Consider the following 57,671-nt stretch of genomic DNA (forward strand, 5'->3'; position numbering starts at 1 on the left):
GCCGGATCTTCCAGACGTCCGAGATTGAGGAAGGCCACAGCCCCCCCAAAGAGGAAAATCAGGATGATCATCCATGTGTAAATCGGGCGGTCAATCGAGCCGCGTGCAATATTGGGCATCATGGCGGACCTCAGTTCCCAAAGCCGACAAAGCGGCGCACGGATTGGCCATCCTCAAGGCCGGAGCCACCGGTGAGCACAACTTCATCGCCGTCTTTGAGGCCAGAGGTGACGCGCAACATACCGTTTTCCGCCGGAGTGGTCTCGATTGGGGTCCAGGTGACTGCACCTTCCGAGGCGCCCACAGGATCAAAGCGCATCACGCCGATCTCGCCAGCTTCGTTGATGACGATTGCGGTGGCTGGCACAAGAATGCCGGCAAAGGGCTCGGTGGCTTCCACGTGGACCGTGACCGAGGAGCCCGGCAAAATTGTGCGACCCTCTGGGTGCGCCATGCCAAAATTGATGCGGAAGGTCTGACCGATGTCGGAGGTCTCCGCGTCGTATTCGCGGATTTCGAGCGGGTGTTCCACGTCGCTGCCCGGGAATTTGGCGGTGATCACCACGTTTTCCTCTTCGCCGGCGCGCTGGAACAGGATTTCGGGCACATCGACCTCAATGCGCAGCTCGCTCAGATCGTGGATACGCACCACTGGGGTGCCGCTGGAGACGGTGGTGAAGAGCTCGACGTTGCGGCTTGAAATCAGCGCATCAAAAGGCGCGGGCAAGGTGGCGTGTTTGAGGGACCATTCGGCGTTGCGCACCGCGATCGCCGCAAGCCCGGCCTGTGTTTCGGCGTCATCCAGCGCCACCTGGCTGACCGTGTTGCCACGCAGCTTTTTCAGACGGTTCACCGTGCGGTCGGCCTGTTCTTTCTGCAGCCGCGCTTGATCGAGGTTCAGCTCGAAGATTTCCAGATCAAGCCGGGCAATCATCTCGCCCTTTTTGATGTTGAAGCCTTCGGTCACCGGGAATTCGACAATCTGTCCGCCCACCTGAAAGGCTAGATCCACACTTTGACGCGCTTTCACACGGCCAAAGAACTGCCGCTCAAAGGCCACGGGAGCTTCGGTCACCTGCAACAGTTTGACCGGTTTGATTGCGGCATCCTCTTGCGCCACAGAAGCGCCAGCGCTTCCCAATGACAGCGCCATCACCAACGCCGAAAAAAGTCCTGCACGTTTCATTCGTCTCTGTCCTTCATCAATCCCGCCTTCACGGCTCCGGGCATGGATTTGATTGCCAATGCGGCAAAAGTCTTAATTTCCTCTGGAGTCATGTCGGAAATCTCCCGAAAGCTGTTCACAACCAGCGCCATCAACGCCTCTCGCGCAGCCCTTCCTGCTTCGGTCAATTCCAAGAGCATCGCCCGCCGATCCTGCGGATCCGGAATGCGTCGCACAAAGCCGCAATTTTCCAGCACATCCGCCGCAGGGGTCACTGCGGATGGCACACAGAAAATGTCCTCTGCGAGCGCCCCCATACGTTTGGGACGGTCCAGAAAGACCAGGATTTTCCGTTCCATCTTAGCCAATGGCGGGGAGACGTTGATGTGCATCATCTCCGCCTCAATCTGATTGGCCAGTGCAAACACACCAAGCATCGCCCGTATCTCAGCGGGCAGATCGGTGTTTGCAAACATCTCTTCGGTCACGCGCGAATCCTCAAGATACTTCACTTCCAGAAATATCCATTTAGCGAACCAAAAATTAGCTGCAAGTGCCACCGCCGCAAAAATGTATCCGAGAAGAGGAAAATTCATGAGGTGCTCAAATCTGAAGCGTTCCGACGCCACATCTGCTGCCACCACCACAGCTTGACGCAAGGTCACCTCACTAGACCCAACGAATTTGGCCGATAATGTCTAGTGCAAAATCATTGGTTAACTGGTCCACATTACGGTCTGCATGAAACAGCCAGACACCACGCTTCTATGACCGCGCATTTTCCTATCGATTCCCAAGAGCCACTGCACACAGACGACCGGCTGCGTGGTCGACTGACACAATATGCGGGTGAGCGTCTTGCCACATTGAAGCGCCGGGCTGTGATCTATTTCTTCGGCTGTATCTTCATGATGTGGGCCACAACCCCACTTGTCGGTCTTGGTTTGACGCTGGTCATATTGTCAGGCGAACTGGTGGACTGCCTCTGCCTCTTGAGGCTCAGGCGGCGGCTTGAACAGGGCGCAAGCTACAAGGCACTCCATCGGCTTGCGACCGTTGGCGGGCTGACTCAATGCCTGGCAATCACCGCTGCTGTCACGATCTATGTCTTCTCCTGGGGGCAGGATGGTACAATCCTAGGGGTGGCCGCGGTTTTGGGTATGGGAGCGATCAATGCGACGCTTATCCTGCCGACCAATCCAAAGATTGCGATCACCAAGCTAACGGTGTTTGGCATCACACCAATCTTGTTGTTTCTGGTGCAGATTTTTGTGTTCCGCGCGCCAAATGCTGCGGCACATCTTGATGCACACAGCATGATGGCGCTGATGTGCATGGCCTACATGTGCTATTCTTTTTCGCGCGCCTCCTATGACAATGCGGAGAAGACAGAGCACCTGAGTAAGCGGGAGCGGGACCTCTTTACCGCCAACGCCAAGCTCAGAGCCCATCAGGATGAGCTGCTCAAACTCTCGATGGTGGCGCGCCGCACCAATGACACTGTCGTCCTGATGTCCTCTGATCGCACAGTGGAATGGGTCAATGAGGCCTTTACCAAGCTCAATGGCATCCCGGCTGAGGAGGCCATCGGCCGCAATATCTACGATCTGATCCGGATCGCTGGCGGCAAACCTGATGATTTTCTGGATATCGCCAAAGCCACGCAGGGCGGCGATCCCTTGCGCACAGAAATCCACAACACTTTGCCCGATGGCAGCCCGCTCTGGGTCGATTTTCAGCTGCTGCCAGTAAAAAACGATGAGGGCAAAATAGATTTTCTGGTGACCATTGCGCGCGACATCACAGCGGTCAAAGAACACAGCGAGACCATGCGCATCGCGCGGGAGGCCGCAGAGGATGCGGCCAATGCCAAATCGCGTTTTCTGGCCAATATGAGCCATGAAATCCGCACCCCTCTGACCGGCATCATCGGGATGGCGGATCTCTTGGCGGACACGGAGCAAACGGAGGATCAAGAGGTCTTCACCCAAACGATCCTCAGCTCCTCTCGCAGCCTGCTGACCATCATCAATGACATTCTGGACCTCTCCAAGCTGGAGGCGGGCAAACTGAGCCTGTCGGAAACCACATTTGAGCTGCGCCCCTGTTTTGAGGAGGTCGCCCGTCTTTTGACCCCAGCGGCGCAAGAAAAAGACATCGCGCTATCGCTGGACATTGAAGGTGCGGTTCCCGCGCAAGTGATCTCCGATGATGTGCGCATTCGTCAGATCGCGACCAATATCATCGGCAATGCCACCAAGTTCACGGAACAGGGACAGGTGGATGTGAAGGTCTGGACAGAATGGTCCGAGGGCGCGTCTGATCCGCAAAAGGCGATGTTGCATTTTGTGGTGAAAGACACCGGCATCGGCATCCCGGAGAAGAAGCTTCAAAGCATCTTTGAAGAGTTTTCGCAGGCAGAAAGCTCCACCACGCGCCGCTTTGGCGGCACAGGTCTTGGCCTCGCCATATGCCGCAGACTGACCACGGAGATGGGCGGTGAGATTGCTCTGCAATCAACCCTTGGCGCCGGGACCACAGTGCATGTGACCCTGCCCGTCACGATTCCTGCTCAGGACAATGACACATCCCCCGCCCCGATTGCACCCCTCAAATATGACGCAATAGACCTCGCGGGTTTGAGAATTCTGGTGGCCGAGGACAACAAAACCAACCGGCTGCTGATCCGCAAATATCTGGAACCTCTTCCGATCACGCTGCATTTCGCTGAAAATGGCTATGCCGCGGTCGAAGCAACGCTGCAGCATGCGCCGGATTTGATTTTCATGGATATGTCGATGCCTGTCATGAGCGGTATTGAGGCCACCGAAGCCATTCGCGGTGCTGATGTGAAACAGCCCAGCATTGTGGCGCTCACTGCCAATGTCTTTGACAGTGAACAAGAGGCCTGTCTTGCAGCCGGAATGAATGATTTCCTGACCAAACCAATCCGCCGAAATGAGCTTGTGGACTGTATCCAGCGCCATGTGGGCCATCGCAATGTGCCGGGCTCTGCTGTGCGCTCGGCGCTTGACGCCTAGTCCTACCTGCTTATGGCAGTTTGCGTTTGGCTTGAATCGCTTGTTCGCTGCCTCACCCATTCGGTCGAACGTGAAAAGCGATCCACTTGCCTCATATAAAACACAAACTGCTTTAAAGGCACAAAAAAGACCGCACCCATCAGATGCGGCCTTTCGACATTGTCTCTGAAAGGTAAGATCAGAGGCCCGGGAACACGTTGAGCAAGCCGCGCTTGCCAAAGGTGGTGCCGCGGTTTGGACCGAAGTTGTATTCGATGCCCAGACCAAAGAAACCTTCGGAATCTCCGTCACCGTCAAGCAGGCCCAGATCGGCGGTCAGAGTGGTGTTTTCAATCAGGTTGTAGCGCACCCCAAAGGTGAAGAGGTTTGCATCCGCTGCCGCGTTCAGGCCGCCAACGTCCACGTAGTCATACGCAGCGGTCAACACCAGCGTCTCGCTGACATCCCAGCCGCCCATGACGCCCAGAAGGGTCAGGTCCACATTGTCTTCGTTGTCTTTCTGAAAATAGGCCTCAGCATAGCCCAGATCATAGTCATAGTGGCCTTCGATACCGAAAGACTGGATGTCGTTGTTGACGTCGGCGCGTTCATAGTAAACACCCAGAGCCAGTTGCTCATTGGCGTTGAAGATACCGTGCAGAGCAACTGTGTTGCCGCTTTCGCTGAGCAGGCTGAAATCATGGCGCGCCAGATCCAACTGGACCCCAAAGCGCTGGGAGAACGCAAATTCCGCAGAGCCATCAAGGGTCGAGGTGGCCACCGACTCGTTGTTGACTTCGTCAAAGGAGCTGGAATAGCTCAGGCCGATTTCTGCGCCTTTGAATTCGAATGCCTGTGCGGTGCCCGCGAGAGTGCTCAAACCAACAATAAGAGACAGAGCTGTTTTCATTTTTGTTCTCCAGAATAGTCACAATGCAGCCAGGAGCTGCGTGCGCCCGCATCCAGAATCCCACTATGATAGTAAAATAGACTTCAAATTCAGCCAAAACGGGTTGCATAAATGAAACACACCGACCCTAAGGCGCTGATTTAAATAAAAGAACGGCGCCCGAAGTTGGACGCCGTCGCTTCTTTTCCGCCAATATCGGCCACTTTACCGCACGATGAACTCCGCATGAAGCGCGCCGGCGGCTTTGATGCTCTTGAGAATGTCGATCATGTCGCGGGGCGCAACACCCAGCGCATTAAGACCGGCAATCACTTCGCTCAGAGAGGTCGTGGTTGGCACTTCGGCGAGGCCAATGCCCGGTTCTTCTTCGATCGCGGCTTCCGTGCGTGGGACCACCACGGTTTGCCCATCGGCAAAGGGGTTGGGTTGCACAACCAGCGGCTCTTCGGTGACACGCAATGTGAGGCCACCCTGAGAAACGGCCACGCGGGAAATCCGCACGTCTTCGCCCATCACAATGGTGCCGGAGCGCTGATCCACCACCACACGTGCCTTGCGTTCAGGCTGCACCAACAGATTCTCGATCTGGCTGAGTGCATGGGCCGGGGAAATTTGGTTGGTGCGGTTGATGTCCACTTGTACGGTGCCTGAGTCCAGCATCAAAGCGACCCGGCCTCCGTAGTTGCGGTTGATGGCCTGCTCGATGCGGCCAGCAGTTGTAAAATCCGGCTCCCGCAACGCCAGACGCATATTGGTCAGCGATGAGAAATCGAAGTCGATCTCTCTTTCTACGCGGGCGCCGGATGGGATCACACCCGACGTTGGCACGCCCTTGACGACGCCACCGGCGTCCCCTTCGGCTGCCACGCCCCCTGCGATCACCGTGCCCTGCGCGACTGCGTAGATCTCACCATCCGCGGCGTTCAATGGTGTCATCACCAAGGTTCCGCCCAATAGGCTGCTGGCATCGCCAATAGCCGAAATGGTCACATCCACCGTGCCGCCTGCACGGGCAAAGGGTGGCAGGGTCGCTGTTACGAAAACCGCTGCCACGTTCTTAGGCCGCATCTGTTCGCCGGTGATGTTCACACCAAGGCGCTCCAGAATATTGGTCATTATTTCCTCGGTGAAGGGCGCGTTTCGCAGCCCGTCCCCGGTTCCGTTCAGGCCGACCACAAGACCGTAGCCAACCAGATCATTGCCCCGTACACCGTCAAATTCTACCAGATCTTTGATCCGGATCGGCGCTGCTGTTGCCATCATTGGCATCAGTACGAGGAGCATCAGCATTCTTGCTAAGCTCATGAATTGTTTCATCGTATGTAATTCGCCAGTGTCAGTTGGGAAAGACGGGCCGTGATAGTGTACACCAATTCTAGTTGTACCTGAACCGCCTGAAGTTGGCCGGCAACCTCGGTGGAGTCTGCCGACAGAAGATCACTTTGTGTCATCAGAAGCGCGCTGCGCTGTGCCGAGTTGTTGGTCTGCGCGTTTTCGATGCGCTCCTGATTGAAACCCAGATCTGCACGCACCTCGACCAATTTGTCCTGATTGCCCAACAGGCGTTCACCAACCGTCCGCATCAACTGCTTCTTCTCTGACAGATCCAAGTTCAGTGCCGGATCATCCGCCAGCGCGGCCAGCGCGGTGTCACGCATCGCCTGACGCAGGGCACTATTGTCTGCGCGAATTTCGTAATCCGCCGTTTCCGTTTCATTCAAGCGGAAAGCTGTCAGGTTGTTGGTGGCACCAACATAGGCATTGGTTTCAAATCCACCGCCGGCTGCCATAAAATAGTTATCTACTGCAGCAACAATATCAGTCACACTGACGGCGCCAGCCGCAGTGATTGCTGCGGAAATTTGCGTCATCATATCATCGGCAGACACCAAAGCCGCGCCATCTGTGGCTGTACCGGCGAACAGTGCCCGATCCCCGGCGCTGCCGTTCAGCGCGCTGACAATGGCGTCAAAATCGTTGCGGGCATTTTTGGCCACACTGTCAACTGAGGCTGTCAGGCCAGAGCTGCTGGCCGACAACACGTCGTTGCCAAGACCGCCTGCCGTGTTTTGGATCAGCTCCAGCGATGCCTGCGCCACTTCGGTAAAGACTTTTGCGTCATTGGCGGCGACCTCAAACCCTTCAAGCAGAGTGATCTGGCGCTCAACACCGGCCAGCATGTTGAAATCGCCTTTCAGCGAAGCGGCCACATCTGATTTGCGCCCGGACGCCAGTTCCTGTGCCAGACGGTCAAGATCGTTTTTGACCGCTGATGTGCGGCGCGACATCATCATCTGCTGCGCCATGTCTCCGATAGAAGTGATCATTTTACAACCTCAGCAATGCGTCTAACATTTCATCAGCGGCCTGAATGAGGCGCGCGTTGGCCGCGTAGGCCTGCTCCACCAGCATCAAGCGCTGCAGTTCCTGGTCGGTGTCCACACCGTCCAGCAGTTCCATATCTTCCAGACTGGCCAATTGGGCCGAAGCAAAGACGACTTCCTGATCGCTCTGCACGCGGGCGCTGGACACGTTGGAGAGAAACTTCCCGCTCAACTCAGTCATGGACACGTTTTTCGGGCCAAAACTGCCAGATACCGGAGCCAGGGATTCCCGCATGGCATCAAGCAGGCGGTTGAGCTGAGTGGCGTCACCGGCATCACCGGGGGCTGCCGCACCCAGACCGTCACGCAAACGCCAGGTTTCTCCGGTGCCGTCGATATCAACCAGATCGTTGAGCTCCAGACGGCCGGACAGACCAACCTCGTTTGCCGTGTTGAAGGCAAGACCTGCGTCCGTAAAGATCCCTGCGTCACCGGCAGCCTGTGTCGGATCGGTGGTTGTGTTCTGAAAACGCTCCACAAGGCTGCGGGCGGCGGCATCCAGATCGGACTGTGCGGAAACAGCCAGTTCATCGCGGATGGCAAACTGCGCCCCAATCGCACCGCCCGACAAAGCCCCTTTCTGGGAGTCGATGCGCATGGCATAGCCGTTGATGGTGATGCCACCCAGCATGCCATTGGCTGCGGTCATATGCGCCTCAATGGTGCCGACCTCGTTGAATTCAATCTCTGCGGCTTTGCCATCCAACAGCACAGCGCCGTTGGTGGTGTAAAGCGCCACGCCACCGCGATCACGGGGCACTGCGCGAATTGGGACCAGCTCACCGATGCGATCGACCAGCTGATGACGGGCATCTTCCAGACCAGCGGTTTCCTGACCCTGGTTGATCGCCAGAGAAATCTTACGGTTGAACTCTTCGGTCTGCTCCAAAAGCCCGCTGAGCTCATCCACCATGCGGCCAATTTTTGTATCGGCTTCAGAACGCAGGCCCTGAATGGTGTCAGAGGCATCATTAAACGCATCTGCGATGCGCGCCGCATCTTGTGACACATTGGCAAGGCGCACGTCACTGTCTGGTGCGCCGGTTGCCGTGGCAAGCGTGCTTTCAAAGCTCGCCATTAGCCCCGAAAGGCTGTCTGCCTGATCCGGAGTGCCGACCGCGCTTTCAAGGCGGGTGTAAAACGCATTGGTGCCGGTGGCCAGCTCATTGCCCGCATCCGCCAGACGGCGTTCTGAAATGGTCACTGGGTTCACGTGGCGGGTGATACCGTTCAGTTTCACCCCACCAGAGTAGCCATACTCGGAGGCTGACTGGCTCAATGTGCGACGACCGTATCCTTCGGTCGACGCATTGGCAATGTTGGAAGACAGAACTTCCGCGCTGCGCGCCGAGGCGGTCAGACCGCTCAAAGCATTGGACAGAGCGCTTGAAATACTCATGACTTATCCTTTCTGGCCTAAGGTGGCCCCGGCGCGGTTATCAGCGTTTGATGTTGGTGGTTTCCTGCAGCATCTCGTCCACGGTCTGAATGACCTTGGCGTTGGTGCTGTAGGCACGCTGTGTCTGGATCATGTCGGTCAGTTCCGCCGCCACATCGGTGGCTGACTCCTGACGGACATAGGACAGGATCTCACCGGTTGGTCCGGTGCCCGCATCCCACATGAAATACGGTCCGCTCTCGTTGGAGGGGATGTATGTCTGGAAGTCGAGAGAGATATCCAGACCGTTGGGGTTTGGCACCTCAACCAGTGGAATCTGCGCGATGGTGCGGGTGATGCCGGTGTTGAAATATGCGGTGACAAAGCCGTTTGCGTCGACTTCAACAGAGGTCATGGTGCCAACCGGCGCGCCGTCCTTATCAACTTTCAGCGGTGCATAATCATCCCCCAGCTGGGTCATGCCGCCGGTGGCACCGATCAGACCGATGTCCACTTCCATCGGGCCGCCAGCCACGTTCAGGATCGCGGTGCCGGTGGTCGGATCATAGGGGCCACCCGGTGCATTGGAGGTTACCGCGGACAGACGGCCACCGGTGGTACGGCCATCATCAAATGTCAGGTCAAAGTTCCCGATCACCGCGCCGCCAGACGCCGAATCGCGAATTTCCATGGTCCATTGGTTGGATGCGCCGGTCGCAGGCACGGTTGGCGTGAAGCTGATGCTCAGCGTTTCCGCCTGCCCCAGGTTGCCGTAATACTCGATGGTCAGAGTTTCCACGTCACCTGGCGCGCCAGCCACGGTAGAGGTTGCTGGCAGGTTGACGCCCAACTCAACCGCGGTGGTCGGAGAGCCCACAAGCTCGGTGGTCAGCAAGCGAATCGGCTCCAAACCGGTGTCAGCATCACGTGGATAATTTGGGATAGAGCCATCGGCATTTGCCGGCCAACCCATCATCGACAACCCTGCTTGAGACACCAGATAGCCATCTTCATCCGCCCGGAAAGACCCGGTGGTTGCCAGCATCAGCTGAGGGCTGGTGTCGCCAGCCTTGATCGCGGTCGCGGAGGCCACCGGAATAAACCCACGGCCCCGCACAGCAAGGTCGGTCGCGTTGGTGGTTGGGGTCAGAGAGCCGCCTTCGTCGATCAGTCGGCGGCTGGTCGCCTGAACGCCCCCTGCCGAATACTTGCCGCCACCCTGCGAGCCGCTGACCATGGATTGAAAGTCCGTTTCTACGCGGCGATAGCCGTAGGTGGCGGAGTTCGCAATGTTGTCGGAGATGGTCGCCAGGCGAGTCGCATTAGACGACAACCCGGCCACACCGGCATTAAGCGAAGAGGAAATCGACATGGTACGCCTTTCTGCTGTAACCCTTTGTTCGACTTCCCTGTTACGACGCTCCAACTTAACAGCGCACTAACGCGCCACAAAGATTTCCCTCAACTCACTGATCTGATCGCAGCAAGATAATCTCAATGCGGTTATTTCTCAGATCCCGCGGGATGTTTGACACCATTTCGCGGTCAGCGTGTCCGGTCACACGGGCGACCCGTTCCTTCTCCAGACCGAAAGTCTCCATCAGCTGCCGCATGGCATCGGCGCGAATCGAGGACATGGACCAGGTTTGCGTGTTGCGCACCGTCACCGGCTCTGACCGCACATGTCCTTCAATCGCCACATCATTGCTCACATAGCCCGCAACCTCGACGAGCACTTCCGCCAGATCCAGCAACAGCGGCATGGGTTGCGCTGTGCCTTCCACAAACAGGCGCTGGTTTGGCGAGTCAAAGAGCTCGATCACCAGACCTTCGTCCGTCACACGTGTGACCACATGTTTCATGAGGTTGTCAGACAGGAAGCTTTCGCCACCGCCGCCGATCAAACCGTCGCGCAGGCGTTCAAGCTCGTCTTCTTCGCCTTTGCCAGCGGTTTCAAACTCCACCGGATCAGGCTGTCCCTCAAGGGAAGTCGGCAAACCGCCGGTGCCCTGATGCGCCAGAATACGTTCCGTCAACACGCTGTCCCCGCCGAACATCGCACTTCCCCCACCGGAAGTTTTGTTCAGCGGCACAGACGGGTTGAAGAACTCCGCAATACCGAGCCGTTGTTGTTCTGTTGTCGCATTGATCAGCCACATCAATAGAAAGAACGCCATCATTGCGGTCACAAAGTCCGCATAGGCGATTTTCCACGCCCCACCATGATGTCCGTCACCGCCGACCACTTTCTTGCGTTTAATGATCACCGGCGCGTTGGAATTATCTGCCATCGCACGTCACCTTTTTCTCACCCAGGTTGACAGTTACCCAGCAGCCCTTACCCGGCCCTTAACAAATGGGATTTTAGACGTATTACGCGCGCTTTCCCGGGGCTGATCGCCTTAACCGCGCAGCGCGGTGGACAGCTGCGCCATAAAGCTGCGGCGATCCAGACCGGCCGCAATTGGCGCGCCAATCTCAACCTTTATGACACCGGGATATTTAAGAAAGGTGCCATAAGGCCAGCACGCACCGGAATTGATGCGGATCGGCACGGCCGCAACACCTGCGAGCTGATAAAGCACACCCACCCCGGCCTGAATCTGATCGGCCTGAGACAAGCGCCTTGTGCCACTTGGAAAAATCAGCAAGTTGCGGCCTTCCTTCACAGCCGCGGCCCCGGCGCGAAAACCATCGCGCATGGCGTCGCCGCTGGCGCTGGTGGACACCGGAATATGCCCCAGCTTGCGCATCAGCGGACCAAAAACCGGATAAGAGAAAATCGGCTTTTTGGCATACATCACCGGGCGCTTGAGCAGCAGCTGGTAAAAGAGCGTTTCCCAGGTGCTTTCGTGCTGTGAGGCCATCAAGACCGGCGTGCCGGGCAAATGATGCGCCCCTTCGAGCTGATAACGAATGCCGCAGATCACCTGCAGCAGCCAAAGTTGCACCCGCAGATAGCGGTCCACCACGGCGTAAACCCGATCCCGCGACAACAACAGACCGGGCCAGAGCAGCAGGAACGGCAAGGCCGCAATCAGTGCGGCGACATAGAACAACACACTGCGCAGCGCGATGACCGGCAGCCAGAGGCCCCTTCGCCCCTTCCCATGCTGTCTGCTGTCTTCCTGCATTCGCACAAATACGCCTTTGCTTTCCGCATTTTGCCATATGGCCAGCGAGTCCGGCTTGGGCTACTCTAGCTCTGACAGGCGAGGCAAGTGCTTCACCACATTGTTTTTTATGAAGTGTTGTTTTGAAGCATTGGGAGATTAGGTTGCGACGACGTGTGAGGTGGCTTCGCAAGCTCAACGGTCTGCCATGGGCCGCAATGATGATCTGCGGCCTGTCCTGTTCCGCCGCTCAGGCCTTTGAAATCGATTTCCGCGCCGCTGGGGGCGATGAAACTCTGGGCGAGCGGCTTCAGGCCGCGTCTCTGCTGACGACTGCCAAAGAAGAGGGCACCACAGAAGGCCAAGACATCGTCGCGGCGGCGCAGACAGACTACAAGCGCCTGCTTGGGGTGCTCTACCGCGCGGGCTATTTCGGCCCGTCGATCTCGATCAAGGTCAACGGGCAGGAGGCGGCCAATATATCGCCTTTCGCGCAGATCAACACGGTGTCAAATGTCAGCGTGTCGGTGACACCGGGCAACAAGTTCCGCTTTGGTCAGACCTCTATCGCGCCGATTGCGCCAGAGACCGAGCTGCCCGAGGAATTTGCCCCGGCTGCCCCTGCCGACCTTGGCGCCGTGGAGGCCGCTGCGCGCGCGGGCGTCAGCGGCTGGCGGGATGAGGGCCACGCCAAGGCAAAAGTTGCAGCAGAAAACATCACCGCCGATCACCGTGCCTCTGAGCTGGATGTGGATGTGGCGCTTGATCCCGGCCCCAAGCTGCGGTTTGGCAAGCTGATTTACAAAGGCCAATCCACCGTGCGCCCCGACCGCGTGGAAGAGATTGCCGATCTGCCGACCGGAAGCCAATTCAGTCCCGAGGCCGCGCGTCGGGTCACCGCGCGTTTGCGGCGCACCGAAACTTTCCGCACCGTTGATCTGCGTGAGGCGGAAGAGCCCAACCCCGATGGCACGCTGGATATGGAACTTGCGCTGGTGGACAGCCCGCCGCGCCGATTTGGCTTTGGTGCAGAGCTGGAAAGCACGCAGGGCCTGAGCGTCTCGGCCTTCTGGATGCATCGCAACTGGAATGGCGGCGCTGAAAACCTGCGGTTTGATGCAGAAGTGGAAAACATCGGAGGGGACGGTGGCGGAATCAACTATCGCCTCGGCACGCTTTACTCGCGCCCGGCCACATTCAACTCCGACACGGCCTTGATCGTTGGGGCCGAAATCAAACAGGAAGACGAAGATCTCTATTTCCTGCGCCAGTTCGGGGCGAGCGTCGGCTATAAGCGCATTGTCTCTGAACGATTGGAAACCAGCGCAGCGCTGACCGGGTTCTACTCTGATGTGCGAGACAATTTTGGCGACCGTACGTTTCAGGGCATCGGTGTCTGGGCACAGGCCAAGCTTGACCGCCGCGATGTGATCGTGAATCCGACCAGCGGTTACTATATTCAGGCCACCGCTTTCCCCTATGCCGGTTTCTCGGAAACAGAGCCTGCACTCTTTCTGGAAGGCGACCTGCGCGCGTATCAGGGATTTGGTGCTGACAACCGCTTTATTGCGGCGGGCCGTGTTCTGGTTGGCAGCATTCTTGGCCCCTCGCTCAGAGGCACCCCACCAGATCTGCTGTTCTATTCAGGCGGGGGCGGCACCGTGCGCGGGCAACCCTATCAATCCGGCTTTGTCACAGTGGACGGTATCGACAGCGGTGGCCTCTCGTTTTTGGGGTTCAACACCGAAGCGCGGGTCAAGATCACCGACGCAATCACAACAGTGGCCTTTTTTGACGGCGGCTTTGTCGGGGAGACCTCCAATCTCTTCGGCGATGGCAGCTTTCATTCCGGTGCCGGGCTTGGCGTGCGCTACAACACTGGCTTTGGCCCGATCCGACTGGATCTGGGCGTGCCGGTTTCGGGCAACACCGGCGACGGTCTTCAACTCTATATCGGTATAGGACACGCCTTCTGATGCGGTGGTTTGCGATCATACTCCTCTGGCTTCTGCCCATGACGGCAACCGCGCAGCAGGCCGAAGAGGCCAGCGACGAAGACAAAGGCATGCTGACCCGTTTTCTGGAGGATTCGCTGTCTGGTGCGGGGCGTGAGGTCGAGGTCATCGGGCTGCGCGGCGCGATCAGCTCCAATGCCACCATCGAAGAGCTGCGCATCTCTGACGCCGATGGGCCCTGGCTCTCGCTCAAAGGCCTGTCGCTGAACTGGAACAGGCTTGCGGTGCTTCGGGGCAATGTAAACGTCAACGAACTCAGCGCCGAAGAAATCTCTCTGGCGCGCATTCCCAAAACCGATCCCAGCCCGACAACTGCCGAGGCCAAGCCCTTTGCGCTGCCGGAACTGCCGGTCAGCATTAATATCAAGGCGCTGAAAGCGGATCGTATTTCGCTGGGAGAGCCTATTCTGGGCGAAGCGGTGGATTTTGCACTGGATGCCCGCCTGATCCTTGAGGGCGGCAACGGGGATGTGCTGTTAAGCGCGACGCGGCTGGGTGGCCCTGCGGGACGTTTCTCCGTGGATGGGGCCTATTCCAACGACACCGAACTGCTGCGACTGGATCTGCAGGCCGCAGAAGATGCGGGCGGGCTGGTGGCCACACTGGCGCAGCTCCCCGGAGCGCCACCGCTCGGCTTGACCGTTCTGGGGGAAGGCCCGCTGAGCGATTTTATCGCTGATCTGCGGCTGACAAGTGGCGGAGAGGAGCGTTTGGCCGGACAGGTGGAGCTGTCCACCGAACCTGCACCGGCCTCCGATACGGGTGGTGGCAGCGCATCTAACAGCACAGAGACCAAGCCCACGCAGGTGATCCGCGCCGATATTGCGGGCAATATGGCGCCGCTCTTTGCGCCGGATTACAAAGATTTCTTTGGTGAGAGCATCGCGCTCAACACGCTCCTGCGCCGCTTTGGCGACGGGCGCACCACGCTGGAAAACCTGAGCCTTGTCTCCCGCACGTTCAATCTGGATGGGCAATTGGCGCTGACCGCCAAAAACCTGCCAGAAAGTTTTGATCTGGATATCACCCTGCGCGATGACACGGGAGCGCCGGTTCTGCTGCCGGTGAGCGGCCCGAAAAACTACGTCCAAAGCGCGCAGCTGAAGGCGCAGTTTGATGCCACCGAAGGGCAGATCTGGACGCTTAAGGGCGATGTGACCGGCATCGAAACCGAGAGCGCCAAATTGCAATCCGTCATGCTGGACGGCAGCGGTGATATTGTCGCTGATCCACAGCGGCGAGTCACCGCAGAGATCGCGCTCACCATGGCCGGGCTGGCCTTGCCCGATCCGGCTTTGACCGAGGCTCTGGGCGACAGCGCCAGCATGGCTGCCAATGTTGACTGGACCGAAGGCGAAGGCGTGCGCCTGACCGATCTGACGGTGGATGCTGCGCAGTCCTCCCTGAAAGGCGATGCCCATCTGACAGGTCAGGGTCAGGATATGAACATCGCCACCAACGCCGACCTTTCCGTGCCCGATTTGGCAAATCTTGCCGGTCTTGTGGGCCGCGATCTGGGCGGCGCCATCATGGCGCAGCTGTCTGGCGACATTGCCCCGCTCAGCGCGGGCTTTGATCTGGACCTGACCGCTGGCGCCATGGATCTGGCCATTGGTGAGCCGCAGGTGGATGCGCTTCTGACAGGCGAAAGCAGCCTTGCCCTGTCAGCTAGACGCGATGAAACCGGCCTCACGCTGCGTCAGGGTGATCTCAAAACCTCTCAGCTCACCGCCTCCGGAAACGGCATGCTGGCCAGTGAAAACAGCGATCTGCATTTTGAGGCCGCGCTTGCAGAGGTGGCCTCTGTTGCGCAGATCGAGGGCCTGAGCGGCCCGGCCACAGTGGAGGGTAACGCCAAACAGACCGGTGCAGACTGGGCCTTTGATCTCACCGCGACCGCGCCTGCGCAAAGCCGTGCCGTGATACAGGCGACGCTGCCGCAATCCGGCGGCATCTCCGCAGACTATGATCTGGAGATTGGCCGCGTGGAAACCTTTGTTCCGAGCCTGCCGGGGGCGGCCAGCATCAAAGGCACGGCGGCACAGTCAGACGCGGGCTGGGCTGTCAATTTTGACGCGGCAGCACCGTTTAACACCAAAGGGCGCGGCCAGGGTGTGATCGATCCAACCGGCACGGGCACCAATTTTGCGGTGGCCGGGGATTTCCCGCTCGCCGCCGCCAACCCAGCCCTGCAACCCAATGCGATACAGGGTCTTGCCCAATATGACCTGCGCATTCAGGGCGCGTTGGAACCCGCCAGCGTGACCGGCACGGTCTCGATGTCTGGCGCACGCTTTGCCATGCCGGATCTGCGCATCGCGCTGGAAGACATCTCCGGAACCATCGGGCTTGCCAATAATGCGGCACAAATCAACCTCAACACGCAGTTTTCCGGCGGCGGAGACATTGCTGTTGCAGGCTCACTTGGCCTCGCCCCGCCTTTCAACGCCAACTTGCCCGTGACCCTGCGCGGCCTGCAGTATCAGCAAGGCCAGCTGTTTGAGACCACCGCTGACGGCACCATCACGCTCTCTGGCCCTGCCACTGGGGGCGGCCGCATTGCCGGGAATATCAGCCTCAGCCAGACCAATATCCGCATCTCTCCCGTGGGCCTCTCTGGTGGTGGTGCTGTGCCTGAGATCACCCATCTGGCCGAGCCGGGCGCTGTGCATATCACGCGTGACCGTGCGGGGCTGATTGCGCGGGAAGAGGCCGCCGGGCCCTCCGCGCCGCCCTTTGGTCTGGATGTGGCGATCAACATTGCCGACCGCATCGCCGTGCGCGGGCTTGGCCTGAACGCGGATTTCAACGGCGGCATGCGCATCACCGGCACCACCAATGACATTCGGCCAAACGGCGAGCTTGATCTGATCCGGGGTCGGCTCGATTTCCTGTCAAACCCGTTTGAACTTGATGAGGGCAATATCGCACTGTTGGGGGATTTTGTCCCCACCATGCGCGTGCAGGCCACCGCCGAGCAGCCGGATGCAACCATCTTCATCATCATCGACGGCCGGCTGGACGACCCTGAGATCAAGCTGGAGAGCGACCCGGAGCTGCCGGACGACGAGGTTCTGTCACAGCTGTTGTTTGGGCGCGATCTGTCCAGCATTTCGCCGCTGCAGGCCGCACAGCTGGCCGCCGCGCTGGCCACGCTTTCCGGACAAGGCGCGCGCGGGCCGCAGCTTGGCAAAAACGCCGGACTTGATGATTTTGGGCTGACCTTTGACGAGGATGGCGCGCCGGGCGTGCGGGCGGGCAAATACCTTGATGAGAACATCTACACCGAGGTGGGTGTGGACAGCGAAGGTAAAAGCACGATCAGCCTCAACCTCGATGTCACCGACAATCTGACCGTCAAAGGCAAGGTAGGCTCAGATGATGAAAGTGGGATCGGGATTTTCTTTCAGCGCGACTATTGAGCGAGGTGGGCGCGGTCAGGCACCGGCCTGCACGCTGCGCAAACACATGTCCCGCAGCTGCGCGCGGGTTTCATCGCTGAGCGGCTTGCCCTGTGCGCGCTGCCATTTCAGGGTGTTGCGGATCGCCCCGCCGATAAAGCCGCCCATAACACCCGGATCACCTGCAATAGAGCCGCCTTCGTCCTGCAGTTGGCGCAGCACACCTGCGATGAAAGAGGCCGACTTTTCAAAGCTGGCCATCACATCCGCGCCCGGCAGCAGGGGCACATTGGACAGGTATTCAAACAGCACGGCCCGGTCAGCATCCTGCCAGATGAAATCGATGTGGTTGTCGATATAGCGCTCAAGCCGCGTGAGCGCGGGCTGGCTTGGATCATCGCCCGCTGTGAGCGCCTCTGCCATCACCGCCGCCAGATCGTCATAGACCGCGCGGATCAGCACATCCTTGTTTTCAAAGTGATTGTAGAGCGATCCCGTCGCCACCCCGGCGCGCTGTGCGATCTTGGACATGGACGCCTGTGTCCCATGCGCAACCAGCATTGCCGCGGTGGCTTCCAGAATTTTTTCACGCATCCCGTGTCGTGTCCCTGCGCTCGGCCAATAGCCATGTCCCCAATGAACTCTCGTTCAACTGGGCACCGACCCTAAGCGCAGGGCACGATTGAGACAAGGGTTTGTGCGCGGACCACCCGTCAACAGCCCTGCTTACAGCGGCAAAAAGCGGAAGGTTTCCCCCTCTGCTGCAACTTTGCCCAATCCTGGAAAGGCAAAATGCGTGGCGGCGATGGTGGTGCCCGATGCTGCGGCCTCAGCCAACAGGGCGCGCCGCGTGACCACCGCCTGCGCCGCATCCCGATCCAGGGCGTAGGTGACCTCGGGATGGGCAAACTGCACCGCCTCTGAGATGACCGCGTCTCCTATGATCAGCAGTGTCTCATGGCCACTTTCAATCTGCACGCCCGAATGCCCCGGTGTGTGACCCGGAAGAGGCACCAAACTGATCCCCGATATTAGACTCTGTTTCGGCTGAAAAAGAACCACACGGTCTTTGATGCCAGCGGCGACGCTCTGGATCATCTGCACCATCGGACGGGTGTCTTCATCCACCGCGTTCGGCAGATCTGGGTTGGTCCAGAACGCCCACTCCGCTTCGGCAATGTGAATGGTCGCCTGCGGAAACACATCACTGTCCAGAAAACCGCCCAGATGATCTGCATGCATGTGGGTCAGCACGATGTCTGTGGGGGTTTCGCCCTGCAGAGGCTCCCAGGCCTGGCCGGTCTGCGGAAACCTCGCCTGAAGCGCTTGGGCAGAGCCTGTGTCCACAAGGATCACCCGGTTTTGCCCCCGCACAACCCAGAGATTGGCACCGATCTCAACCTCATCGCCCAAATCGACGTCTTCAGGCACTTGGGAGAAATACGCGGACGGCAGCACAAAGCCCCCGTCGTTGAAGGTGATCACCTCAAAATCGCCAATGGTCAGGCTGTGTGTGCGCTCTGTCATGATATGCTCCATCACTGTTTCCCAAAGCATATGGTGAAGTGCGCCGACTGTGCTATTGTCGCAAATGACAAATTATTTGCTGATAGCGCCAAGCATATGCCTTCCAAAACCACCACCATTCTCGCCTATCCCGGCGCTTTGCAATCTGCGGTCTTTGGGCTGCAGGACTTCTTATCCCATACGGGTCTCAATCCAAAAATCATCACTAATTCAGCTGAATTTGGCTCAAAATCAGATGCCATCCTGCTACCACCTGCCGCGCAGTCTGTGGATCCACAAACGCATCCAGAGCTCTTGAATGGGCTGAAAGCCGCAGCAGAGAGTGGCGCGTTGATCTGTTCCGCCTGTGTGGGCGTGACCTGGATTGCCGCCGCAGAGCTAGATGCCGGACGCGCGGTCACCACCCATTGGGGCGTTGCGCCGCAACTGCGCAAAGACTGGCCTCAGCTACACGTGGACACCGATCAGCTTGTGATCGAGCACCAAAACCTTGTCACCGCAGGCGGGATGATGGCCTGGGTGGATCTGGCGCTGATCGTGATCGAAAGGCTGGCGGGCCACGAGATGATGCTCAACACCGCCCGGCATTTTGTGGTGGAACCTGTTCGGCGCGACCAGAGGCGCTTTCAGCGGTTTCGGCCTATCCTTGACCACGGGGATGCGCAGGTGCTGCGCACGCAGGCGCATCTGGAGCGCGTGCTGGATCAGCCTATATCAGTCTCTAATTTGGCCCAAAACGCAGGTCTTTCAGAGCGCAGCCTTCAGCGTCGTTTCAACGCGGCCACGGGCTTCAATCTCACCCGCTACTTACAGAACCTGCGTATGGAGCGTGCAAAATCTCTGCTGGCGGACAGCCGCATTCCCGTGGCTGAGGTGGCCGCGCGGTCTGGCTATAGCGACCTTCCCGCTTTTCACCGCGTCTTCTCTCGCATCACAGGGATGACGCCTGCGGGCTTTCGCAAATCGGTCTGGTCGCAACACACAACGTCATAGCGGAACGTCTCCGCACGACGCAGAAACAGTCTCTAACTCACCTGCATTCCGTGAATCTGATCAGGCGTTTTTGACAATCAGAAACACCCGCGCAGACTCTGTCGCCTCAATGGCGTGTGCCACATCCGCCGCATAACGTGCGGTGTCGCCAGCTGCCAATTCCTGCTCGGCTGTGCCACTGTTGATCCGCACCGCCCCTTCCAACACCGTCAGCTGCTCTTGTGCGCCGCGTTTGTGAGGCTGGCTTTTGAGGCTGCCGCCGGTCTCAAAACGGATGTCATAGACCTCATGTCCGCCCACATCCTCAGGCGGGGAGAGAATGCGGATCACGCAACGGTGCCCCATATTGTCAAAACTCGGCACATCGCTGTCGCGCAGCACCTCTATTTTGTCGGCTGTTTCTTCATCCAGAAGCCCCGCGAAATCCACCTGCAAGGCGCGCGTGAGGTTCCAGAGGGTCGCAATGGTCGGGCTGCTTTCGCCACGCTCAATCTGGCTCACCATGGAGCGACTCACCCCCGAGAGTTTGGCCACCGCTTCCAGCGAAAGCCCCTGTTCGCGACGCGCCGCACGCAGACGGCTGGGCAAAAGTTGAAGTATCGACAGATCGTTATCCATCTCTCACAGATGCGGCCAAGCCGCTGCCTTTGTCAATTGCCGCGCGCTTTGGCACATATCTCACAGCAACTGTGACGCGCCGTTCCTGCTGACTCGCCCTTTCTGCATCTGCATAGTGCGCGACAAATACGACTGAGAGGAGATGACCCATGTCGGATATCGTAATTCTGGGCGGCGCCCGTACCGCTGTTGGCACTTTTGGCGGCTCTCTCGCCAACACCCCACCGATCGAGCTGGCCACTGCTGTGTCCAAAGCCGCGATCGAGCGCGCTGGCGTGCAAGGCGACCAGATCGGCCATGTGGCATTTGGCCATGTCATCAACACCGAGCCGCGCGACATGTATCTGTCCCGCGTTGCTTCCGTTGAAGCGGGCGTGCCAAACACCACCCCGGCGATGAACGTGAACCGCCTCTGCGGCTCCGGCCTTCAGGCAATCGTGTCCGCCACCCAATCCCTGATGCTGGGCGATGCGGATTTCGCACTGGCCGGTGGTGCCGAAAACATGTCCCGCTCCCCTTACATCCTGCAGCAGCAGCGCTGGGGCCAGAAGATGGGAGACGTGAAAACGCTGGATATGATGCTTGGTGCGCTGAACTGCCCGTTTGGCACCGGCCACATGGGGGTGACCGCGGAGAACGTCGCGGATGAGCACGATGTGACCCGTGAAGACATGGACGCTTTCGCCCTGACCAGCCAGGAACGCGCCGCAGCCGCCATCGAAGCCGGTTATTTTGACGAGCAGATCACCCCGGTCGACGTCAAAATGAAGCGCGACATGGTGCCGTTTGTGCGCGACGAGCACCCAACCGCCTCCACCATGGAGACCCTCGGCAAGCTGCGTCCGGTCTTCAAGAAAGACGGCCGTGTGACCGCAGGCAACGCATCCGGTTTGAACGACGGTGCCGCCGCCATCGTGCTGGCCCGCGAAGAGGCTGCCAAAGCCGCTGGCCTGACACCAAAGTTCCGCGTTCTGGGCTACGCCCACGCCGGTGTGCGCCCAGAGGTGATGGGCATTGGTCCAATCCCAGCGGTGGAAAACCTGCTGGCGAAAACCGGCCTCTCCGTGGCCGACTTTGACGTGATCGAAAGCAACGAAGCCTTCGCCTCCCAAGCCATCGCGGTGAACAAGGGCCTTGGTCTGGACACCGACAAAGTGAACCCGAACGGCGGCGCGATCTCTCTGGGCCACCCGGTTGGCGCAACCGGCGCGATCATCACAGTGAAGCTGATGTATGAACTGGAGCGCACCGGCGGTTCCAAAGGTCTCGCGACCATGTGCATCGGCGGCGGTCAGGGCATCGCGCTGGCGATCGAGCGCATCTAAGCCGCGCTGAGATTTCGGCGGGTGGCCAAAGGTTCATGCCTTGGCCATCCGCCCCACCGGCCCCGTCGCGATCAGGCCGCAAAAAAGATGCGACACACATGTTTCCCAAAATGACTGATCTTGTGCGCTAGTCGATCCAGACGGTGATGCGATCAGATTGTCCGCGCGCATCAATCACGGTGATTGTCGCGCTGCCCCGCCCTGTCGCGGGCAGGGTCACATCCCCCCGACGCACTCCGCTCGCCACTGGCGCACCGTTGGCCAAGACGGTCACCGGAAAGGCTGCATTTTTGACCTTGATCGTCATGCCGTCCCGCGCGCCGGCAAGTCTGGCACCTTCCGGAGGAAAGGCCACTTCCAAGGCTTCTTCGCTGCGCTCAAAGACAGCGTTGCGGCCGCGAAATGTTTTGAGCGGTTCAGGCAGGGCGGCGTTGCTGACGATCAGCGTTTCCGGCGGTGGGGCTGGCAAGGGATCAAGCGCGGGCTTCACCCGCTGAAACACATCAAACAGCACAGGGGCCGCGATCTCTGCGCCAAAAGCGCCCGGCACCGGCGTGCCATCGGGTCGCCCGATCCAGACACCGGCCACATGACGCCCATCAAAACCGATGGCCCAAGTGTCCCGATGCCCATAGCTGGTGCCGGTCTTATAGGCCAAGCCATTGCGCGGTGCGCCTGCGGGTGGGGCAATCTTCGAGAGTATATCGCCCAGATGCCAGGCCGCCGGTCTGCTGATCACGCGCTGCTGTGGCGGGGTGTCCTGCCCCGACCGCCAGATCAGTGGTTGCGCGACACCGCCTTGGGGGATCATCGCGTAAAGCGTCACCAGCTCTTCCAGAGAGACCCCGACACCGCCCAGCGCCACCGCGAGGCCAGCTGTGCCACCGGGCAGCTCCGGAGCCATGCCCGAAGCCCGCATCGCGGCCATCAGATTGGCTGGTCCCAACTCATCCGTGAGCATGACCACCGGAATGTTCAACGACTGCGCCAAAGCCTCCCGCACGCGCAGCGCGCCGCGAAACCGGCCATCAAAATTCTGTGGCGCATAGCGGCCAAATCGGGTGGGCACATCGGCAATCAGGGTTTCGGGATGGGCCAAACCACGGTCAAAGGACAGGCCGTAAACCAAAGGTTTCAACGTTGATCCAGGCGAGCGTTTGGCGCGGGTCATGTCAATGAATCCCTGCCGTGCGTCCGCCTGTGTCAGACCTGCGGACCCAACGGAGGCCAGGATCTCACCGCTGTGATGATCTGCCACCACCATGGCGATCGACACCCGCCCCTCAAGGCCGCGCAAAGCCTCCTGCGCCAGTGCCTCAAGCGAGGTCTGTAAAGTGCGATCCACCGTTACCTGATGCCGCGCGGCCGCTGGGGCCGCCGCCTTGGCGCGGTCTGCCAGATGCATCGCCACAGCGGGAAAGGCCCGCCGCACTTTTGGCACAGGGGTCATCAAAGCCGCGTCTACGCCTTCCTGATCCAGCACCCCAGCGGTCTTTGCGCGCCAAAGCACCCGTTCCCGCGCGGCCTCAGCGGCTTCAGGGTTGCGGTCTGGCCGCCGCGCATTGGGGCTTTGCGGCAGCGCGACCAGAAGCGCTGCCTCCGCAGATGTCAGCCTGTGAGGCTCTTTGCCAAACCAAGACAGGGTGGCCGCGCGTATGCCTTCGAGGTTGCCGCCAAAGGGCGCATGAGTGAGGTAAAGATCAAGGATTTCCCGCTTGCTCAGATGCTGCTCCAGCGCGAGCGCCAGTCGGATCTGGCGCAGCTTTCCCGCCCAGGACCCGGTGCCGGAATCCTCAATCAGCCGCGCCACCTGCATGGTGAGCGTGGAGCCTCCGGACACCACCCGCCCGTACCACGCAGATTGCGCCACGGCGCGGGCCAGCGCCCACGCATCTACCCCCTGATGGGACCAGAAGCGCTTGTCCTCATAGGCCAGCAAGGTCTCAAGATAGAGCGGGTCTACCGCGTCGCTCTGCGCCCCCAGCCGCCAAAGCCCGCCGTCAACTGTATAGGCCCGCAGGAGCTGCCCTTTGCGATCCACCACCTCGACCGAGGTGTCGGCCAGAAGATTTGGCAGCTCTGTCTCTGCCACCCATTGATCAAAAGCGTCCCGCGCCCCCGCCAGAAGCAGGAGCGTGAACACCAGAAAAACAGGCAGCATCCGCATGTTATTCGGTCACGGTCAGACGAGATGCGGCGGTATTGGCACGGTATTGCGGGCGATACATATCCTCCACAGAGGCCGCCGGGTGGTGATACTCACCGGGGCTGACCGCGCGCACCATATAGGCCAGCTGGAACGACTGCGCCGAGCGCCAGTCGACAGCCGCCAGAAACCGATCCGCACGGAATTCGGTGTTGGCGGCTTCGACCGGTTGCAACCAGTCCATGTTGCGCAGGTCACCGCCTGCCAGCAGGTTGGGATTGTCGATTTCAAAGCCCGCAGGCAGCGGATCATTCACCATCAGACGCGCGCCACCTTCACCGGAAGGTATCACCGTCAAAACCGCGACCAGCCGTTCACCTGCCTGCACCTGCCGCACGTCAACCGCCTGCCCTTCTACAGAGAAATACTGCCGCTCGATGCGGTAGCCATAGCTGCGCTCCTCAGCCGGATAGGTTGGCACGCCAAGCGTTGTCAGCGTCACCAACTGCGCGGCCTCTCCTGTGTTGGTCAGCGCGATCTCCTGAGACAGGTCTTGGTCCGTGAACCGCTGCAACAACGGCCCGTTCAGCGGCTGCCCGTTGAGGGTCAATCCGCTGGGCCGTTCATCCTCGATCAGCGCATGCGCCGCCATCAGCGACCAGACCGCCTCTTGGGTGGAGGGTGTCTCACTGCCAAAGGCCACCTGCTGCGCAAGCCCGTTGGCATCCAAAGCCTCGCTGCCCGCCGCCACGGCCAGCGCAACGGTGCCTGCGATATCGCGCAAATTGGTGCCGTAGTCCGCCCGCCAGAGCGCGGCCTCTTCGCGGCCGACCTGTGCTGCGATCTTGCGCGCGGCGGTGCGGAACATGTCATCCGCCCGCGTCTGATCGCCATAGAGCGCCAGTGCCGCGCCAAGTTGCGCCGCTGCCAGAGGCGTCGCAAAAGCGTCGCCCTTCACATCCGCATAATAACGCAGATCGCCCATGGCTGCCGCCCCTTCGCGCGCCAGAACCATAAGCGCATAGGCCAGATCCTCGCCGCCTGCGTCAAAGTCCGGTGCATAGTTCACGCGGTTGCGCAGGTTGTTCATCGCCTGTTTGAAGGCGAGATCAGGCACCACGTGCCCCTGCGCCCGTGCGCGAGAAAGGAAATCGCTGACATAGGCATCCAGCCAGAAATCGCCGGATTCGGGACGCCAGAGACCAAAGCTGCCATTGCTGGCCTGCCGCGTCAGGACCAGCTCGATGGCTTCTGCGATGCGGCTGTCCAGATCGCGATCCACCCCCATGCCCAGCGCGCTTGCCACATCTTCAAAATAGAGAAGCGGCAGCGTCTGAGAGGTCACCTGCTCTGTGCAGCCGTAGGGATAGCGATCCAGCGTCTGCAACAGACCCGGCGCATCAAAGCGCGCCAAAGCGCCAGTGGACAGGACCGCCTCAGCCGAGCCTGTGCGCAGATCGGCGAACACATCTGCACCAAGAGTGAGGCTGTCGCCGGATGCCAAACTGATCTGGCGGGTTTCGCTCACAGCCGGATCATTGGCCCGCACCGGCAAGGTGAGCGATTTGACCAATTGTTTGCCATCCGGCGTTGAGAGCACAACGCGCAGGCTGTGATCTCCGATCTCACCTGCGACAACCGGCACAGAAAACCGCGCAGTGCCTTTCGCTGCCAACTCAAACCCTGAGGGGATTTGCGCGGCATCCAGCGTCACGCCCTCTGCCACAACATCCAGCCCCATCCGACCCGCAGCGCCCTCTGCATGGACAAATTCCAACAGCAGGCGGCTCTGATCTCCGGGGGCAAGGAAGCGCGGCAGGCTTGCGGTGACCACCACCGGATCGCGCACCACCACTTCCGCATCGGCCTGCCCCACCCCGGTTTGCGACCACGCCACTGCCATCAGGCGCACTGAGCCGTTAAATTCGGGGATATCAAACTGCACATTTGCGGCGCCATCTGCACCAACCTGAATGGGACCTTGAAAGTAGGCCACCAGTTCTTCGGTGGGGGGAGGCGCGTCAAACCCTGTGGCCGCAGTAGCATCCCCTCCGGAACGCAGGCGTCCCATATTGCCGCTCAAGCCGTTGATCAGTCGACCATATACGTCGCGGATTTCCATGCCCAGACGGCGCTGGCCAAAGTAATGCGCCGAAGGGTCGGGGCTTTCAAAACTGGTGAGGTTGAGTATGCCCACATCCACCGCTGCCAAAGTGACAAAGGCGGTTTCACTGGCGCTCACGCCGTCGACCTTCAGAGCCACATCCATTGGTCCGCGCGGGTCGATCACCTCTGGTGCGGTGATGGAAACCGCGAGCTGCTTCTCCTCTGAATCAACCTGCGCGTAGCTCAGCCCAAGGGCGCGGGCCGGGTTTTGGCCTGCGGGCGTATCTGCGGCGCGGATGACCGAAGCGGTCACGTAAGCCCCTGCGCCCCATTCATCGGTCACATCCAGATCGATCAGGTTCTCGCCTTCCTGAACAGCGACGGTTTTCATCGAGATCAGACGGTTGGACATCACCGAAATCAGCGCGGTTCCCGGGTAGCGCGGCACCAGCCGCAATTGCGCGGTGTCCCCGCTGCGATACCGCTCTGCATCAAGTGACAATTCGAGGGTGTCCGGCGTTTCTGTGGCATCCGCAGGGGCATACCAACCGGCCTCAAATGTCATCGCGCTGGAGATATATTCCCCACCGTCTTGCGTGACCACAACCTCAAAGCGGCCCCAATCCACATCTGCGCCAATTTCCAACGGGCCACCGTCAAGTGTGGCGGAGCCGCTGGCAATGGTTTCGCGCGTGGTGGCGGGCTCCCACTCCCAACCGCCATTGAGCTGATACCATTGATAGCGCGTGCGCAGGCGGTTCACTGTCCATGTGACCGGCATTCCTGTGGCGCGCAGGCTTGGATCCACTGCGATGATTTCAAAGCTGGCCTTGCTGCCTTCCGGCACCACCTCTTCGTCAAAAAGCGGTTTGATCCCGATCAGCGGTGTCACAGAGGCCACAGGGTGTGTGATGCGTCGCTCTACCGGGCGGCCAGAGCCTTCCAGCACACGCACCGCAACATCGGCGACAAGCGCGCGGCCCTGTGCCTCCTGTTCAGGCAGGGACAGATAGATGTCTGCCTGACCGGCCGCATCTGTCTCATCCCCGGAAAAATAGGCGGTTTGACCGTAAAACGGCGCATCATAGCGCCCAAACCGGAAGCCTTTGAACCCCTCCAACGTGTCACGGGCCTTCAGGGTTACTTGCCCTTCGATCTCAAGATTGGCCGCAGGTGCGCCAAAGAGATAGCGCGCCTCAAGTGACACTGCCGCAGGGTTTTTGGCGTCAAATGGCGCCGCGGGCGGCGTGAGCTCAAAATCGATCCGCTCGGGCAGGAAGTCTTCGACCAGAACTTTTGCACTCGCCAGAGCGGGCGCCTCCAGATCGGACTTGAAATCCAGAGACCAGCGCCCGCGCGGCACGGTTGCCCCAAGTGGCAGTGCAAAGACATGTCCGCCCGCCACGCTGTTGGTGGAGACCTGTCGGCTGTATTCCACCCCATCGGGGCGGGTCAGAATCGCGGTGATCGGCAAGGCAGGCAAGGCCTGCGCCGTTGCGCCACGTGCCAAGGCGGTGACATGGATGGTCTCGCCGGCGCGATAGGCGCCTCGGTCTGTGGTGACAAAAACATCAATCGGCGGTGCGGCAGGCCGCCCTTCCACGCCCCGGTCAGAGAGATCAAAGGCCGGATCGGTCAGCGACAGGAAGGAAAAATCCTCGCCCTTCTGCACCATGACCAGCGCCGGAGATGCGCCGCCGGTGCCACGCGTCAGCCCCGCGTCAAAGACCGCGTAGCCTTCCGCATCGCTGACCGTTTCCGCCAGCACGCGGTTTGCGCGCGAAAGCAAGCGTACCTTCGCCGCGCCCAGTGCTGCGGCATCTGACAACTGGCGCGTAAACACATGCAGCCCGTCGGTTCCGCTCAGACTGGAGATGCCAATGTCTGACAGCAGGAACCACTGTGTTGTGGAGGATTCATCATATTTGTCCGCGCCCGGCAGGTCAGCAGTGAGCGCATAAACCCCCGCAGGCTGCCCCGCCACCAGCTCCGCCATCGGCAGGCGTGTTGTCATCGTTTGGTTGAGCGTGTTTTTAACCTCACCACGGCCGGTCCAGACGGTTTCAGCCACATCGCGGTCGAAGTCTTCCATCTGCCAATAGCTCAGCGGCTGCCCGAAGTAGCCATCCTGAATGGCGCGCAGGATGTTGCGATCATTCACGCGCTGCAAAGTGAGCGCCACCTCGTCCAGATTCACGGTCTCAATCGGCAATCCGGCGTCTGAGCTGCGCGGCAGCACATAGGCACGACCGGAAAATGCAACCTTTGGGCTGCGGTCGCGCACATAGGCGCGCACATTGGTGTCGCGCACCAAGGTCTCCCCGCTTTTGGCAGGCAGGCCAGCGCGGAACATAACTTGGACGTCCTGACCATGTGTCAGTCCTTCGACACAAATGCGCTGTTCCTCGACATTCAATGCAAGGCGGGCATCCGGCAGTTTCACAAACGGGGTGTAGTCCTGCCCGGTTTCAATGAGCGGCTCATTGAACTCGGCACATAGGCGTGGGGTTTCGATATCACTCTCAACCTGATGATCTGAGACGCGGAAGCCGTATTTCCCGATGGCAGCCTCTAGCTGTGTGATCACATCGTCACGCGGGCTGATGGCCTCTGCCAAGCGCAGGCTGCGCAGCACCGCTTTGCCCCGATCCTGATCTTCGAGTTGCTCAGACATCAGCAAAAGCGCGTTGATACGCTCCGGACCCGACTGCGCCCGCAGATAGGCGTTCAGCGCCCCCAAAAAGGCGCGCTCTTTGTATTGGCGGGTTTCTGACGCCCTGTCGCCCTGAAGATTGGCATTGAGCCGCGCATACTCCAGCCAGAGATCGCTGCGATCCGCTTTGCTCAAGGCGGCCCCCGTCCAGCGCATCGCGCTCAGGAAGTTGCCCTCCGCCCGACGGTCTCTCGCGGCGGCGAGCATCTCTTCAACGCCCCAGCGACCACCGGCATGGGTGCGCCCGATGTTGGCCGCCAACTCCTTGGCCGACAATAGGTCTCTTTCTCTCAGGAAGTTCAAATCCTTGGCACGGTCTTGTGCTGTGCTCAGCAGGTCTGCAGACGCGTTGAAGATCTCCGCAGAGAGCGCCCCTTCATAGGGTTGGCGCTCGTTGATTTCGGATTTCGGGAAGCAGGCGTTTGAGCGGCGGTTGAACGTGAACGCAACGCATTGCGGGTTGTTCAAGCAGGTCTCCACACAGGCCGCATATGTGGTGTCAAAAAGGTTCTGCAGGTCTGCGCCGTAGAAATCGACATCGCGACTCACCACCACCCGACGTTCGGGCACATAACTTTCCTGCGTTGCCGCCGCTGTACCGGTCAGGGCGAAAAGCCCAATCGCTAAAATCCGAAGCATTCTAATCTCCAACAATCAATGACTTGATGGTGCCACGGCGCAATCACGCATTGCAACGGCGATAACGCCGCGGCGGAGTTAAGCAGATGTTCACGGACAGTCTGAAATATGGCTCTCAGGAAAATACGGCTTGAGGATCGGCGAATGTCGCTGACGCAAAAACTTGCTGACGAACGGCGTGCTCGTTTGGCTGCAGAACGTTTGTTAGAGTTAAAAAAGCGCGAGCTTTATGCGGCCAATCGTAAGCTGGGCAAACATGCTGCGCAGCTGGCAAACGAGATTGTCGAAGCGCGCGAGACCGTCAAGACCGTCACCAAAGAGAACAAAAAATTCCGCACGGATTTGGAAAACGCCCAGGAGCGCGCTGAACAGGCAGAACACCGGCTCTGGCATTCGCTTTCCACCATCCGCGATGGCTTTGCCTTCTTTGACGAAAACGGCAAGATGATTGCCGCCAACCCAAGCTACCTGGCGATCTTTGAAGGCGCAGAGCACATCAAGCCCGGGATTTCTTACAACGAAATCATGGAATTTGCGGCGCATGAGGGCCTCTTTGTGCTTGAGGACACCTCGCCGGACGACTGGTGCAACATGATGCAGCAGCGCTGGCATCATGAAGAGCCTGAGCCGGTGATTGTGCAGCTGTGGAATGAGGAATTCCTCAAGCTGATCGATCACCGCAATATTGGCGAAGATCGTGCCAGTCTTGCGATGAACATCACCGACACAGTACGCCAGGAAGCAGAACTGGAGCGGGCGCGTCAGGAAGCGGAAGCTGCCAGCCAGGCGAAATCTGCGTTTCTGGCCAACATGAGCCACGAGCTGCGCACACCGATGAACGGTGTTGTGGGCATGGCCAGCCTGTTGATGGACACCACGCTCACCGAAGAGCAGCGTCTGTTTGCCTCCACCATCAAGAACTCCGGCGAAGCGCTGCTGTCGATCATCAACGATGTTCTGGATTATTCCAAACTCGGGGCGGAAAACGTCGGTCTGCGCAATGAGACCTTCGATCTGGAGCGCTGCATCCATGAGGTCATGACCCTGCATCAGGTCTCCGCACGTGAGCGCGGGCTGGAGCTGCTGGTGGATTACGACCTCTTCCTGCCAACCCAGTTTGTGGGCGACGTTGCGCGGCTGCGCCAGATCCTCACAAACCTCATTGGCAACGGTGTGAAGTTCACACACACCGGGCACATCCTTGTGCGCGTGGTTGGGGTGATCACCAACGATGGCTCAAACGCCGTGGTGCATGTGACCGTTGAAGACACCGGGATCGGGATTGCCGAAGAGCAGCTCGATCACATCTTTGGCGAATTCAATCAGGTCGACACCAGCCAGAACCGCGAGTTCGAAGGCACCGGTCTTGGCCTTGCTTTAACCAAACAGCTGGTCAATCTCATGTCCGGCGAAATCTGGGTGGAATCCACTGTGGGTGCGGGCACTTCCTTTGGCTTCCGTCTGACCCTTCCAATTGACGAGAACTGCGATCACCTGCCGGTGCCGCTGCCGGACAATGTGCAGCATGTGCTGGTGGCATCTGACACCGAGGTGAACAGCGACCTGCTGAAGAAACAGCTGGAACAGATGGGGGCAACCGTCACGATCTGCACTGATCAATCGCAGGTCATGCTGTTGGCCCAACATGTGGATTTGATTCTGGCTGATCACGCGGCGGGCGGCATTGATGCGCAGCAGCTGAACACAGAGCTGAGCGCGCAGGGGATTGCCACACCAATTGTTGCGTTGAGCTCGGATCCAAAAGCCTTCGGGGATGCCGATGATCTGGGCCTGATCAAGAGTGTTCTGGCCAAGCCCGGCTCGCGCGCTGAGCTCAACCTTGGCATTGCAAAAGCGGCAGAGGCCAGCCCCAACAACGGCAAAGGCGCAACCGCGCGTCGGCGCATGCGCGTGCTGTCTGCCGAAGACAATAAAACCAACCGTCTGGTGCTGGAAAAACTGCTCAAATCTCTCGATCTGGAGCTGATGTTTGCCCATGACGGTGTCGAGGCGGTGGAGCAATATATCTCCTATTCGCCTGATCTGATCTTCATGGATATTTCCATGCCGCGGATGGATGGCACCCAGGCCACGCAAAAAATCCGTGAGCTGGAAGCCAACAACAACAATCGCCGCACGCCGATTGTCGCCCTCACCGCTTTGGCCAATGAAGGCGATGAAGAGCATGTGTTGAGCCACGGGTTGGATCGATATCTGACCAAACCCCTGCGCAAGGCTGAGATTTTCAAGGTGATTTCAGAGATGCACCCTGAAGAAACCCTCGATCCGTTTGAGTCAAATTCCGAGGCGATTGCGAGCTGATCTGATCAGCCCGCCTCGGGGTAGTCGCGCAGAAAGACCCAGCGGTCACCTTCGGACATATCTTCCTGGAAGCGATACCCACCGTAGTCGAAACCTTTGAGGCCTTCTGGGTCCTGAATGCGATTGTGGATCATGAAGCGCGCCATGGAGCCGCGGGCTTTTTTAGCAAAGAAAGAGACGATTTTGGCTTTGCCATCACGCTCCTCCATGAAGACCGGGGTGATCACGCGCATCTTCAGTGCATTGAGATCCACCGCCCCGAAATACTCTTGGCTGGCGCAGTTGATAAGTGTGTCGGTGTTCATGGCCTCTGCCTGCGCGCGCAGCGCCTTAGCCGGGCCGGTCCGCCAGTAATCATAAAGCGACGCGCCGCGGCGGGTCTTCAGGCGGCTGCCCATTTCAAGGCGATAGGGCTGGATCGCATCCAGCGGGCGCAACACACCGTAAAGACCGGACAGGATGCGCAGATGGTCCTGCGCCCAAGCCATTTCATCCTGTTCCAGACTGCCAGCGTCCAAACCCACATAAGTGTCACCGGCAAAGGCGTGCACGGCGGGGCGGGTTGCCTCTGCGTCCGGTTCGGCTTCAAACGCTTTGAAGCGATCGCGGTTCAGACGTGCCAGATCATCGCTCAGATCCATCAGCTTGCGCAAATCACCCAAAGTTAGATTGCGCGCTGTCTTGGCCAGACGCACCGCATCTTCCTGAAAGTCAGGCGCGGTGGTGGGCCCTTCGACAGCATCCCAATTCAGGCGTTTGGCCGGTGAAATTACAACAAGCATGCGGCAGCTCCATCTGATTTAGAATCTATCTAATCTGCCTGATGCAGAACGTCCAGAAAGGCGGCACCAAAACGATCTGCGCGGCGATCTCCGAGCAGGCGCTCCATGTCTTGCGAGGTACGCGGCTTCAGGCTGGCGACCTTGGCCAGCAGGGAGGCGGAGCAGCTCATCGGTTTGTCGATGCCGTTTGGCCCCCGCATCAGGCGCGATTGCGCCTCCAGCAGCTGGTCATAGAGGTCTGCATCCTGACGACCGGCGATTTTGCGGCGGCTGGGGTGCATCTGTTCGGCTTCGCCGTTGATGACCTCCAAGAACGCATCGCCATAGTTTGCGAGCTTTTTGGCCCCCACACCGCTGATCCGCGCCATGTCGTCCAGATCCCCGGGCCGCGCTTCGGCCATTTCGGCCAAGGTGCGGTCATTGAAGATCACATAGGCTGGCACTTTGGCGGCTTCGGCCAAGGCGCGACGCTTGGCTTTGAGCGCAGACATCAGCGGCGCGTTTTCTTCGCTGACCAGAGTTTTGGCCGCCGGTTTGCGGGAGGTGACGCGGATGGTATCGCGGCGCAGCTCCACAGTCTCTTCGTCGCGCAGTACCGGACGGGCGCGATCCGTCATCGTCAGAGCCCCGTGACGCTCCGGATTGGGACGCACCAGATCATGCCCCATCATCTGCCGAAACACCGCCTGCCACTGGCGTTTGTCAAATTCGCCGCCCACCCCGAAGGTCGGCAGCGCATCATGACCGCGCTCACGTACCTTGTCGGTTTCATTGCCAAGCAAGATGTCAATCAGGTGCCCGGTGCCAAACCACTCACCCGTGCGCAGAATGGCGGAGAGCGCCTTGCGCACGGCGACAGTCCCATCAAAGACCTCAGGCGGCGTGTCGCAGAGATCACATTTGCCACAAGTGACCTCATCTTCGCCAAAATACTTCAGAAGCTGCTCACGACGGCACTTCAGCGCTTCGGCCAGCCCCAACAGCGCGTTGAGCCGCGCATGATCGGCTGCGCGGCGCTCCGGCGGGGCAAGCCCCTCGTCGATCTGTGCGCGGCGCAGGCGGATGTCATCAGGGCCAAAGAGCGTAAATGTCTCCGCCGGTGCGCCATCCCGCCCGGCGCGGCCGATCTCCTGATAATAGGCTTCGATGGATTTTGGCAGGTCGGCGTGGGCCACCCAGCGGATGTCCGGTTTGTCCACACCCATCCCAAACGCCACCGTGGCCACCACGATCAACCCGTCTTCGCGCTGAAAGGTCGCCTCGGTTTCGCGGCGTTCCTGCGGATCCATACCACCGTGATAAAACAGCGCCTGATGCCCGTCTTCGCGCAGAGCCTTGGCAAGGCTTTCAGTTTTTGCGCGTGTGCCGCAATAGACAATGCCGGATTGCCCTTTGCGCGCAGCGGCGAATTGCAGGATCTGACGGCGCGGATTGTCCTTGGCGGCAAAGGCCAGATGCAGGTTGGGGCGGTCAAACCCATGCAGGAAGACCTGCGGTGTGCGCCCGGCAAACAGCCGTTCGATGATTTCATCGCGGGTTTCCGCATCGGCGGTGGCCGTGAAGGCGGCAATCGGGACATTCAGCGCCTGTTGAAGCTCTCCGATGCGCAGATAGTCCGGGCGGAAATCATGGCCCCATTGGCTGACGCAGTGGGCTTCATCCACGGCAATCAGACTGACGCCAATCTGGCGCAACATGCCCAGCGCGGCACCGGAGGCAAGGCGCTCGGGCGCAATATAAAGCAGCTTCAGCCGCCCCGCCTCGATCGCTTCCCAGACCTGTGCGGTTTCCTCATCGGTGTTGCCGGAGGTCAGCGCACCGGCCTCTACCCCGGTTTCCCGCAAGGCCCGCACCTGATCGCGCATCAAGGCGATCAGCGGGGAGATGACAACGGTCACCCCCTCGCGCAAAAGCGCAGGCAATTGAAAACACAGAGATTTGCCACCGCCTGTCGGCATGATGGCCAGGACGTCTTCGCCTTGGGCCACGGCGCTGACGATCTCTTCCTGCCCGGGGCGGAATGCGTCAAAGCCGAAAACATCACTGAGAACGGTGCTGGCAGCCCGCATTGTTCACCTTGTTTATCTGGGCAATCTGCTCTGCGCAGTTGTCCCACAGTGCCCAAGCAGGCTCAAGCCCGAAGCGTGCGTTTAGCCCAGAAGGATGGACGGCAGGATATAGTCACGCAGCGAGATGATGATCACGAAGACCACCAGCGGCGCGAGATCCAGCGGGCGCGTGTCAGGCAGCACCCGGCGCACCGGCTCATAGATCGGCTCCAGCAAACGGTTCAGACCGGTCCAGATTTGCGCCACGATTGGCTGACGAAGGTTCAAGACCTGAAAATTGATCAGCCAGCTCATGATGATATGCGCCAACATAAAGAAGAAGGCGATGTCCAGGATCAGTCTCAGCGGACCGTAAATTGCCATCATGGAGGGCTCCTTTGCTGCGATTGGCCCACAGTTAAGCACCAAGCGCAAAAAGCACAAGACTGACGCGAGGAACTCGGTTGACGAACCGTTTAAAGCAGCCTTGAAGGGCGTGCAAAGGAGAGCCCCATGTACCCTGTCATGCGCATGATCAAAGAGTTGGTCAAATACCGCAACGCCACACCTCTGCCGCTGACCGGCACACATGTGTCCGAGCACCGCTGCTGGCCCTCTGACATTGACCTGTGGATGGAGCTTAACAACGGCCGCACCCTGACGCTGTTTGATTTGGGACGCATTCCTCTGGCCAGCCGCATTGGGTTGGTCCCTGTCCTGCGCAAAAACAAATGGAGCATGACGATGGCCGGGGCCACGGTGCGCTATCGCCGGCGTATCCGGACTTTTGAGAAAATCGAAATGCGCAGCCGGACGGCCTATTGGGACGACCGCTTTGTCTACATTGAGCAATCCATGTGGAAGCAGAACGGCGAATGCGCCAACCACGCGCTCTATCGTGCGGCGATCACCAACCGCCAAGGCATTGTGCCACCGGCAGAGGTGATGGAGGCTCTGGGGCGTAACGAAAGCTCCCCGCCAGCCCCGGAATGGATCAAAGCCTGGATTGATGCCGAAGCAACACGGCCCTGGCCGCCCATGCAGGAATAACTTGCTATGGTTGATCCTTCCTGTCTAATTGAAGCTAAAGTCCGGGGGGATGCGGATGAACAAGACGGCAACAAAAAAGCGCATCTGGGGTTGGTTCTTTTTTGACTGGGCAAGCCAGCCTTACAACACCCTTCTGATCACATTTATCTTTGCGCCCTACATCAAAGACCTGATTGGCGACGGTGCAGAAGCGCAGGCCGCCTGGGGATTTGGGATCGCCGCGGCCGGTGTGATTATCGCCGTGCTCGCCCCTGTGCTGGGCGCCTTGTCTGACAGCTCTGGCAACCGGCTGCGCTGGATATGGCTGTTCTCGGTGATGTATGTGGTTGGCGCCTTTGGCCTTTGGTGGGCCGCGCCGGACAACTTCAACCTGCTGTGGACCCTGACCCTCTTTGCCATCGGCATGATCGGGATGGAATTCGCCACGATCTTCACCAACTCGATGCTGCCGGACCTGGGCACCAAAGAGGAAATCGGACGTATCTCCGGCAACGGTTGGGCCTTTGGCTATCTCGGCGGTCTGGTCGGGCTGGTGGTCATGCTCACGCTGTTTGCCGAAAACGCGGAAACAGGTAAAACGCTGATCGGGAAAGATCCGCTCTTCGGGCTGGATGCGGAGCAGCGAGAAGGCACACGGTTTGTCGGCCCGCTTACCGCGATCTGGTATGCGGTCTTCATGATCCCCTTCTTCCTGTGGGTGCGTGATCCGCGCCCCACCAAAGCGCCCAAAGGCGCTGTGGGCAAAGCGCTCACCGATGTGTGGGGGACAATCCGCAACCTGCCGCAAACCCCTTCTTTGTTTGCCTATCTCGGTAGTTCCATGTTCTATCGCGACGCACTGAACGGGATGTATACTTTCGGCGGCATCTATGCGGCAGGCGTGCTGCAGTGGTCCGTGGTGGATGTGGGCATCTTTGGCATTCTGGCGATCATAGCAGGCGCAGTCTTTGCCTGGCTGGGCGGCAAGGCTGACACGAAATTTGGACCGAAGCCGGTGATCAATATCTGCATTCTGCTGCTCTGCGGAGTGGCGATTTCCATCATCTTTGTGTCCCGTGAAAGCGTCTTCGGGATGGCAGTCGAGCCGGAGTCCAGCCTGCCGGATTACACCTTCTATGTGTTTGGTGCGATCATCGGCGCGGCGGGTGGCGTGATCCAGTCCGCGAGCCGCACAATGATGGTGCGTCAGTCCATTCCAGGGCGCACCGCCGAGTCGTTTGGGCTCTACGCTCTGGCGGGTAAGGCCACCTCCTTCATTGCCCCATTTCTCATCGGTGTGATGACCACATTGTCAGACAGCCAACAGATTGGCGTGACCCCGCTGATCGCGCTTTTCTTGGTGGGGCTGATCCTGCTACGCTGGGTTGACCCAGAGGGAGATCGCGCACAATGGGGCCACGCCTCTTCATCCTGATTGCCCTGCTTGGCTTGGCCGCCTGTCAGGACGACACACCAAAATCTTCGGTGGTACTCTCCACCCAGCAGGAGGTGCCCGTCGCCATGCAGGGGGTTGCCGCCAAACAGCTTTTTGGCGCGAAACCCGAAGGTTCCAAACAAAGCAGCACGCCTTATGGCAGCTACGCCAAAGGCTGTCTGGCCGGCGGTGCCGAGCTGGCGGAGACTGGGCCGACCTGGCAAGCAATGCGGCTTTCGCGGAACCGCAACTGGGGCCATCCGGAAACCATCTCCTATATTCAGGATCTCTCTGCCAAGGCGGCGCGTCAGCCGGGCTGGCAGGGGCTTTATATCGGAGACATCAGCCAGCCGCGCGGTGGGCCGATGCTCACCGGACACCGTAGCCACCAGCTTGGGCTGGACGTCGATATCTGGATGCGCCCGGCAAACAATCTCTCGCTAAGTGCTTCGGATCGGGAGAATATTTCGTCGATCTCCATGCGGCGAGACAATGGGGCTTATGTCAACAGCAGCTGGACAAAACAGCATCATGAGATCCTGAAAGCGGCCGCGAGTGATCCCCGTGTGGCGCGTATTTTTGTCTTCCCCGGTGCCAAAGTGCAGATGTGTGAAGACGAAAAAGGCGACCGGGCTTGGCTGCGCAAGATACGCCCGTGGTGGGGACACCACTATCATTTTCACGTCAGACTGAATTGCCCGGATGGGGCCGCAGGCTGTGTCAATCAGGACCCGCCCCCCGCCGGAGATGGCTGCGCAGATGCCAAAAAATGGGTGCAGGATATTCTGTTCCCACCACCGCCTCCGCCACCGGACCCCAATGCGCCCAAGCCGAAACCTCGCCGTGACCTTCAAATGACAGATCTGCCCCGCCAATGCGTCACCGTCTTGCAATCGCCATAACCGCCTGCCTCGCCGTGTCCGGCGGGCTGGCGCTTTGGGCCGAAGCCTCTAACCCCAAATCTGGCACCGCAGAGCATCTGTCCACCTATCGGTGGCAGATCCAGGCGGGCTGGTTTGGCGGGTTTTCCGGTTTGGAGATTTCAGAGGATGGCACGCAGCTGATCACCATCTCCGACCGCGGCCAGATTGTCATCGCCGACATCGCACGTGAGAATGGTGTGATTGTGAGCCTGTCCAATGTCAAACACGATAAGGTTCTCAACAAAAAGGGAAAATTCTCCCCGCACACCAATCAAAGGGACAGCGAAGGGCTGGCCCGCCTGAAGAACGGAGCGTTGGTGGTGTCCTTTGAAGGGGTGCATCGGGTTGAAGCTTTCACTGCCCCCGGCACGCGGCCCAAATCCTTTCCCACAGAAGCCTGGTTTGAGGACATGGAGGGCAACGCGGGCTTTGAAGCACTTGCGGTCGATCCCGCTGGGCAACTGGTGGTGATGCCCGAAGATGCGCTGGAGAACGACAGGCTGATCCAAGCCTATGTGCTGCAGGGCAAACGGTGGCGCGCGGCGTTTACGCTGAGACGGGATAAACAGTTTCAACCGGTTGGCGCGGATTTTGGACCGGATGGGCGGCTTTATCTGCTGGAACGGGGCTTTAACGGCTTTGGGTTTCGCACCCGTGTGCGCAGTTTTCACGTCGACAAAACCGGCGCCAGTGACGAAAAGATATTGTTTCGCAATGGTATAGGCGGTCACGACAACCTCGAAGGCCTGTCGGTCTGGCGCGATGCTGAGGGGCGTATCAGGCTCACGATGATCTCTGACGACAATTTCCGGCTGATCCAGCGCACAGAACTCGTGGAATATGTGCTTCCTCAATAAAACTTGATCTATCCGCCCCTTAAAGGTAGGTGCCTGTCGTCCCGCGATGCGCGTGGGGCCAAGTCGCCGCTACCTTGTCAAAACGGGCTTAAGCTTATGAACAAGACCTATCTTCCTGGCATTCTTGCCATGGCCGCCATTGTGGTGGCCTCCAACATCCTCGTGCAGTTCCTTTACGGGCAATGGCTGACATGGGGTGCTTTCACATATCCTCTCGCTTTCCTTGTCACCGATGTGATGAACCGGGTGTACGGTGTCGCCGCTGCGCGCCGCGTGGTTCTGGCCGGTTTCATCGTCGGCGTGATCTGCTCCTTCATCGGCACCAAAATCATGCTGGAAGGCGATGGCTTCACCTATCCGGCGGTGACACTGCGCATTGCCATCGGGTCCGGCTTGGCCTTCCTGACCGCGCAACTGCTTGATGTTGCTATCTTTGATCGTCTGCGTGGCGGTGCCTGGTGGCGTGCGCCGCTGGCCTCCACGCTGATCGGCTCCTCATTGGATACCGCGATTTTCTTCACCGTTGCCTTCAGCGGCGCACTCACCTTTGTTGAACCCGGCAACGACGTCAGCTGGGCCGGTGAAATGCTGCCCCTGCTGGGTGTCGGCCCGATCGCGCCGCTGTGGGTGAGCCTTGGCTTTGCCGATTGGATGGTCAAACTTTCGCTTGCTTTGCTCGCACTTGTGCCATTCCGCATCATCGTGGGGTCTTTGACAGCACGCACCACATGATTTTGTTTGACATATCTCCAACCTATGGCAGGCTGGAGATACGCGAAACAATCTGAAAGGAGGTGCCCATTGTCTAGAGAAGCTATGGAGAACGGAGTCGGAACAGTTTGGAAGGAGTGCAGCTGAGGCAGCCCTTGGCTGACATAATGTCCGAATTGGTGTGGACCTAACCGGCGCACCTCCAATCATCTCGAAGGGCTGTTTCCAACGCGGGAAACAGCCCTTTTTGTTTCCGCATTAACCTATTTTATGGGCAAAAATCACACGTCGGTATCGCGTCGGTATCCCTACTGTATTGCGTCGGTGGAATTTTTGGGCGCATAGAAAACCGCATGTCTTAACCCACCGGTCGCGCAACACGGGGAGCGCCATGCTGAGAATCAGCGATGAGATCACAATTGAGGATTGGGAGCTGACCGAACAGTTCATGCGCGCCAGCGGGCCGGGCGGGCAAAATGTGAACAAAGTGGCGACCGCTGTGGAGCTGCGCTTTGAGGCGGCACGCTCTCCCGGGCTGACCGCGCCGATCAAGGCGCGGCTGAAGCGGCTGGCGGGCCGGCGCTGGACCAAAGACGGCGCGCTGGTGATCCAATGTGACGAGACCCGCAGCCAGGCCCGCAACCGAGACATCGCGCGTGAGCGACTGGCAGAGTTGATCCGCAAGGCGCTGGTCGCCCCCAAACGCCGGATCAAGACCAAGCCGACCTACGGCAGCCAACAGCGGCGACTGAAGGCCAAGAAAGAGCGCGGCGAGGTCAAATCCATGCGCGGCAAGGTGCGCGGCGAGGACGGATAAAACCCAGCGCGCTGTCGCGACGAAAATTCACGAATGTCCGCTTGGCATAGTCAGAGGTTCAACCTAGGGTCGCGCCAAACAGGAGAGCGACATGACCACTATCTATGAGCGCCGCGCGCGGCTGTTGGGGCCGCATATGACCACCTTTTACAAAGAGCCGGTGCATGTGGCGCGGGGCGAAGGGGTCTATCTCTGGGACACGGACGGGCGTCAGTATCTGGATTGCTACAACAATGTGCCGCATGTGGGCCATTGCCACCCCAAGGTGGTAGAGGCGATTGCCTCACAGGCGGCGGTGTTGAACACCCACACGCGCTATGTGCATGACGGGATTGTGGAATATGGCGAGGCGCTGACCGCCAAGTTTGACCATGATCTGGACAGCATGGTGATGGTCTGTTCCGGCTCTGAAGCCAATGATGTGGCGCTGCGTATGGCGCAGGCGATGACCGGCAAAACGGGGGTAATCACCACAGACAACACCTATCACGGCAACACCACGGCGGTGAGCCAGCTCAACACCTCCAAAGTGCCGATTGGCGGCTTTCAGGAGCATGTGCAGCGCGCCCCGGCACCGGACAATATGATGCCCCCCGGCGGCACCCGCGAGGGACAGGCCGCGGCCTTTGCCGAAGGGGTGAAGCAGGCGATTGCCGCATTGGAAGAGAACGGCCACGGGGTCTCGGCGCTGATTGTCTGCCCCTACTTTGCCAATGAAGGCTTCCCGACGCTGGACGCAGGTTTTCTGGATGAGGCCATCGCGCTGGTGCGTGCGGCGGGCGGGATCATCATTGCCGATGAGGTGCAGCCGGGCTTTGGCCGGATTGGCAGCCATTGGTGGGGCCATCAGAAGTTGAATTTCGCGCCTGACATCGTGACGCTGGGCAAACCCATGGGCAACGGCCATCCGGTGGCTGCGGTGATCACACGGCCAGAGATCCTGACCTGTTTTCAGGAGGGTTTCAAATATTTCAACACCTTTGGCGGCAACCCGGTGAGCGCGGCGGCGGCCATGGCGGTGCTGAACGTGATTGAGGATGAAAAGTTGGTGGAGAACGCCAAAGAGGTGGGCGCCTATGCGCTTGACCTGTTGGGCGAGTTGCAAAAGCGCCATGATGTGATTGCCGATGTGCGCGGCTCGGGTCTGTTCTTTGGGGCCGAGCTGTGGCGGGACGGCAAACCTGCGACCGCGCTCTGTGATGCGGTGGTGGAAGAGATGCGCCACACTGGGGTGCTGCTGCACACCGAGGGGCGGTTTGACAACACGCTGAAGATCCGCCCGCCCTGTGTGTTCACAAAGGAGAACGCCGATCAGCTGGCAGAGGTGATGGATGCAGCGCTGGAGAAAGTGGCATGACCGAAGCAGAGGCACTGAAGGCGGCACAGGAAGCTTTGAAGGCTTGGGGTGTCACGGCGACACCACGTCTGATCAAGAACCGCGAAAACATCGTGCTGGAGTCCGAGGGGCCAGAGGGGCAGCGCGCGGCATTGCGCCTGCATCGGCCCGGCTATCAGAGCGATGATGCGATCCGCTCGGAACTCTGGTGGTCAGAGGCGCTGGTGGCGGCGGGCATGACCGTGCCGCAGCCGATCCGCACATTGGACGGTGAGGTTCTGGCGACAGGTGGCGCGCGGGTGGCCTCGCTGGTGACTTGGCTTGACGGCGAGCCGCTGGGCGAAGGTGGCGTGCCGCTGGCGATGCCCCCTGCCGAGCAGGAGGCCCTGCATGAAGCGCTGGGGGCAGAATTGGCGCGGCTGCATATGGTCAGCGACGACATGACCCGCCCGGAGGCCTTTGAGCGCGCGACGATGGATCTCGAAGCGCTGCTGGGGCCGGATCCGGCCTGGGGGCGGTATTGGGAGAACCCAAGCCTGACGGAAGCGGAATCTGCAGAGCTGCGCGAGGCGGGCGCCGAGCTACGCGAGGTGATTGCCAAGCACGCCGAACAGGGCGGGGATTTTGGCCTGATCCATGCGGATGCCCTGCGGGAGAATGTGCTGCAACAGGGCGATCAGGTGCGGCTGATTGATTTTGACGACGGTGTCTTTGGCTTTCGCATGTATGAGCTGGGCGTGCAGATGTCGCAGAACTGGGATCAGCCCAACCGCAAGGAACTGGGCGCGGCGCTGTTGCGGGGCTATGCCACCGTGCGGGCACTGCCGGAGCGGGCAGCAGAGTTGCTTGAAGCCTTCACATTGATGCGCGGGCTGGCCAGTTGTGGCTGGACCAACGGGCGCTATGCGGATGATGATCCGGCGGTGCGCGGCTATGCAGAGCGCGCGCTGGAGATGGCACGGCGGTGGCGGGGCTGAGCCCTGCCGCCTTAGACAATCACGTCCATCTTATCCTGTTCGCCAACGCTGAAGACGCGTTTGTAGCGGTCGATCTCTTCTTGTGGCCCCATCGCTTTGTTGGGGTTGTCGGAGAGTTTGACCGTGGGGCGGCCGTCTGCCTTGATCGCTTTGCAGACCAGTGAGAACGGCGCGAGGCCGTCATCCGGGGTGAGGCCGCGGAAGTCGTTGGTGAGCAGGGTGCCCCAGCCAAAGGACACGCGCGCGCGGCCGGCAAACTGGTTGTGCAGCTCGACAATCTTGTCGGTGTCCAGACCATCAGAGAAAATGATGAGCTTTTTGGTGGGGTCTTCGCCGCGCTCTTTCCACCAGCGGATCGCGGTTTCCGCGCCGGAGGCCGGATCGCCGCTGTCGATGCGGATGCCGGTCCAGCCGGCGAGCCAATCGGGCGCACGTTTCAGGAAACCTTCGGTGCCATAGGTGTCTGGCAGGATGATGCGCAGGTTGCCCTCATGCTCCTCATGCCAGTCTTCCAGCACCTGATACGGCGCGTGGGCCAGCTCTGCGTCGGAGTTGGCCAGCGCGGAGAAGACCATGGGCATTTCATGGGCGTTGGTGCCGATGGCCTCCAGATCGCGTTTCATGGCGATCAGGCAGTTGGAGGTGCCGATGAATTTGTCGCCCAGCCCCTCGCCCATGGCCTGCACGCACCAATCCTGCCAGAGGTAGGAGTGTCGGCGGCGGGTGCCAAAATCTGCGATGCGCAGATCAGGCAAGGTGCGCAGCTGTTCGATCTTTTCCCAGAGCTTGGTCATGGCGCGGGCATAGAGCACCTGCACCTCAAATTTGCGCATGTCATTCAGCACGGCACGACCGCGCAGCTCCATCAGCACCGCAAGGGCGGGGATTTCCCAGAGCATGACCTCATGCCATTTGCCCTCAAAGGTCAGCTCATATTGGCCGTCGCGCTTCTCCAGATGGTAATCCGGCAGGCGCATGTTCTCAAACCACTCCATGAAATCAGAGCGGAACATCTGGCGTTTGCCGTAGAAGGTGTTGCCGCGCAGGAAGGTGCTTTCTCCTCGGGAAAGCGACAGCGACTGGATGTGATCGAGCTGTTCGCGCAGCTCTCCTTCGTCGATGAGATCGGCAAGCCGCACTTTGGAGGAGCGGTTGATCAGGCTGAAGGTGACATGGGCATCAGGGCGATTGCGGAAAATCGACTGACACATCAGCAACTTGTAAAAGTCGTTGTCGATCAGAGACCGCACAATCGGGTCGATCTTCCATTTGTGGTTCCAGACGCGCGTAGCGATATCGACCATCTTTGCCGGCCCTCAAGTTCATATAGTGTGCTGTTGATACCGAGAATTGCGGGGCGCTCCAAGCCCATAAGCGTTTGAGGCTTGGGGCGCAGCGTTGGAGGGAGCACTGGGCAGGTCTTTGGGCGGGACTAGGCGTCCAGTGGCTGAGAGCCGCGCGCCCGCAGGATATTGGCGAGTGTGTCCAACAACTCGGCCCGGCGCAGAGGCTTGCTCAGGAAGTCATCCATGCCCGCCTCAATGCAGGCCGCGCGGTCGCTGCTGTAAGCGTTGGCAGTGATGGCCACGATCTTGGGCTGTGTGATGCTGAGACGGCGGATTTCGCGGGTGGCATCAAGGCCATCCATCACCGGCATGGACATGTCCATCAGCACGATGTCAGGCTCCTCTGAAATGACTTGCACAACCGCCTCAGAGCCGTCCCCCGCCACGTAGAGACGCAGGGGCAGGTCTTTCAGCATCTTCTTGATCAGCAGCTGATTGGTGCGATTGTCCTCTGCCAGAAGGACTTTCACCCCCTCAAACAGGCTCTTATCAAGGCCCGATTTGGCCGGATCCTGTATGATGTCAGGGGCACGTGCCGAGGGGATGGCCACATTGATGGTGAAACAGGAGCCAACGCCCAGCGTGCTGGTGGCGGTCACATCCCCGCCCATCATGCGCGCGAGTTGCCGAGAAATCGCCAGGCCAAGACCGGTGCCACCAAATTGGCGGGTGGTATCCTTGTCGGCCTGCTCAAACTGTTCAAACACATGCGGGAGCCGGTTGGTCGAAATGCCGATGCCTGTGTCCGTGACCTGAATGGTCAGGCCATCGCCCCCTTCACTTTGCGCCACTTCGACACTGACACTGCCAAATTCGGTGAATTTGATGGCGTTGCCGATCACGTTCAGCAAGATCTGGCGCAGACGCCCGTGATCGCCCCACAAAAACTGGCGCAGGTCGTCCTGTATGTGGACATTGAGTGACAGATTTCGGGCATCGGCCTGCGGCTGTAGCAGGTTCACAATATCCTGAATGAGCGCCTTCAGATCAAAGCGGGACGGGTTGATCGCCATGCTGCCGCTTTGCAGTTTTGAGTAGTCCAGAATGTCGTTGATGATCGTCAGCAGCGCCTCAGAGGAGTGGCGGATGGTCTGCACATAGAGCGCCTGTTCCGGTTCCAGATTCGCATCAGACAGCAGATCCGCCATGCCAATAATGCCATTCATCGGCGTGCGGATCTCGTGGCTCATATTGGCGAGGAAGATGGTTTTGGCCTGCTCCCCGATTTCTGCGGCGCGTTTGGCCTCCGCCAGCTCTCGTTCATTCTGTTTCTGCAGCGTGATGTCACGCTCAATGGAGACGCAGATTTCCAGCTCGCCGTTTTCATCAAACACCGGCGCCACATTGCTTTCGACCCAATAGGCCTCTCCGGATTTGGTGTAGTTCATATTGACTTTGCGAGCGGTCCGCCCCGCCATGATACTCTCGCGCAAGCTGGCCTCCGCCTCAGGATCAGAGGCCGGGCCGTATTGGAACTCCGAAGGCCGCCGCCCGAGCACCTCTTCCAAAGCGTAGCCCGAGCGTTTGGTGAAGGCAGGGTTGGCCCAGAGGATACAGGCGTCTTTATCCAGCATCAAAACACCTTCGGCGGCGTTTTCCGGGATAGAGAGAAGACGTCGTGTTTCACGTTGCTGCGCCAGTAAAGAGGCGTTGGCCTTGGCAAGCGCCAGCGCCTGTTCGATCTGCTGGCGTTTTTGCTGCAAATCACCAAAACGGACCTTGGTGACGTAGTTCACAAAAGGCAGCATCGCATAGGCCACGAGCAGCGTGGCGCAAATATTGATAAGGAGCTGCGCGCCCTCCTGTCGCCCTGTGTAAATGTCACTGAGAAACAACAGCGGGACAGTCAGCCCGAAGACCATAATACGCACTGTCGCTGCGGCGCGGTGGTAAGAATACGCCATGATCGCGTTGATAGACGAGGCAATAAAATAGCTGAGGCAGAGCAACAGCCCGACTTCGCCCGGCAGGGATGTCCACATCACAGAAACAAAAACCGCGAGACCCGCCGCCTGAGCAAAGGCGCTGAGGGTGGACTGGCGCTCGATGCGTTGGATCGGCACCCCAGCTTTCATACGCGCCTTGATGTTGCGTAAAACCAGCAGGTCGATCGCATCTCCGGCAAGTGCGGCGGCGAGTGCTATGAGGCCCAGCTGGAGAGATACAGCCGCCATGATCAAGGTTGCACCAAGAACCTCGACCACCAGCCGGCTGGTCGCGTAGCGGCGTCGGCCGCGCGCATAGCGCTCTAGTCTACCAGACCGAGTGTTTTTCCGGTCAAATGCTGCGAGCGCCTGCCTCAGTTCCAATATACCCGCTGACATACGTTTACTCCCAAAGGCAACGTATTATGCGTGGCGGCAAAAGGTTAATAATTTTCAAATCGTTAATACTATATGCGAGACACACCAATAGATTGTAGTGTACTCCAAGCGGCGGCCAAAGATCCATCTAAATCAATGCCGCGGCAAAGTGCCTCTTCCACCGTGACATCAAAGCCCAACCGCGCGGCATCCTGTGCCGAAAAATTCACACAGAAATCCGTGGCCAACCCCACCAGTGTCAGCGCGGTGATCCCGCGGGTGCGCAGGTAGCCTTCAAGCCCGGTTGGGGTGGTCTGATCGTTTTCAAAAAAGGCGGAATAGCTGTCGATGGCCGGGTTCATGCCTTTGCGGATGATCAAATCGGCCCGATCCACATCCAGCCTGTCATGAAACGCCGCGCCTGCGCTGCCCTGCACGCAGTGATCAGGCCACAGCACCTGCGGGCCATAGGGCATCTCGATCAGATCATAAGGCGCTTTGCCTGCGTGGCTGCTGGCAAAGGAGGAATGGCCTGCGGGGTGCCAATCCTGTGTCAGCACCACCGTGTCAAAGGCGGCCATCCGTGCGTTGATGCCTGCCACGATCAGGTCACCTTCGGACACCGCCAATGCGCCGCCGGGGCAAAAGTCGTTCTGGACATCAATCACGATCAGGGCGCTGGACATGGCTCTCTCCTCTTGTGTGCGCGCAATCTGACGAAGCCTGCACGTAAGGTCAATGAAAGCGCGGCGTCACAGGGAATCAGAGAGCCTCAGCAGGGATGTGTGAAACATCAGTGGGCCGCTGGCGCGTTTATTCGGCGGCCAGATCCTGCTCTGGTGCAGCGCCGATTTCGGAAATCTCTGCAATGACACTCCGCAGCCGTGTGCGGAAACTGTCAAACTCCGGCAGCGGCGCGATCCGCGCCTCATCCATATAGAGCGCGCGGTCAATCTCGACCTGAATGGCGTGCTGGCGGCGGTGCGGGCGGCCGTATTGCTGGGTCACATAGGCGCCGGCAAAAGGCGTGTTGCGCGACACGGTGAATCCGGCGCGCACAAAGGCGGCCTCGATCCGGTCCACGATCTCCACATCCGCAGCCGCGCCAAAGCGGTCGCCAAGCACGATCTCTGGCGCATTGCCGCTGCGGCGGGCCGCACCAGCGACTGCCTCATGGGGCATGGAGTGGCAATCAATCAGAATCGCTTCGCCAAATTGGTTGTGCGCGGCGGCGAGGAGATTCGTAAGCGCGCGGTGATAGGGCCGCCAGTAGTGCTCCACCCGGTGATCGGCCTCGGCCCGACTCATTTTGCCGTGATAAATCGCCCGCCCATTGGCCACCACGCGGGGAATCACCCCAAGACCGGAGGCGACTCGCGGATTATGACCCACCTTGCGCACGCCCTGAATCAGCGCAGGATCAAGTTCTTCGGCCGCGCGGTTGAGATCCAGCAATGCGCGGGGGGCATTGGCCACCAGAAACGGCGCGCCAAAGCATGGGGCATCCGCAAACAGCTGATCCACAAAGGCATCCTCTGAGGAGCGAATCGTATGCGCGTTGAGCAGGGAACGCCGGACAAACCACTCCGGATAGTCATTGCCGCTGTGCGGAGAGGCAAAAACCACCGATGTCCGGCATGTTTCAGGGGCAAAAATGTGATAAGCCTGCGTTTGCATCGTCTCTCCTGTTCCAACAAAGTATAGACGCAAAAATTACTGTGCCAAAAGCCCTTGATCCCCCCCGCGACTCCTTTTATAGAAGCCGCCACCGGCGCGGATTTCCGCGCCCCTTTCATTAGGGGTCAGGACGTATACGTCGGTAAAGGGCGATTAGCTCAGCGGTAGAGCACTTCGTTGACATCGAAGGGGTCACTGGTTCGATCCCAGTATCGCCCACCATGAATTCATCGCCTCTCTGAGGAGAGGTCCCGTAACCCCAGGCGCAATGCAGCGCCGCGAAATGAGGAGAAGACCCATGAAGGTCAAGAACTCGCTCCGCTCGCTCAAGAACCGGCACCGTGATTGCCGCGTTGTGCGCCGCAAGGGCCGCGTTTACGTGATCAACAAGACCCAGCGTCGCTTCAAAGCACGTCAGGGCTAAGTCGAAAGACTTGCATCACAGAGTTGAAGAAGCCGCCCTTTGGGCGGCTTTTTTGTGTTTGGGGTTTGGGATTCGCTGAGGGATCAGCAGAAGGGCGCTGCCCTCGTCACATCAAAGATGTGACTTCACCCGGGATATTTTCGGCAATGAGAAGATATTGGCAGGATGGCGGGCAACTGTTCTCTGGCAGCGACTGGCGGACCGCCGCACCACCTATTGTCTGACATTCTGCTTGACTGCGGCGCGCTATGGGGCGTCTTTTTCCCAAAAGGCGCAAATGCCGGGTTTCAAAAGGCGGGGAATAGAAATTGGCCAAAGACAGTGTTCAGACCGATGTGCTGGTGATTGGGGGCGGAACGGCAGGATTCGGGGCCGCGATTGCGGCCGCGCGGCAGGGGCTTGCGGTGACGCTTCTGGAGGCGACCCATAAGGTGGGCGGCGTGATGGCCTTTTGCCCCGGCATGCCCTGGGGCGGGGCCTACCCGATGGATCGCATCATTGGCGGGTTGATCGAGGAGCTGACCGACAGACTGGCCGCGATGGATCCGCCTGCTGCAGAAAAACGCGCCTGTACGCTGGAGAATTTCGGGCCCGAGATCATCTATGACCACGACGTGGCCACCCTGACCATGTTTGAAATGCTGGAAGAGGCCGGTGTGCAGGTCAGGCTGGGGGCGCTGGCGATCGCGCCGGAGATGGCGGGCCACAGCATTTCCGCGGTGCAGTGTTGTGACCGGCACGGGCCGTTCACGGTGAAGCCCAAGATCGTCATTGATTGTTCGGGAGATGGCGACATCTCCGCCAAAGCGGGGGTGCCTTACGCTTTGGGCGATGCCTCCGGCAATATGATGGCGGTGACCATATCGTTTTTCATGATGGGCGTGGACTGGGACCGCGCCTTTGCCGATTCCGATCCGTATTTTCAGGCTTTTGCGGCCAAAGGCATTGCCGCGGGGCGGCTGCACGCGGATCTGGCGCAGCTTTACCTGATGCGCGGGTTTCATCCGGGGACGGTGTTTTGCAATTCGGTGCATGTGCGGGGCGTGGATGGCACGGATCCTGTGGCGGTGGCCGCCGCGACTCAGGAAGGGCGCAGGCGGTGCCATCAGCTGGCGCAGTTCCTGCAAAGCGATGTGCCCGGATTTGCTGAAGCGCATATGGCGATGCTGTCGCCCACGGTCGGGGTGCGCGAGACCCGCAAGCTGCAAGGGGTTTACCGGCTGACCGGCGCGGATCTGGCCCGCGCCACCAAGTTTGCCGATGGCATTGTGGCCTGTGACAACCCGGTGGATGATGTGATGCGCGCCGAAGGGGAGATGACCCATCACGCCGCGCTTGAGGCGGGGCAGTTTTACACCATCCCGTTTCGCGCGCTTTTGCCTGAGCACATCCCCAACCTGATGTTTGCCGGGCGGATTCTGTCGGCGGATCCGGTGGCCTTTGCCTCAGTGCGCGGCATGCCGCAATGCATGGCGATGGGACAGGCCACCGGCACGGCCGCGGCGCTGGCCTTGCGCGCCAATGCGCCTGTGCAGGAGGTGCCCCACGCGCAGCTTGTGCAGATGTTGCAGGAGCAGGGGCTTGACCGGCTGGGGACAGCAGAGCTGGCTGCGGAATGAGACGAGGAAGCGGGGGGTTTTAGGGGCGCTGCCCCTGCCACCGCAAGCGGTGGCTTCCCCGGGATATTTTGGGAATGAGAAGCTTGGGCGGGGCTTTGCTTGGAAAGCGAGAGGGCTCCGGGGCGCCCATGACCTGCGGTGGTTGCCGGCACTAAGGCGAGAAGCAAATTGGCGGTTTCCGCCGGTGTTATGAAGTTCTCATACGAGTGGCGGGATACCGCTGGCAGACCAAGAGCGGATCAGCGCTTCTGCTTTGTCGCCAACCACATGTCCGACCGGCCTTGAGGCAAGATCGCTCAGAGCAATCATGTCCAGAACCCGTGCCTGTTGTTGCCAGTCCTCGGTGATCAGAGGGGCGGCATCCTCAAAGGCTTTGACAAACGAGTGCAGGAAGCCTTGGGGATATTCGGAGGCAAACCGGCAGAAATTGCCCACATCGGCAAATGGGCAGCCTGAATGGGCAAATTCCCAATCAATGAAAGCTTTGAGCTTCCAGCGCCCGTCAACGCGGTTCACGATGATATTCTTCGGGTTCATATCCGAGTGCACCAAGCGGCTGATCTGGTTCAGGGGGGCCAATATCTCGAAGTTTTGCGTGCAGAGCTCGTTCCACCCCGCGACCTCAGAAGAGGTGAAACGCCCTGACTTGCCGAGCCATTCGGTACAAAGCGATGCCAATTGATGCGCTTGCGGAAGGGTTTTGCCGACCGACAGATCGCCGTCTGTGAAAAACCCGGGACGGTCAAACGCAACGGTCCCAATCGCGGCAACGGATTGGCCAAGCTGGGCGGCCAGTGCTTCGCCTTCACCCGCGGCGATGCCGGTGCGTAGCAGCTCTTCCAAGGTCTGGCCTTCGACGAACTCAGAAACCAAAAACCCTACGCCACAGGCAATGACCTCCGGAACAGGGACAACGGTTTTTGCCCGGTTGAGAATCGCGGCTTCAATGTGGGAGCGGGCGTCTCCGAAGCGCAGGACAACGCGCCTGTTGTCTGCACAGGTGACCAGCCAGGTCTCCCGAGAGTGTCCGCCTGAGAGCGCCTGTGCCGAGGTGACCGAGATGCCAATATCAGACATAATGGCCGCTATTCTTGAAAGGTCGGTCATACCTGTTGATGCCCTTTTTCAGGTGCGATGGGTAGGTGGGGCTAGAGCTTGAACCAGCGCAACCAAGGGCGGCCTCAGCCTAAACATGCCTGCGCGAAGCCATCACAGCGACTCTAAAATGAAAAAACGCCGCCAACTTTCGTTGACGGCGTTTCTCTTATCTTGCTCAGGTCGGGCCTTAGAGGTCCAGCTTTTTGCCTTTGACCGGTGCCCAGAGCTTTTTGTTGGTCAGGTAGAGCAATGTGCTCAGAACCACCAGGAACAGAACCCCGGTCAGACCGGCTTGCTTGCGGGCCATCATCTTGGGTTCTGCTGCCCACATCAGGAAGGCAGAGACGTCTTCGGCTTCGTGGTGCAGGGAGTTGGAGTGGCCGTCGGCAAATTCCACATCCTCACCGTAAAGCGGCGGCGCCATGGCGATCCAGCCACCTGGGAAGGCGGTGTTCTCATAGAAGGTGGTGCCCGCTTCCTCTTTCTCCTCGCCGGTGTAACCGGTCAGGATCGAGGCGATGTATTCCGGGCCACCCATGCCTTTGACCAGCTGGTTGATCCCAGTGCCGTAAGGGCCGTGGAAACCAGCGCGGGCCTTGGCCATCAGGCTGAGGTCCGGTGCGCTTTCCAGACCACTTTCCGGGAAGTAGTCGGTTGGTTTGCGCGGGCGGTCGTCATCCAGCTCAGGGTCATAGATGTCAAACTGCGCCGCGTAAGCGCGCACCTGATCTTCGGGCAGGTGCGGGCCGCCCTCGTCTGCGAGCGTGCGCAGGGGCACGTAGCGCATCCCGTGGCAGGCCGAGCAGACCTCGGTGTAGACCTGAAGGCCGCGCTGCAGCTGGTTCTGGTCAAATTTGCCGAACGGGCCTTCGAAGGAGAAGTCCACATCGTGAATGTGGCCCGCGCCGCCTGCGGCCATGGCACCACCTGCTGACAGGGACAGTGCCGCGAATGCGATAATGCTAAGCTTCTTAAGCATGGCTGTTGTCCTTATTACTCGGCAGGCTTGATGTCATAATGGGCGTTGAAGTCTTCCTCGATGGTCGCCGGCGGAGTTGTCGGCTTCTCGATGATGCCCAGAAGCGGCATGATCACGAGGAAGTAGGCAAACCAGTAGGCAGACGCCACCAGAGAGATCCAGTCATAGGGGAACTTGGCTTCCTGAGCACCGACCCACATCAGAACGATGAAGTCGACAACCAGCAGCGCGTACCACCATTTGAACATCGGACGGAAGCGGCCGGAGCGGACACGGGAGGTGTCGAGCCAAGGCAGCAGCGCCATCACGATGATCGCACCAAACATCGCCAGAACACCGAAGAATTTCGCATCGATGATGCCACCGGTGATCCAGTTCACGGCCATCACAACCCAAACGTCGGCGGTGAAGGCACGCAGGATCGCGTAGAACGGCAGGAAGTACCATTCAGGCACGATGTGTGCAGGTGTCGCCAGCGGGTTGGCTTCGATGTAGTTGTCCGGGTGGCCGAGGTAGTTTGGCATGAAGCCCACAACCGCGAAGAAGATGGTGACAACAATCGCCAGACCCACGAGATCTTTGATCACGAAGTAGGGCCAGAATGGCAGCGTGTCTTTCTGGGCTTCTTCTTTGGAGCCACGACGCACATCAACACCGGTTGGGTTGTTGTTGCCGGTGGTGTGGAACGCCCAGATGTGGACGATCACCAGAGCGGCAATCACAAACGGCAACAGGTAGTGCAGCGAGAAGAAGCGGTTCAGGGTGGCGTTGTCCACCGCAGGGCCGCCGAGCAGGAAGGTCTGCAGGCCTTCACCCACAAACGGGATCGCGCCAAACAGGCCGGTGATCACGGTCGCGCCCCAGAAGGACATCTGGCCCCAAGGCAGAACGTAGCCCATGAAGCCGGTGGCCATCATCAACAGGTAGATGATCATGCCGACGATCCACGTGATTTCACGCGGCGCCTTGTAGGAGCCGTAATACATGCCACGGAAGATGTGGATGTAGACCGCAAAGAAGAACAGCGATGCGCCGTTCATGTGGATGTAACGCAGCATATGGCCGCCGTTCACATCGCGCATGATGTGCTCGATGGAGGCAAAGGCCAGATCAACGTGCGGGGTGTAGTGCATCACCAGAACGATGCCGGTGACAATTTGCAGCGCCAGGCAGAAAGCCAGAACGATGCCCCAGATCCACCACCAGTTCAGGTTCTTGGGGGTCGGGATCATGATGGTGTCGTAAATCAGGCCAATCACCGGCAGGCGGCTTTCAACCCATTTTGCGCCCTTAGACTTGGGCTCGTAATGATCGTGTGGAATTCCGGACATGATCGCGTTCCTTATCCTAGAACCAGTTCGCTGCCTTCAAAGCGGGCGAGCGGAACATGCAGGTTTTGGGGGGCCGGACCTTTGCGAATGCGGCCGGAAGTGTCGTAGTGGGAGCCGTGGCAGGGGCAGAACCAGCCGCCGAACTCACCTGCGCCGTCGCCCAGAGGCACACAGCCAAGGTGGGTACACACACCCATCATGACGAGCCATTCGCCGGTTTCATCCATCGCGCGGTTTTCATCCGCAGCGTCGGTGCCGGGCTTGTTGGCGTTCTGGCTGGTGGCGTCGATGGTCAGGTCTTCCAGAGCAACCGCACGGGCGGCGTCGATCTCATCCTGCGTACGGCGACGGATAAAGACCGGCTTACCAAGCCACTTCACGGTCAGCTGGGTGCCTGGCTCAATGCCCGAAATATCCACGCGAATCGAGGACAGCGCCCGCACATCCGCGGAGGGGTTCATCTGATTGACCAGTGGCCAGACGGCTGCACCGGCAGTGACTGCGCCTGCGCCAGCGGTGGCGTAGTAGAGAAAGTCTCTGCGGGTGCCTTCGTGATCTTCTGCGTGGGACACGAGGTTCCTCCATTAAGCGACCGCAACAGCGGCCTATAAATACTTTCCGGCCACGGTTGCCCGCAGCCTTTCATGGGCGGTTTTTAACGAAGGTGGTGCAACCCGTCCAGCGCGCAGTCACATCAGGAGGCGCATCGCGGCTCTGTGTCGCGCTTAACAGAAGATTGAGAGTGGCGCGAATGTCGCACATTCCACTGGAACCTCTTACTTAGGCGCTGTCTGAGCCGCCTCAAGGGGCGGGTGTGAAAATTCTGAAGAATCGCCAAAACCGCTGAAATTCATGGGTTTTGACGCGGATTCCATGAATTTTGCGCGGCGGGCACATGCCGCAGCCCGCTGCGCTGCAGGTCGCTCAGAGGCCAAGGCGATTCGCGTTTGGCTGGCTCCGTTGGCGCAAAGCGGCTAGTGCTTGCAGTGTCGCTCACTTCGGAGATCTGCGCCGTGATTAGCCTGAAAGACCTCGAATTTCTCACCTCACTGGCACGTCACGGGCATTTTGCGCGCGCCGCTGAGGAGTGTGGCGTCTCTCAGCCAGCCTTCAGCATGCGCATCCGCAAACTGGAAGAGCGGCTCAATGCGGCGATTGTGAAACGGGGCAACCGGTTTCAGGGGTTCACCCCCGAAGGTGAGGCGCTGATGCGGCATGCCCGCAAGATCATGGACGGGATGAAACTGCTGGAAGAGGAGTTCCGCTCAGCCGGAGGCGAGGTCACTGGCCAGCTCTCGCTTGCGGTGATCCCAACCGCCGTGGGATTTGCCGCGCAGGCCGTGGGGCAGTTGCGCGCCGCCCACCCCGCGATCACGGTGCGGCTGCAGACAGCCTCGTCACTGACCATCCAGCAGGGGCTGGAAAAGCGCGTGTTTGATGCGGGCATCACCTATGGCGAGGGCGTCTCCCCAGAGATGATGCGGGTCGAGCCGCTTTATGAGGAGCGCTATGTTCTGGTGGCGCCAAAGGCGCTGGCACCACGCAAAACCGGCACGGCGACATGGGCGGAGGCGGCGGAATTGCCCCTGAGCCTGCTTGAGCCGAGTATGCAGAACCGGCGCATTCTGGATCTGGTGTTCCGCGACGTGGGTGTGGTGCCCTCTGTGGTGGCGGAGACCGGCGAGTTCACCTCCTCGCTGCTGATGGCCGCAAACGGTGTGGCGGCAACAGTGATTCCCGAAGGATTGCTGCACAGTCTGGGAGAAATGCAGGACATCGTTGCCCTGCCGCTGGGCGATCCTGCGGTGGAAAAGAACGTCAGTTTGGTCACGCCACACCGGCTGCCGGGGCTGTCTACGGTGGAAGCTTTACGTAACGTCCTCAAGCTCGGCGCATGATAAGCAATGCTTATCTACGGATAAGAAATGCCTGATTGATCATCAGCCTTTGTGATGTCACCCTATGTCGATCTGGTAGGGAGAGCACTATGGTACCGCTGGACGATTCAAAAGGCGTTTGGAAAAAGAAGGGCACCGGCAAATCACGCCGTACGCCCAAAGGCCGTCAGGTGGATGATTCCGCCTTAAACGAAATACAGGCGCTGCTGGGCGACAGGCCACGCCGCCGCGATCTGCTGATCGAATTTCTGCATCTGATTCAGGATAGTTACGGGCATCTGTCCGCAGCGCATATCCGTGCGTTGGGCGAAGAGATGCGTCTGGCGCAGTCAGAGATCTATGAGGTGGCGACATTCTATGCGCACTTCGATGTGGTGGCCGAGGATGAGACCCCGCCCCCTGCCCTGACGATTCGCGTGTGTGATTCGCTGTCCTGCGAGTTGGCCGGGGCCGAGCAACTGCGCAAAGCGCTGGAAATCGGCATGGACCCGTCGGAAGTGCGCGTGCTGCGCGCTCCTTGCATGGGCCGCTGTGACACCGCCCCTGTGGTCGAAGTGGGCCACAACCACATTCTGCATGCCACCCATGAAAAGGTGAACGCCGCGATCCATGCCGGGGAAACCCATCCGCAGATCGGCGACTACCAGGGGCTGGCGGAATATAAGGCTGATGGCGGCTATCAGACCCTGCGCGCCCTGCGTGAGAACGGCAATTGGGAAGAGGTGCAGGAGCAGATCAAAGAAGCTGGCCTGCGTGGCCTTGGTGGTGCGGGCTTCCCGTCTGGCACCAAATGGGGCTTTGTGCGCGCCAACCCCGGCCCCCGCTATCTGGCGGTGAACGGGGACGAAGGCGAGCCCGGCACCTTCAAGGACCGCCACCATCTTGAGCGCAACCCGCATATGTTCCTTGAGGGCATGCTGATTGCGGCCTGGGCTGTGGAAGCGGCGACCTGCTTTATCTACATGCGCGACGAGAACCCCGGTGTGATCAAGATCCTTAAAAAGGAGATCGCGCATCTGGTGGAAGAAGGCATCGTGTCCGAAGACTACATCGACGTGCGGCGCGGCGCGGGTGCCTATATCTGCGGCGAAGAAAGCGCGATGATCGAATCGATCGAAGGCAAGCGCGGCCTGCCCCGTCACCGCCCACCGTTTGTGGCGCAGGTCGGTATCTTCAACCAGCCGACCCTCGTGCACAATGTGGAGACTCTCTACTGGGTGGCGCGGATTGCCCGTTTTGGCCCTCAGGTGCTGAATTCGGTGGAAAAGAACGGCCGCAAGGGTCTGCGCAACTATTCGGTGTCCGGCCGTGTGGCGGAACCGGGCGTCTACCTGCTGCCGGCAGGCTCCACCATTGATGACATCATCGAAGCGGCGGGCGGCATGGCAGAGGGCCATGTCTTCAAAGCCTATCAGCCCGGCGGCCCCTCCTCCGGTCTGCTGCCAGCATCCCTGAATGATGTGCCGCTGGATTTTGACACCCTGCAACCGCATGGCACCTTTATCGGCTCCGCCGCTGTGATTGTGCTCTCTGATCAGGACAGCGCCAAAGATGCGGCTCTAAACATGCTCAAATTCTTTGAGGATGAGAGCTGTGGCCAATGTACCCCCTGCCGCACCGGCTGTGAAAAAGCGGTGAAGCTGATGCAGGCGGACAGCTGGGATCAGCCGCTTCTGGAAGACCTGTGTCAGGTGATGGGCGATGCCTCCATCTGTGGTCTTGGGCAGGCGGCCCCCAACCCGATCCGCCTTGTGATGAAACACTTTGGGGAGGAGATCTGAGATGGCTGACGGTGCACAACTGAACATGGTGACCTTCTCTCTGAACGGCAAAGATGTGACCGTGCCGGAAGGCACAACGATCTGGGAAGCCGCCAATGGCGACGGCTTTGTGATCCCGCATCTGTGCCACAAACCGGCCAAGGGCTATCGTCCGGACGGCAACTGCCGCGCCTGTGTGGTGGAAGTGGAAGGGGAGCGCACGCTTGTGGCCTCCTGTATCCGCCCTGCCAGCGACGGCATGGTGGTCCACACCGAAAGCACCCGCGCCAAGAAGGCCCGCGAGATGGTGATCGAACTTCTGGCTGCGGATCAGCCGGAGGTGAAGCACGACGCCAGCAGCCATTTTGGCGCGATGGCGGCGCAAGTTGGGGTGGAACAGTCTCGATTCCCCGCCAAAGCGCCTGAGGCGGTGCCGCTGTTGGATGCCTCTCACGTGGCGATGAGCGTCAATCTGGATGCCTGCATCCACTGCAACCTCTGTGTGCGGGCCTGCCGCGAGGTTCAGGTGAATGACGTGATTGGCAT

45 protein-coding genes and 1 tRNA gene (2 of these 46 cut by a window edge) are annotated in these 57,671 nt (G+C 59.6%); 20 read left to right on the forward strand and 26 right to left on the reverse strand.

Going from position 1 to position 57,671, the window contains the following annotated elements:
• The 3 genes in view from J7412_RS00230 to J7412_RS22070 are tightly spaced (at most 8 nt apart) and all read right to left on the reverse strand, a layout consistent with a single transcriptional unit that may run on beyond the window.
• A protein-coding gene (locus tag J7412_RS00230) for an efflux RND transporter permease subunit (RefSeq protein ID WP_247743705.1) crosses the window boundary here: on the reverse strand, positions 1-122 show its start. 2,953 nt of this gene lie to the left of the window's left edge; only the first 122 of its 3,075 coding nucleotides appear in the window; its start codon is at positions 120-122; its stop codon lies beyond the left edge, outside the window.
• A gap of 8 nt (positions 123-130) precedes the next feature.
• A complete protein-coding gene (locus J7412_RS00235; protein WP_209075927.1) occupies positions 131-1,186 on the reverse strand; it encodes an efflux RND transporter periplasmic adaptor subunit in 1,056 nt (351 codons plus the stop codon).
• The gene (locus J7412_RS22070) at positions 1,183-1,653 is read right to left on the reverse strand and encodes a MarR family transcriptional regulator (RefSeq protein WP_209075928.1); all 471 of its coding nucleotides are present in this window, start codon (positions 1,651-1,653) and stop codon (positions 1,183-1,185) included. The genes J7412_RS00235 and J7412_RS22070 overlap by 4 nt, the downstream gene beginning before the upstream one ends.
• 279 nt (positions 1,654-1,932) lie before the next feature.
• On the opposite strand from J7412_RS22070, the gene J7412_RS00245 reads away from it, so the two are divergent.
• The gene (locus tag J7412_RS00245) at positions 1,933-4,206 is read left to right on the forward strand and encodes an ATP-binding protein (protein WP_209075930.1); all 2,274 of its coding nucleotides are present in this window, start codon (positions 1,933-1,935) and stop codon (positions 4,204-4,206) included.
• Positions 4,207-4,384: 178 nt separating this feature from the next.
• On the opposite strand, the gene J7412_RS00250 is transcribed toward J7412_RS00245, so the two are convergent.
• From J7412_RS00250 to J7412_RS00280, 7 genes are all read right to left on the reverse strand, one after another.
• On the reverse strand, positions 4,385-5,095 hold the full coding sequence (locus tag J7412_RS00250; RefSeq protein WP_209075933.1) for a porin: 711 nt from the start codon (positions 5,093-5,095) through the stop codon (positions 4,385-4,387).
• Between the two features lie 204 nt (positions 5,096-5,299).
• Positions 5,300-6,400, reverse strand: a complete 1,101-nt coding sequence (locus J7412_RS00255) for a flagellar basal body P-ring protein FlgI (RefSeq protein ID WP_247743706.1) — start codon at positions 6,398-6,400, stop codon at positions 5,300-5,302.
• A gap of 8 nt (positions 6,401-6,408) precedes the next feature.
• Positions 6,409-7,422 carry a flagellin gene (locus tag J7412_RS00260; RefSeq protein ID WP_209075937.1) on the reverse strand — a complete coding sequence of 338 codons (1,014 nt, stop codon included), beginning with the start codon at positions 7,420-7,422 and terminating at the stop codon, positions 6,409-6,411.
• Position 7,423: 1 nt separating this feature from the next.
• Positions 7,424-8,878, reverse strand: a complete 1,455-nt coding sequence (flgK, locus tag J7412_RS00265) for a flagellar hook-associated protein FlgK (RefSeq protein WP_209075939.1) — start codon at positions 8,876-8,878, stop codon at positions 7,424-7,426.
• Between the two features lie 40 nt (positions 8,879-8,918).
• Entirely contained in the window at positions 8,919-10,229 is a 1,311-nt protein-coding gene (locus J7412_RS00270; RefSeq protein ID WP_209075941.1) for a flagellar hook-basal body complex protein, read from the reverse strand.
• Between the two features lie 94 nt (positions 10,230-10,323).
• Positions 10,324-11,148 carry a flagellar motor protein MotB gene (locus tag J7412_RS00275; RefSeq protein ID WP_209075943.1) on the reverse strand — a complete coding sequence of 275 codons (825 nt, stop codon included), beginning with the start codon at positions 11,146-11,148 and terminating at the stop codon, positions 10,324-10,326.
• 111 nt (positions 11,149-11,259) lie between these two features.
• On the reverse strand, positions 11,260-11,991 hold the full coding sequence (locus J7412_RS00280; protein WP_209075945.1) for a lysophospholipid acyltransferase family protein: 732 nt from the start codon (positions 11,989-11,991) through the stop codon (positions 11,260-11,262).
• Between the two features lie 143 nt (positions 11,992-12,134).
• Between J7412_RS00280 and J7412_RS00285 the strand changes: the two genes are divergently transcribed.
• The gene (locus J7412_RS00285) at positions 12,135-13,946 is read left to right on the forward strand and encodes a BamA/TamA family outer membrane protein (protein ID WP_209075948.1); all 1,812 of its coding nucleotides are present in this window, start codon (positions 12,135-12,137) and stop codon (positions 13,944-13,946) included.
• The gene (locus J7412_RS00290; RefSeq protein WP_209075950.1) at positions 13,946-17,407 is read left to right on the forward strand and encodes a translocation/assembly module TamB domain-containing protein; all 3,462 of its coding nucleotides are present in this window, start codon (positions 13,946-13,948) and stop codon (positions 17,405-17,407) included. Before J7412_RS00285 ends, J7412_RS00290 begins: the two co-directional genes overlap by 1 nt.
• A 15-nt stretch (positions 17,408-17,422) precedes the next feature.
• Here the strand turns inward: J7412_RS00290 and J7412_RS00295 are convergent, their stop codons facing one another.
• Together J7412_RS00295 and J7412_RS00300 are read right to left on the reverse strand one after the other, a co-directional pair.
• On the reverse strand, positions 17,423-17,980 hold the full coding sequence (locus J7412_RS00295) for a TetR/AcrR family transcriptional regulator (protein WP_209057721.1): 558 nt from the start codon (positions 17,978-17,980) through the stop codon (positions 17,423-17,425).
• A gap of 132 nt (positions 17,981-18,112) precedes the next feature.
• On the reverse strand, positions 18,113-18,913 hold the full coding sequence (locus J7412_RS00300; protein ID WP_209075952.1) for an MBL fold metallo-hydrolase: 801 nt from the start codon (positions 18,911-18,913) through the stop codon (positions 18,113-18,115).
• 96 nt (positions 18,914-19,009) lie between these two features.
• Between J7412_RS00300 and J7412_RS00305 the strand changes: the two genes are divergently transcribed.
• Entirely contained in the window at positions 19,010-19,906 is an 897-nt protein-coding gene (locus J7412_RS00305) for a helix-turn-helix domain-containing protein (protein WP_209075954.1), read from the forward strand.
• A 60-nt stretch (positions 19,907-19,966) separates the two neighbouring features.
• Here J7412_RS00305 and J7412_RS00310 read toward each other — a convergent pair whose 3' ends face one another.
• The gene (locus J7412_RS00310) at positions 19,967-20,524 is read right to left on the reverse strand and encodes an XRE family transcriptional regulator (RefSeq protein WP_209075956.1); all 558 of its coding nucleotides are present in this window, start codon (positions 20,522-20,524) and stop codon (positions 19,967-19,969) included.
• 149 nt (positions 20,525-20,673) lie between these two features.
• On the opposite strand from J7412_RS00310, the gene J7412_RS00315 reads away from it, so the two are divergent.
• Positions 20,674-21,849 carry an acetyl-CoA C-acyltransferase family protein gene (locus J7412_RS00315; protein ID WP_209075958.1) on the forward strand — a complete coding sequence of 392 codons (1,176 nt, stop codon included), beginning with the start codon at positions 20,674-20,676 and terminating at the stop codon, positions 21,847-21,849.
• Between the two features lie 127 nt (positions 21,850-21,976).
• Here J7412_RS00315 and pbpC read toward each other — a convergent pair whose 3' ends face one another.
• Positions 21,977-24,010: a penicillin-binding protein 1C gene (gene pbpC, locus J7412_RS00320; protein ID WP_247743739.1), complete on the reverse strand. Its 2,034-nt coding sequence runs from the start codon at positions 24,008-24,010 to the stop codon at positions 21,977-21,979.
• 7 nt (positions 24,011-24,017) lie between these two features.
• On the reverse strand, positions 24,018-29,453 hold the full coding sequence (locus tag J7412_RS00325) for an alpha-2-macroglobulin family protein (RefSeq protein WP_209075962.1): 5,436 nt from the start codon (positions 29,451-29,453) through the stop codon (positions 24,018-24,020).
• 144 nt (positions 29,454-29,597) lie between these two features.
• Between J7412_RS00325 and J7412_RS00330 the strand changes: the two genes are divergently transcribed.
• Positions 29,598-31,775, forward strand: coding sequence for a response regulator (locus J7412_RS00330; protein WP_209075964.1), 2,178 nt, complete (start codon positions 29,598-29,600; stop codon positions 31,773-31,775).
• Positions 31,776-31,780: 5 nt separating this feature from the next.
• Here the strand turns inward: J7412_RS00330 and yaaA are convergent, their stop codons facing one another.
• From yaaA to J7412_RS00345, 3 genes are all read right to left on the reverse strand, one after another.
• On the reverse strand, positions 31,781-32,557 hold the full coding sequence (yaaA, locus tag J7412_RS00335) for a peroxide stress protein YaaA (protein WP_209075966.1): 777 nt from the start codon (positions 32,555-32,557) through the stop codon (positions 31,781-31,783).
• A gap of 29 nt (positions 32,558-32,586) precedes the next feature.
• Entirely contained in the window at positions 32,587-34,626 is a 2,040-nt protein-coding gene (gene recQ, locus J7412_RS00340) for a DNA helicase RecQ (RefSeq protein ID WP_209075968.1), read from the reverse strand.
• A gap of 81 nt (positions 34,627-34,707) precedes the next feature.
• Entirely contained in the window at positions 34,708-34,992 is a 285-nt protein-coding gene (locus tag J7412_RS00345) for a YggT family protein (protein ID WP_209057751.1), read from the reverse strand.
• 126 nt (positions 34,993-35,118) lie between these two features.
• Between J7412_RS00345 and J7412_RS00350 the strand changes: the two genes are divergently transcribed.
• The 8 genes from J7412_RS00350 to J7412_RS00385 all read left to right on the forward strand — a co-directional run bounded on the left by J7412_RS00350 (position 35,119) and on the right by J7412_RS00385 (position 42,690).
• Positions 35,119-35,655 (forward strand): acyl-CoA thioesterase, encoded by a 537-nt coding sequence (locus J7412_RS00350; RefSeq protein ID WP_209075970.1) that lies wholly within the window; start codon positions 35,119-35,121, stop codon positions 35,653-35,655.
• 55 nt (positions 35,656-35,710) lie between these two features.
• The gene (locus tag J7412_RS00355; protein WP_209075972.1) at positions 35,711-37,069 is read left to right on the forward strand and encodes an MFS transporter; all 1,359 of its coding nucleotides are present in this window, start codon (positions 35,711-35,713) and stop codon (positions 37,067-37,069) included.
• Positions 37,045-37,971 (forward strand): penicillin-insensitive murein endopeptidase, encoded by a 927-nt coding sequence (gene mepA, locus J7412_RS00360; protein WP_209075974.1) that lies wholly within the window; start codon positions 37,045-37,047, stop codon positions 37,969-37,971. The genes J7412_RS00355 and mepA overlap by 25 nt, the downstream gene beginning before the upstream one ends.
• Entirely contained in the window at positions 37,944-38,849 is a 906-nt protein-coding gene (locus tag J7412_RS00365; RefSeq protein WP_209075976.1) for an esterase-like activity of phytase family protein, read from the forward strand. Before mepA ends, J7412_RS00365 begins: the two co-directional genes overlap by 28 nt.
• Before the next feature lie 96 nt (positions 38,850-38,945).
• On the forward strand, positions 38,946-39,581 hold the full coding sequence (locus J7412_RS00370) for a queuosine precursor transporter (RefSeq protein ID WP_209075978.1): 636 nt from the start codon (positions 38,946-38,948) through the stop codon (positions 39,579-39,581).
• Positions 39,582-39,951: 370 nt separating this feature from the next.
• The gene (gene arfB / locus J7412_RS00375) at positions 39,952-40,377 is read left to right on the forward strand and encodes an alternative ribosome rescue aminoacyl-tRNA hydrolase ArfB (RefSeq protein WP_209075980.1); all 426 of its coding nucleotides are present in this window, start codon (positions 39,952-39,954) and stop codon (positions 40,375-40,377) included.
• Positions 40,378-40,468: 91 nt separating this feature from the next.
• On the forward strand, positions 40,469-41,734 hold the full coding sequence (locus J7412_RS00380; protein WP_209075983.1) for an aminotransferase class III-fold pyridoxal phosphate-dependent enzyme: 1,266 nt from the start codon (positions 40,469-40,471) through the stop codon (positions 41,732-41,734).
• A complete protein-coding gene (locus tag J7412_RS00385) occupies positions 41,731-42,690 on the forward strand; it encodes a phosphotransferase (RefSeq protein WP_209075985.1) in 960 nt (319 codons plus the stop codon). The genes J7412_RS00380 and J7412_RS00385 overlap by 4 nt, the downstream gene beginning before the upstream one ends.
• 11 nt (positions 42,691-42,701) lie before the next feature.
• On the opposite strand, the gene pncB is transcribed toward J7412_RS00385, so the two are convergent.
• From pncB to J7412_RS00405, 4 genes are all read right to left on the reverse strand, one after another.
• Complete coding sequence (gene pncB / locus J7412_RS00390; RefSeq protein WP_209075987.1) at positions 42,702-43,994, reverse strand: nicotinate phosphoribosyltransferase; 1,293 nt, start codon at positions 43,992-43,994, stop codon at positions 42,702-42,704.
• A 128-nt stretch (positions 43,995-44,122) separates the two neighbouring features.
• Positions 44,123-46,360 carry a PAS domain-containing hybrid sensor histidine kinase/response regulator gene (locus tag J7412_RS00395; protein ID WP_209075989.1) on the reverse strand — a complete coding sequence of 746 codons (2,238 nt, stop codon included), beginning with the start codon at positions 46,358-46,360 and terminating at the stop codon, positions 44,123-44,125.
• Positions 46,361-46,428: 68 nt separating this feature from the next.
• The gene (gene pncA, locus J7412_RS00400; protein WP_209075992.1) at positions 46,429-47,025 is read right to left on the reverse strand and encodes a bifunctional nicotinamidase/pyrazinamidase; all 597 of its coding nucleotides are present in this window, start codon (positions 47,023-47,025) and stop codon (positions 46,429-46,431) included.
• Positions 47,026-47,152: 127 nt separating this feature from the next.
• Entirely contained in the window at positions 47,153-48,016 is an 864-nt protein-coding gene (locus tag J7412_RS00405) for an N-formylglutamate amidohydrolase (RefSeq protein WP_209075994.1), read from the reverse strand.
• Between the two features lie 147 nt (positions 48,017-48,163).
• Between J7412_RS00405 and J7412_RS00410 the strand changes: the two genes are divergently transcribed.
• The 3 genes from J7412_RS00410 to J7412_RS00420 all read left to right on the forward strand — a co-directional run bounded on the left by J7412_RS00410 (position 48,164) and on the right by J7412_RS00420 (position 50,059).
• Positions 48,164-48,238 (forward strand) — tRNA-Val (locus J7412_RS00410).
• Positions 48,239-48,314: 76 nt separating this feature from the next.
• The gene (ykgO, locus tag J7412_RS00415) at positions 48,315-48,440 is read left to right on the forward strand and encodes a type B 50S ribosomal protein L36 (protein ID WP_008562923.1); all 126 of its coding nucleotides are present in this window, start codon (positions 48,315-48,317) and stop codon (positions 48,438-48,440) included.
• 308 nt (positions 48,441-48,748) lie between these two features.
• Entirely contained in the window at positions 48,749-50,059 is a 1,311-nt protein-coding gene (locus J7412_RS00420) for an FAD-dependent oxidoreductase (RefSeq protein WP_209075996.1), read from the forward strand.
• 198 nt (positions 50,060-50,257) lie between these two features.
• On the opposite strand, the gene J7412_RS00425 is transcribed toward J7412_RS00420, so the two are convergent.
• The 4 genes from J7412_RS00425 to petA all read right to left on the reverse strand — a co-directional run bounded on the left by J7412_RS00425 (position 50,258) and on the right by petA (position 54,039).
• Positions 50,258-51,166, reverse strand: coding sequence for a phosphotransferase (locus J7412_RS00425; RefSeq protein WP_209075998.1), 909 nt, complete (start codon positions 51,164-51,166; stop codon positions 50,258-50,260).
• A gap of 178 nt (positions 51,167-51,344) precedes the next feature.
• Positions 51,345-52,136: a cytochrome c1 gene (locus J7412_RS00430; protein ID WP_209076000.1), complete on the reverse strand. Its 792-nt coding sequence runs from the start codon at positions 52,134-52,136 to the stop codon at positions 51,345-51,347.
• Between the two features lie 14 nt (positions 52,137-52,150).
• On the reverse strand, positions 52,151-53,467 hold the full coding sequence (gene petB / locus J7412_RS00435; protein ID WP_209057808.1) for a cytochrome b: 1,317 nt from the start codon (positions 53,465-53,467) through the stop codon (positions 52,151-52,153).
• Between the two features lie 11 nt (positions 53,468-53,478).
• Positions 53,479-54,039: a ubiquinol-cytochrome c reductase iron-sulfur subunit gene (gene petA / locus J7412_RS00440; RefSeq protein ID WP_209076002.1), complete on the reverse strand. Its 561-nt coding sequence runs from the start codon at positions 54,037-54,039 to the stop codon at positions 53,479-53,481.
• 375 nt (positions 54,040-54,414) lie between these two features.
• On the opposite strand from petA, the gene J7412_RS00445 reads away from it, so the two are divergent.
• The 3 genes from J7412_RS00445 to fdhF form a co-directional block, all read left to right on the forward strand.
• Positions 54,415-55,365 (forward strand): LysR family transcriptional regulator, encoded by a 951-nt coding sequence (locus J7412_RS00445; protein WP_247743707.1) that lies wholly within the window; start codon positions 54,415-54,417, stop codon positions 55,363-55,365.
• A gap of 89 nt (positions 55,366-55,454) precedes the next feature.
• The gene (locus tag J7412_RS00450; protein ID WP_209076005.1) at positions 55,455-57,146 is read left to right on the forward strand and encodes an NAD(P)H-dependent oxidoreductase subunit E; all 1,692 of its coding nucleotides are present in this window, start codon (positions 55,455-55,457) and stop codon (positions 57,144-57,146) included.
• Position 57,147: 1 nt separating this feature from the next.
• Positions 57,148-57,671: the 5' portion of a formate dehydrogenase subunit alpha gene (gene fdhF, locus J7412_RS00455; RefSeq protein ID WP_209076007.1), read on the forward strand. 2,263 nt of this gene lie beyond the right edge of the window; 524 of the gene's 2,787 nt are visible here — the first part of the coding sequence; it begins with the start codon at positions 57,148-57,150; its stop codon lies off the right edge, out of view.

The sequence above is a fragment of the Shimia sp. R9_3 genome, assembly GCF_017743755.1.
Lineage (GTDB): Bacteria > Pseudomonadota > Alphaproteobacteria > Rhodobacterales > Rhodobacteraceae > Shimia.

Excerpts from the sequence above, each read along its gene's own strand:
- pbpC (WP_247743739.1), bottom strand. The coding sequence starts at position 24,010 with ATGCTGCCTGTTTTTCTGGTGTTCACGCTCCTGCTTCTGGCGGGGGCG.
- J7412_RS00395 (WP_209075989.1), bottom strand. The coding sequence starts at position 46,360 with ATGTCAGCGGGTATATTGGAACTGAGGCAGGCGCTCGCAGCATTTGAC.
- J7412_RS00330 (WP_209075964.1), top strand. The coding sequence starts at position 29,598 with ATGTCGCTGACGCAAAAACTTGCTGACGAACGGCGTGCTCGTTTGGCT.
- J7412_RS00355 (WP_209075972.1), top strand. The coding sequence starts at position 35,711 with ATGAACAAGACGGCAACAAAAAAGCGCATCTGGGGTTGGTTCTTTTTT.
- pncB (WP_209075987.1), bottom strand. The coding sequence starts at position 43,994 with ATGGTCGATATCGCTACGCGCGTCTGGAACCACAAATGGAAGATCGAC.
- J7412_RS00260 (WP_209075937.1), bottom strand. The coding sequence starts at position 7,422 with ATGATCACTTCTATCGGAGACATGGCGCAGCAGATGATGATGTCGCGC.
- J7412_RS00315 (WP_209075958.1), top strand. The coding sequence starts at position 20,674 with ATGTCGGATATCGTAATTCTGGGCGGCGCCCGTACCGCTGTTGGCACT.
- petB (WP_209057808.1), bottom strand. The coding sequence starts at position 53,467 with ATGTCCGGAATTCCACACGATCATTACGAGCCCAAGTCTAAGGGCGCA.
- J7412_RS00290 (WP_209075950.1), top strand. The coding sequence starts at position 13,946 with ATGCGGTGGTTTGCGATCATACTCCTCTGGCTTCTGCCCATGACGGCA.
- J7412_RS00245 (WP_209075930.1), top strand. The coding sequence starts at position 1,933 with ATGACCGCGCATTTTCCTATCGATTCCCAAGAGCCACTGCACACAGAC.
- J7412_RS00295 (WP_209057721.1), bottom strand. The coding sequence starts at position 17,980 with ATGCGTGAAAAAATTCTGGAAGCCACCGCGGCAATGCTGGTTGCGCAT.
- J7412_RS00425 (WP_209075998.1), bottom strand. The coding sequence starts at position 51,166 with ATGACCGACCTTTCAAGAATAGCGGCCATTATGTCTGATATTGGCATC.
- J7412_RS00350 (WP_209075970.1), top strand. The coding sequence starts at position 35,119 with ATGTACCCTGTCATGCGCATGATCAAAGAGTTGGTCAAATACCGCAAC.
- J7412_RS00380 (WP_209075983.1), top strand. The coding sequence starts at position 40,469 with ATGACCACTATCTATGAGCGCCGCGCGCGGCTGTTGGGGCCGCATATG.
- J7412_RS00305 (WP_209075954.1), top strand. The coding sequence starts at position 19,010 with ATGCCTTCCAAAACCACCACCATTCTCGCCTATCCCGGCGCTTTGCAA.
- J7412_RS00250 (WP_209075933.1), bottom strand. The coding sequence starts at position 5,095 with ATGAAAACAGCTCTGTCTCTTATTGTTGGTTTGAGCACTCTCGCGGGC.
- J7412_RS00280 (WP_209075945.1), bottom strand. The coding sequence starts at position 11,991 with ATGCAGGAAGACAGCAGACAGCATGGGAAGGGGCGAAGGGGCCTCTGG.
- J7412_RS00370 (WP_209075978.1), top strand. The coding sequence starts at position 38,946 with ATGAACAAGACCTATCTTCCTGGCATTCTTGCCATGGCCGCCATTGTG.
- J7412_RS00450 (WP_209076005.1), top strand. The coding sequence starts at position 55,455 with ATGGTACCGCTGGACGATTCAAAAGGCGTTTGGAAAAAGAAGGGCACC.
- J7412_RS00270 (WP_209075941.1), bottom strand. The coding sequence starts at position 10,229 with ATGTCGATTTCCTCTTCGCTTAATGCCGGTGTGGCCGGGTTGTCGTCT.
- flgK (WP_209075939.1), bottom strand. The coding sequence starts at position 8,878 with ATGAGTATTTCAAGCGCTCTGTCCAATGCTTTGAGCGGTCTGACCGCC.
- J7412_RS00345 (WP_209057751.1), bottom strand. The coding sequence starts at position 34,992 with ATGATGGCAATTTACGGTCCGCTGAGACTGATCCTGGACATCGCCTTC.
- yaaA (WP_209075966.1), bottom strand. The coding sequence starts at position 32,557 with ATGCTTGTTGTAATTTCACCGGCCAAACGCCTGAATTGGGATGCTGTC.
- J7412_RS00405 (WP_209075994.1), bottom strand. The coding sequence starts at position 48,016 with ATGCAAACGCAGGCTTATCACATTTTTGCCCCTGAAACATGCCGGACA.
- J7412_RS00235 (WP_209075927.1), bottom strand. The coding sequence starts at position 1,186 with ATGAAACGTGCAGGACTTTTTTCGGCGTTGGTGATGGCGCTGTCATTG.
- J7412_RS00310 (WP_209075956.1), bottom strand. The coding sequence starts at position 20,524 with ATGGATAACGATCTGTCGATACTTCAACTTTTGCCCAGCCGTCTGCGT.
- J7412_RS00325 (WP_209075962.1), bottom strand. The coding sequence starts at position 29,453 with ATGCTTCGGATTTTAGCGATTGGGCTTTTCGCCCTGACCGGTACAGCG.
- J7412_RS00385 (WP_209075985.1), top strand. The coding sequence starts at position 41,731 with ATGACCGAAGCAGAGGCACTGAAGGCGGCACAGGAAGCTTTGAAGGCT.
- J7412_RS00430 (WP_209076000.1), bottom strand. The coding sequence starts at position 52,136 with ATGCTTAAGAAGCTTAGCATTATCGCATTCGCGGCACTGTCCCTGTCA.
- J7412_RS00365 (WP_209075976.1), top strand. The coding sequence starts at position 37,944 with ATGCGTCACCGTCTTGCAATCGCCATAACCGCCTGCCTCGCCGTGTCC.
- J7412_RS00275 (WP_209075943.1), bottom strand. The coding sequence starts at position 11,148 with ATGGCAGATAATTCCAACGCGCCGGTGATCATTAAACGCAAGAAAGTG.
- pncA (WP_209075992.1), bottom strand. The coding sequence starts at position 47,025 with ATGTCCAGCGCCCTGATCGTGATTGATGTCCAGAACGACTTTTGCCCC.
- J7412_RS00300 (WP_209075952.1), bottom strand. The coding sequence starts at position 18,913 with ATGACAGAGCGCACACACAGCCTGACCATTGGCGATTTTGAGGTGATC.
- ykgO (WP_008562923.1), top strand. The coding sequence starts at position 48,315 with ATGAAGGTCAAGAACTCGCTCCGCTCGCTCAAGAACCGGCACCGTGAT.
- arfB (WP_209075980.1), top strand. The coding sequence starts at position 39,952 with ATGCTGAGAATCAGCGATGAGATCACAATTGAGGATTGGGAGCTGACC.
- mepA (WP_209075974.1), top strand. The coding sequence starts at position 37,045 with ATGGGGCCACGCCTCTTCATCCTGATTGCCCTGCTTGGCTTGGCCGCC.
- recQ (WP_209075968.1), bottom strand. The coding sequence starts at position 34,626 with ATGCGGGCTGCCAGCACCGTTCTCAGTGATGTTTTCGGCTTTGACGCA.
- J7412_RS00255 (WP_247743706.1), bottom strand. The coding sequence starts at position 6,400 with ATGAGCTTAGCAAGAATGCTGATGCTCCTCGTACTGATGCCAATGATG.